Here is a 57,671-nt window from a genome sequence, read left to right as displayed (position 1 = left end):
ATTGGGGCCAATTCCAAAACTTATAACCAGAGTGTGGCCATAGGAAGTGGCGCGAAAGCGGGCACTGTCACCACCACCGGGGCTGTTGCTGTGGGTTATAATGCAGTGGCTTCTGGGTTGTCTACCTCTTCTATTGGTCGTAATTCACAAGCGATCGCTAATTATGGCGTAGCACTTGGTGCTGGCGCGATCGCTGATCGTACCGGTATGAATGGCGCGAAAGAGCTCTTCAGCAAAACGGCAGTAGCTTCAACTCAGGGTGCTGTATCAGTGGGTGCGGCCGGTGCGGAGCGTCAGATAACGAATGTCGCTGGCGGCACACAAGCCACCGATGCTGTCAACGTACGTCAGCTTCAGTCTGTCTCTGACAGCAGCGTGCATTACGACACCAACCCGGACGGCACGGTTAACTACAACAACGTCACCCTGGGTGGCACCACGTACAACACCACCACACACACCGGCGGCACGAAAATCACCAACGTGGCAGACGGGTCTGACCCAAGCGACGTGGTGAACTTCTCGCAGCTGACCACCACCAACAACAACGTGACCAATCTGGGTGACCAGGTTAACAACATCTATGCCACCGGCACGAAGTACTTCCACGCCAATTCAACCGGCACGGATTCTTCCGCGACGGGCATTGATGCAGTGGCGATCGGTATGGGTGCGGTGGCGGATGTGGCACGCAGCGTTGCGCTGGGTGACGGCGCGACCACACTCGCCGCTGTCGGCACGGCAGGCACCAAACTCCTTGGTGTTGATTACGCGTTTGCCGGCACGGCGCCGGTAGGTACGGTCAGTATGGGTAGTGCAGGTTCAGAACGTACGCTGACCAATCTGGCAGCCGGACGCCTGAGCGCAGACAGCACCGACGGCGTGAACGGTTCACAGTTGTTCGCCACCAATATGGCGCTCAATACCGTGACCAGCAGCGTGACCAATCTGGATGCAGGCACGGTGAAATACGACAAATATGTCGATGGCACGGTGAACTACAACAGCATCACGCTGGGCGGCGATACCTACGACAACAGTACGCACACCGGCGGCACGAAAATCACCAACGTGGCAGACGGGTCTGACCCAAGCGACGCGGTGAACTTCTCGCAGCTGACCACCACCAACAACAACGTGACCAATCTGGGTGACCAGGTTAACAACATCTATGCCACCGGCACGAAGTACTTCCATGCCAACTCAACCGGTACGGATTCTTCCGCGACGGGCATTGATGCAGTGGCGATCGGTATGGGTGCGGTGGCGGATGTGGCACGCAGCGTTGCGCTGGGCGACGGCGCGACCACGCTGGCCGCTGTCGGCACGGCAGGCACCAAACTCCTTGGTGTTGATTACGCGTTTGCCGGCACGGCGCCGGTGGGCACGGTCAGTATGGGTAGTGCAGGTTCAGAACGTACGCTGACCAATCTGGCAGCCGGCCGCCTGAGCGCAGACAGCACCGACGGCGTGAACGGTTCACAGTTGTTCGCCACCAATACGGCGCTCAATACCGTGACCAGCAGCGTGACCAATCTGGATGCAGGCACGGTGAAATACGACAAATATGTCGACGGCACGGTGAACTACAACAGCATCACGCTGGGCGGCGATACCTACGACAACAGTACGCACACCGGCGGCACGAAAATCACCAACGTGGCAGACGGGTCTGACCCAAGCGACGCGGTGAACTTCTCTCAGCTGACCACCACCAACAACAATGTGACCAATCTGGGTGACCAGGTTAACAACATCTATGCCACCGGCACAAAGTACTTCCACGCCAACTCAACCGGTACGGATTCTTCCGCGACGGGCATTGATGCAGTGGCGATCGGTATGGGTGCGGTGGCGGATGTGGCACGCAGCGTTGCGCTGGGCGACGGCGCGACCACACTCGCCGCTGTCGGCACGGCAGGCACCACTATTCGCGGTAACGATTATGCCTTCGCAGGTGCCGCACCGGTGGGTACGGTCAGCATCGGCAGCAAAGGCGCCGAACGTACGCTGACTAACGTGGCGGCGGGTCGTCTGAGTGCAGACAGCACCGACGGCGTGAACGGTTCACAATTGTTTGCCACCAATCAGGCTATCGACAGTCTGGATATCAGCTTCACCGATCTGGATAACCATGCGGTGAAATATGACACCCACGTTGACGGCACGGTGAATTACAACAGCGTCACGATGGGCGGGGATACCTACAACAGCACAACGCATACCGGCGGCACGAAAATCACCAACGTGGCAGACGGTTCTGCACCGAGTGATGCGGTTAACTTCTCTCAGCTGACGGAAACCAACAACAACATCAATAACGTTTACAGCAACGGGACCAAATACTTCCACGCAAACTCTTCCGGCGCGGATTCTGCCGCAACGGGCGCTGACGCCGTGGCAATTGGTCAGAGTGCCACCGCCAGCGCGATGAATGCTATCGCTATCGGTAACGGCGCAGACGCCTCCACAGCAAGCAGCGTGGCGCTGGGCGATGGGGCGAAAACGCAGGCTGCCGTCGGCACCAGCGGGATCACCCTTCAGGGCAAAAATTACGCCTTCGCGGGTTCTGCTCCTGTGGGTACGGTCAGCGTCGGCGGTGCCGGTGCAGAACGTACGATCACCAACGTCGCGGCGGGTCAGGTCACGGCCACCAGCACCGATGCGGTGAACGGTTCCCAGCTGTATGCCGTCGCGGATGCGGTGAACAACATCAACAGCGACATCACCAATATTGACCAGCGATCAGTCAAATATGACGTCAATACAGACGGGACCACCAACTACAACAAGATCACGCTGGGCGGCGGGCCAACCACGATCACTAATGTGGCGGCCGGTACTCAGGACAGCGATGCGGTGAACTATGCACAGCTGGAAGTGGTGTCAACTCAGGTGACGAACATCTCCAACGGCACCGACGGTATGTTCCAGGTCAACAACACCAGCAATCTGCCTAAGCCAAAACCAACCGGTAAAGATTCAACCGCCGGTGGCGCGGGTGCCGTGGCATCGGGTGATAACAGCGTGGCGCTGGGTGCTAACTCCGTCGCTTCCGCGACTAACGCTGTGGCCCTGGGTGCGAACTCAGTGGCTGACCGGGCGAACAGCGTGTCGGTGGGCTCTGCGGGTAATGAACGTCAGGTGACGAACGTTGCAGCAGGCACCAGCGGAACCGACGCCGTGAACGTTAACCAGCTGAAATCAGGCATTGCTGATGCCAATCAGTACACCGATAACAAATTCGGTGACCTGAAAAATCTGGTTGATGGCAACAAAGACAAGCTGAGTGCCGGTATTGCGGGTGCGATGGCGATGGCGAGTCTGCCACAACCTTATGCGCCGGGCGCCAGCATGGTCAGCATGGGCGGGGGCACTTACCAGAACCAGTCAGCGGTTGCGCTGGGCGTGTCTGCTATCTCCGATAACGGTAAGTGGGTAGCCAAACTGTCCGGGACCACCAACAGTCAGGGTGATGCGGGTGCCGCCGTCGGCGTGGGTTACCAGTGGTAATCCCGGCACATTATTGATCTACAGCGTTATGCCCCCGGCATGAAGCCGGGGGAATTCCACCCATTTTGCAGTAACAGGATGATGTAAATGAACAAAAAACAAGCGGGTCTGGCAGCGGTAATGGGCGGTGTGTTGCTACTTGCCGGTTGCACACATTCGGTCAGCAACGTCGACTCACAGGGCATGACGGACAAACCGGTCTTCCCGGACATGGCATCTGCCGTGAGAACCGAAGGCAGTTTCGTCAATATCGATAACCTGAAGCAGGTTCGCAAAGGGGATACCAAAGCACAGCTGTATGAGCTGATCGGTACGCCGCACTTTTATGAAGGCACATTCCGTGTGAAAGAGTGGAACTACATATTCCACTTCACCAAAGCCGATAACAGCGTGCTGACCTGTCAGTACAAAGTGTTATTCGACAGCCATATGAAAGCGCAGAGCTTCTACATCCTGCCGGAAAACTGTCTGTCCCTGCTGAATGCGAAAAAAGCAGTACCTGCGTTACCGGCTTCGGTCGCGCATCAGGAATTCACCGCAGAAAGCCTGTTCGCATTTGGCAGTGCTTCGCTGAGCCCGGCAGGCGTTTCTCAGGTGCAGAAGATGGCGCAAGGGCTGAAAGCCGCCGATCCTGGCGACCGCAACGTGGTGGTCTCCGCTTATACCGACCGTATCGGTAAACCGGCAGACAACCTGCGCCTGTCTCAGGCCCGCGCAGACTCGGTCAAACAGTTGCTGGTGGCCGGAGGCATTCCTGCAAGCCATATCGTCACCCGCGGTTTAGGCGACAGTGAACCGCGCGTCCGGTGTGACGGCAGCAAATCCCCGACGGTTATCGATTGTCTGGCGCCAAACCGCCGGATGGTGGTTGACGTCGTTAACGCCCGCTAAGAGCCCATTGCCATGCGTATATCTTCCACTTTCATCAGGACCGCCCTGGGCGGTCTTATCGGTCTGATCAGTTGTCAGGCTATTTCGGCACCGGCAGACCTGAATGTGAAATCCATCAGTGTCCCGGCTTACAGCCTTATCACGGATGCTTTAATCGCTGCCACGCCGACGGTAAAAGGGCAGCGCAACGATGCGGTCATGCAACTGGTGTGTGATCTGGCGCGCGGCACCAAAAACCAGCAACAGGTCAATGACGTCCTGAAGCAAAATAACGTTGAAGTGGAAAATATACCCGCATCAGGCAGTGCGCTTTCATTGTTAGTGAATAAAAATGTCGCCATGCAAAGCACCGCCTGCGCGGCATTTATTGCCACTTCACTTTTCACCCCGGTGAATAACAGCGTCTTATTTGATGTGGTAAAAGACGGGCAAGATAAAAATAAAGAAAAGATCACACTGAATCCTGAGAAATTTGCACAGGAGATGCGTCTGAGGATGGCTATTTCGCAGGCCACCGCGCAAATGTATGCGGTGATCGCCGGTAACCTCAGCAAAGGGAATAATCTGAGCTGGGCAGACCAGCAAAATAGCGTGGTGCGTATTGTCGCAAGTTATGCCCCGCAATATTTACAGTCGGTCAGGGATATCTACCTGTCCGGCCAGCAGGTTTTTACGCCAGTCAGCATTGACGCCAAAAGTTATGACGTTACCGACAGCGTGGGTCACGAACTGAGCCAGACCCCGCAGGGCCCGGTATTAACCTATCGTGGCGTGGAATGGCTGGGCAACGGCAAGATCCTGGGCAAAGAGTATTTTGTTGATGTGCGCGTGATGAGTGATCCGGCGCAGGCAGTTAAAGTGAAAAAGCGCCGCTAATTCTGAATGAAAAGTTAACCGCATTCATTTACGGTCCGGCACTGTCGGATAACTATTTCCCAGGGATGATTAAGAGGGGACCATGTGTATTTATATTATTACGGATGATGTTTTTTTCTTCACCGGACTGAAAAGCATTATGCGCCAGCGCATCGGGGATGAATATATACACCTTCACTCGGACAATATTTTCTCATTTTTAAAGGGTAAGGTTCCGGGAAGTGAGGATGTTTTTATTATTGCCTCTGAATGCCTGTCCCTTAATCTGATGGTTTTACTGTATCTGAAAAATTTCCTGGCGAAATTATTGGTAACAGAAAATAAAACCAACCGGGCTTTATATCACTATCTGCCGTCAGCCGTGATAAAAAGCAATGCAACCGCCGTCGATATTTTAACGATGATAAACCTTGATGAAATAAAACATCGTCACAGCATGTTCGACAAAATCACTGAGCGCGAGCGGGTGATATTGCTGTATACGCTGAAAGGGATATCGGTGAGATCGATTAAAAGTGTGATGAAAATATCGATAAAGACCATTTATTCTCACCGGAAAAATGGTCTTTCTAAACTGGGCGTGAGAAGTCTCATGGATTTGCTCCCTGAGTAAATAAGGCGTTTTCTGCCGCAGGAACTGAGCGGAGTGCTTTTGATCAATGGGAAAGAAAATCCTGATCTGAGTTTGACAAAAAGACGCCGGCTCACTCATTATCATTGATACTATCAACTATCAGGGTTAATGATGTCGGCCATTCATACCATTCGCACCGAGCTCCGCTATCTGGTCAGGGAGCTCGGGCTGCTGGATAAAAACTGTTTTCGCTCGGGTCTATCCCTCACGCAGGCGCATCTGCTGACCTATCTGTCAAAGAATGGCGTGACGTCTTTTGCTGAGTTGTGCCTGCAACTGAGCATGGATAAGGCGTCGCTGAGCCGGACGCTGAGCGTGCTGGTTGGGAAAAATTACGTTGAACCGGTCTCTGGCATCAAAGACAAACGGCAGAAAAATTTTCAGCTGACGGTGGCGGGGGCGCAGAGTTTAGCGACAGCAGATGATGCCGCGGATAATGAATTTTCATTTATTGATAATCAGATGGAATTGCAGGATGCGCAGGCGGTCATTAACGGATTACGGGCGCTGAGAATGAATGCTTTCCGGCGTAATGCCGCGCGTCATCCGCAAAGAATACAAATTGAAATAATGCGCAGTAATTACCAGCCTGAAGTGACGAAACTGTTATCTGAGACCTTTGCGCAGGAACAGAATATTCCCGCAGAGCTGATTTCATTGCCTCCGCACCTGAAAAGTCAATGCTGGATAGTCCGCTCGGGGGAATATGTTCTGGGCACCGTGGCCGGCTGGCATGAAAATAATCACTGGCACTGGGGACGATTTGCGGTAAATCCGGGTTATCGCGGCATGGGCATCGGTAAGCAGCTGGCGCGGGTATCCCTCGCGGAAATGCTGGCGAAAACGGATAAAGTCCTGCTCGATGCCCGGGATTCTACGGTAAAAATCATCACGGATCTGGGCGGCGTCATTACAGGCCCGACCACAGATTTTTACGGTATGCCGATTACGTCGATGCGTCTGACAAAAGAAGATTTTGAAAAAGCGACCGCCTGACCGGTCGCGTTCCTGTTGCCTCAGCCCGCGTGGCCCCGGCGGCTTTTCAGAAAGCTGAGCGCCTGCGGCTGGTTTAGGTCATTTTCCCTGAACAGAATGGTGCCCTGAATTTGCGGGTTGGATTCATTCATACCGGGCTGTTTTTTCAGCTCAGGCACACCCCGTTAATCATCCCGTCCGGTTCGCTCTTTGAAGGGCAAAGGGCGCGTAAACTCCATTTTTTTGTAACCGCGGGGACCGGTTGCAGAGTAGCTCCTTCGTGCCGCGTGCTTAATGAACAGTATTAATTTTCTTTGTAATCAGGCATTAACGCAATTTCCCCAGACGCTTTTTTGCTATCCATTGGCCCAACATTCCTTCGGCACTCACCGTCAGTATTCCCAGCAGGATCAGCAACGCACCGGCGATAAAGTTGATTTTCAGCGGTTCATGCAAAAATACCACCCCCGCAATAATGCCGAAAACCGGCGTCATAAACGAGAGGATCCCCAGACGCGACGCCTGATAACGACGCATCAGACTGAACCACGCCAGATAGCTGCCAAACGTCACGACCACGGTCTGAAATACCATGCTGCTGACGGAAACCGGGCTGAGGCGGAAATGCGTTTGTCCGGTCACCCATGCAAGCCCGCCGAGCAGCACGAACGCGCCTGCCAGCTGATAGAACAACGTCATCGTTGCGCTGCCAGACGATAATTTACTGCGGCGAACGACGAGTGTGGTCATGCCCCAGAACATGCCGGCCAGCAGGCCGAAGAAATCCCCGAGCAGCATATTGCTGGCCTGTGGCGCGGTGGCGGTATGCCCGCCAAACAAAAATGCCACAATCACGCCGATAAACGTGATACCGACGCCCGACCATTGCAGCGCGCTCAGCCGTTCTTCCGGCACCAGAAAATGCAGCCCCAGCGCGGCAAAAATCGGTGCGGTATACAGAAACACTGCCATGTGCGCCGCTGTGGTGAAGCGTAATCCTTCGGCGACAAACATAAATTCGATGGAAAACAGCAGGCCGACCAGCAAACCGGGGCGCAGGGTTTCACGGCTGAACGGGATTTTCCGCTGGCGCACCAGCATCAGAATCAGCACCGCCAGCCCGGCGATCCCCGAACGCAGCGCGACCTGCAACAACGGCGTGATATCCGCCGCCGCGCTTTTGATCGCAACCTGCTGCACGCCCCAAATCACACACAATCCTACCATCACGCTGGTAGCCATTCCGTCCAGCGGTTTACGCGCTTCCATTTCCATTCATCCGGTAAAAACTCAGGCCGACAGCTTAGCGCGAAACGAATGATTCAGATAACGCTCAGTGTGCGGTGGCACGCTTTTTCCACCGCAAACCGCTGAGCGTGACGGCCATGACGGAAAGCACGGCCAGTGCGGCGGCAGGGGCGAAAACGCTCCACCACGCGCGCTCGATATACGGCATACCTTCCGCCAGCACGCGCCCCCATTCCGGCACCGGCGGCGGTGCGCCCAGCCCGAGGAATCCGAGAGACGCCAGCGCCAGCGCGATCCCCGGTAAGCGTAACATCGCGTGGCGCAGCAGCGGGCCACACAGCGCGGGCAGTACGTAAAACACCGTGCGGCGGATGGCGCCCACGCCGACGACTGGCAGCATTTTCATGTACGGGCGTGCCTGAATTTCGCTGACCAGCGCAGCGGTATGCGCCGCGAGCGGTGCCCAGCTTACGGCGGTGACGGCAATCGCCGCGCCGGTGGCGGTCGGGCCATTGACGGCGGCGACAACTAATCCGGCAATCACCGGCGGCAGCGCATTGGTGACTTCAATCGGTCCGGTCATCGCGCGGGGAAATGCACCCATCAGCAGACCGGCGGCGAGACAAATCAGCGACACTGCCAGCGCCTGCAAACAGGTGTTGAGCGTGCCGTGCGCGACACGGGCGAGCAGGTCGCGTCCCATCGCATCGGCCCCGAAAGGCAGCGCCAGCGACGGCGGTTGTAAGCGCAGGTATTCCGACGTCAGCGGGTCACGTGGCAAACCGGCGAGCACCATCATCAGCAGTATTCCCAGACACAGCAGCGGGATCCACGCCCGCTGTTTTTCCGGCTGAGCCGTCTGCGCCGGAACCGGCACCGCGCCGAGTTGCAGCGCACGGCCCAGCAATAAACGGCGTCCGCCGCCTGCCAGCATTCCTGTCAACGACGCCAGCAACAGCAGGATCAGCACGCCCGTCTGCAAGGCCGGTAAATCTCCGGCAGCCGCCGCGCCCAGCGTGGCGCGCCCGAGTCCGGGAATGGCAAAAACCTTTTCCACCGCGATGGCGCCGCCGGTCAGCGAAACCAGCACCAGACCGGTTAGCGGCATAACGCCCGGCAGCGAACGGGCGATCACCGCCAGCGCGGTGTGGCGACGTGAGATGCCCAGCACGCTCCAGGTGGTCAGCCAGCTTTCGCTAAAGGTTCCGGCCAGCGCATCGGAATACAGCCTGCCCAGATACCCGCCCGCAGGCAGCCCCAGCGCCAGCGACGGCAAAATCGCGTACTGCCAGCCGAGCCAGCCGTAAGGCGGGAAGAATTGCAGCCAGACAGCGCCGGTGATCAGCAAAAGCGACGCCAGCAAAAACTCCGGCAGTGCGGTCAGCAGGGCGGCGAAAAAGCCCGCCGGGCGCGGCGTATGGCCGCGTAATCCGCGCAGTAACGTGCCGGCACACAACAGCAACGCAAGCACCAGCGCCACCAGCGCCGACGACGCCATTAACGTCAGCGAAACACCGGTCGCCCGCAGCATGCCCGGCAACACCGGCAATCCTGAAACCCACGAAATGCCCGCATCGCCGTGCAGCAAACCGCCGAGCCAGTGGGCCAGCGCGTGCCACGGCCCCTGATCTAGCCCGAGCGACAGCCGGATAGCGTTCAGCGTTTCGGCCGTTGCTTCCTGCTCACCGGAACGTGCGCGCAGCAATGACAACGCCGGATCCGTACCGGAAAGCCACGGCAGCAGGCCGATCAGCACCACAATGGCGGCCAGCGTCAGCAGGCGTGAAATCAGCGGCACCAGCGTGTCCGGCGGGCGCTGGCGCAACCGGCTGACGCCCGCGCAGGTCCGGCAATACATCGATTCGTTCATCAGTCGGCCTGAGAATTGCGCTGGGTGGCGGCGTTGATCAGCGTGCGTTCGCGCGGGTCACGCAGCGCATCACGTACGCCCGCCGCTTCGCCCTGGATCACGCGCTCATGCAGCATCGGAATGGCGGCGTCGGTGGCGAGGATCTGATTTTCAGCCAGCATGATTGCCTGACGGCGCGCTTCTCCGGCGGGAATGGCGGAGGCGTGTTGCAGCGCTTCATCAATTTCCGGGCGGCAAAGTTGCGCGATATTGAACGACCCTTTGCAGGAGAAATCGCTGTAGAGATACGCCACCGGATCGCCGGAATCCAGCACCGTCGCGCGGGATAAAATAAAGGCATCGAATTTACCCGCCAGCGCATCGGTTTCAATTTGCGAATACTCGCGCACCACTTGCTTGACGCTAAACCCGGCGGCGGTCAGCTGTTGCGCCAGATACACCGCCACTTCCGGCAGTTCGGCGCGGTCGCTGAAGGTCGCCAGCGTGATGGTTTCCCCGGCCGGTTTACGCGCTGCCGCCGGATGAGCGACCGGCTGGCGTAACTGCGCCGCCCACGGTAACGCCGGACCGAGCAGGCCTTGCGCCACATCCGCGCGTTTTTCATAAACGTTATCCACCAGTTGCTCACGGTTGATCGCCTCGCGCACCGCCGCCCGCAACGCCGGATCCTTCATCACGCCGAGCCGCGTGTTGAGATACAGCGTGTTGGTGCGCGGCATCGGCACTTCATGGATTAAGCGTTGGTCGAGCAAAGGTGCCTGAGAAACCGGGATGGCTTCGACGATATCCGCTGTCCCGGTACGTAATGCCGCACCACGCGCCGTGCCGTCCGGCACAAAACTGACGTCGATGCCGCTGGCTTTGGCTTTTTCGCCCCAGTAGCCGTCAAATCGCTCGAGCCTGGCACTGCTGGTGCCGTCCACCTGAACCAGTTCAAACGGGCCGGAACCGGTGTGGCGCGGGTCAACCACGCCGCTGGCGCTGTAGGCTTTTTGCGACAGAATCGCCAGCTGCGGGCTGGAGAGGCGCTGCGGCAGCAAAGGATCGGGCTGCGCCGTGGTGACAATCACCGCGTGTTCGCCGTCAGCCACGGCAGTGAGCTTAACGCCGTCGAGAATGCGCGGCTTCGGTGCTGCACGGGCGGCAACGGTCAGGGAATTTACGACCGCAGCCGGATCCAGCGCCGTGCCGTCGTGGAATTTCACATCATGGCGCAGCTCGAGACGCCAGCGATTTTCGCCGGTTTGCTGCCATTTTGTCGCCAGCGCCGGTTGGGCTTCGCCGAGCTTATCGAGCACCACCAGCGTTTCCGCCGTGCTCCAGCGCGAGAGCTTAAACGCATCGTCGCTGAGCGGCGTCAGGCCGGAACGCGGGGGTTGCAACATCGCCAGCCGCAGACGGGAATCGGTGCTGTTTTCGGTGTTTTTATCGGCTTCATTAAAGCAACCGGTCAGTAAAAGTGCAGCAGAAAGCAGCCCGGCCAGCGGGCTAATGCGTAACGCAGACATCAGAAGTTCCTTGTCAGATTGCAGGAGGAGGCAGCTGGCGGCAGATTTTCCACATTGCCAGCGCGCTTAAAAACGGAACGGCGGCCAGCGCCAGCCAGGGGATCACCGCGCCGGGCGACGGCACCAGTGCGTCATCGAGCAATCCGCCGAGCAGGAAATTTCCCGCCAGTACCGCGATGCCGCCCATCGAAGAGAGCGCCCCGTAATGCGCGCCAAGATTGTGCTGCCCGGCAAAACGCGGAATTAAATCCATGCCCACCGGCACAATCAGCATCTGCCCGATGGTCAGCAACGTGATCAGCAAGACCGACGGCAGCAGACGCAGCCAGCCTTCCGGCGGCACCGTCCAGGCAAACATCGCCACGGCGGCGAAGGCGGAAGAAAGCAGAAGAAAACCGGCAGGCAAAATGATCTGCGCGCCCATTCGGCGGGAAAACCGCGCCAGCGGCATTTGCAGTACGATCACCAGAACCGATGCCAGCACAAACAGCGGCCCGAGATCTTGCTCGCCGCCGCCGGAGCGACGCAGTTCCACCGGCAGCGCCAGATACAGCTGGTTGTAGCTGAACAGATACGCGCTGTAGGCCACGATAAATGCCACAAAACGCGGCTGACGGAAGGTCTCCCACCAGGGCACAATTTTCAGCCCGGCGGTGCGTTTCGGCGCGGCGGGCAGGGTGAAAAACAGCACCACCAGCGCAACCATAAATAAGCCGGAACCGGCCAGCGCCACCGGCTGAAAGCCATAGCCGGAAAGCAGTGAACCGAGCAGCGGCCCGAGCACTGCGCCGAGTTCCGCACAAACGGCTGACAGCGCAAACCATTCGGCGCGGCTGCGTTTACCGGCTTTCTCGCTGTGTGTTCCTGCCTGCGCCAGCAGGGCTTCAATCGATGGCGAAAACAGCGCGCCGCCGATGCCGGTCAGGCAGGCACCGAGTATCACCGGCGTCAGCGTGTCGGAAAGCCCGAGCAAAAGGTATCCGGCGATGCGCACCACGCAGCCGCAGAGGATAACCACCCGGGCACCGAAGCGGTCGGATAACGCGCCGCCGAGCAAAAACATCCCCTGCTGCGAGAAGGTGCGCAGGCCGAGCACCAGCCCGATCGCCCAGCCGGAAAGCAGCATGTCATCGCGCAGAAACAGGGCGAGAAACGGCACCACGGCGTAAAAACCGATGTTAAAGACCAGATTGCTGCCCAGCAGCAGCGGAGGCCAGGGCGCAGACGAGCGGGTTTGAGAGCGGGTGAACATCGGGTTATCCGTTAACGATCAAAGGTAAATGAGGAACAGCCGCCAGCAGCTGGCGGGTATGCGGGTGGCGCGGAGCAAGCAGCGCGTCCTGCGTCGGGCTGTCTTCGATAATTTCGCCATCGTGCATGATCAGCAGACGTTCGCACAGCCCGGCCACCATCGAAATATCGTGCGTCACCATCAGCAGCCCCATGCCGTTTTGCTGCGTGACCTGTTGTAAAAGCTGTTTGATTTGCTCACGCAGCGGTAAATCCAGCCCGCTGACCGGCTCATCGGCAATCAGAAATTCCGGGCGGATCGCCAGTGCGCGGGCAATCGCCACGCGCTGTGCCTGACCGCCGGACAGCGCACCCGCCGCGCGATGCATCAGCATTTCCGGCAGGCCGGCCTGCGCCATCACCTGTGTCACGCGGGTTTTTATCTCTCCCTGAAAACCCAGACGTTTCAGCGGTTCGGCGATAATCTGACCGACATTCTGGCTGGGCGGCAGTGAACCGGCCGGATCCTGCGGAATGTATTGCACCCGCTGACGGTATTCCCGCAGCGAACGGGCAGAGCCGGGACGGACAGGTTTTCCGTCGCAAAACACATCGCCGGAGTCCGGCGCGTCCATCGCCAGCACAATTCTCAGGAGTGAGGATTTTCCGCAGCCGGAAGCGCCCACCAGCCCGACGCGCTCGTGGCGGCCAATACGTAAGGATAAGTGTGAAAACAGCGGCGCAGATTCTCGTTTTTTCTGCCAGAAAAAGCCCGGAACGGCCAGTTTCCGGCTGACGTTGTGAAGATGCAAAAACGGTTCGGTGACGAGTTGCAGTGAAGGATTCATCCGATGGCCACCGCGCTTAACGTGGAGGCATTCCGGTGCAGCGCCGCGCAGTGTTTTGCCGCCGCGACCAGCCGTCTGGTGTAGGCGTGTTGCGGATTATTCAGCAGCTGCGCCATCGGGGCGGATTCCACCAGACTTCCGTTTTCCATCACCAGCGCCCGTCCGCAAAGTTGCGCGGCAACGGCGATGTCATGCGTGATAAACAACAGCGCGCGCGGTTGTGGCGCATTTTCACAGGCATCACGCATCACCTGCAAAACTTGTTGCTGTGTGAGCACGTCAAGCGCGGTGGTGGGTTCATCGGCCACCAGTAACGCGGAAGATGACTGCATTGCCAGCGCGATACACAAGCGCTGCCGCTGGCCGCCGGAAAGCTCTGCCGGATACCGTGCGGTAAAGTTTGGGATTTCACCCAGCCCGACCCGTTCAAGCATTTTGGCGAGTTCATCAGCGCTGGCCGCAGGCAGGGCGAGATTCAGCTGTTTGCCGAGCGTCATCAGGGGATTGAGCGCGGTGGAGGGATCCTGAAATACCGTCGCCACGCGGCTTTGCGCGCCACGCGTCACTGGATGTTTACCACAGACTTCAATGCCGTTTACGCGAATGCTGCCGCTGAGCTTTGCGCCCGCAGGCGGCGTGCCGGTGATGGTTTTCGCGGTCAGCGATTTTCCCGAGCCGGAAGCGCCGAGCAGGCAAACCCGCTCGCCCGCGCTTACCGAAAAGCATAAATCCGTGACACGCTGTTCTCCGGCAATTTCCAGCGTCAGCCCCTTAACCTCAAGAACCGGTTCGACATTTTTTGCCCTGTCAGCAGTCATTCCCTTCAACCTGTGCATCGCGGTGGTATTTTTGATATGTGATAACATAACAAAATGTGTCAATTTGATGCAAAAGGTTTTGTGAGTTTTTTTAGATCTGTTGCCTGCGCAGGGACAGGGGATTTTTATTATCAATATTAAAACTCCTCCTGTACGCCTCGCGAAAATAACGTAAGTAATACGTAACAGAATCCCACGTTTTCCGAAAATCAAAACGTCCCCGATGAACCTCGGATATTTCCCACAGTCTGTTAGCGAGGTTATTTCTTCTGAAAGCAAAACTTTTTTGTTTTCAGGAAATTCGGTGAGTTGAAAAACGGCGTGCACGGATCACATGACAATGAAAAAATTACTCTTAGCGTCGCTGCTGTTGAGCAGCACGGCGGCTTTTGCGGCTGACGGTTTTGTCGTAAAAGACATTCACGTCGAAGGTTTGCAGCGCGTGACCGTCGGTGCTGCGTTGCTGAGTATCCCCGTGAGGGTGGGAGACACGGTATCGGATGACGATATCAGCCAGACGATCCGTTCGCTGTTTGCGACCGGAAATTTTGACGATGTGAAAGTACTGGAAGAGGGCAACACGCTGATTGTTCAGGTAAAAGAAAGGCCGACGATCGCCAGCATTACTTTCTCCGGTAACAAAGCCATCAAAGACGATATGCTGAAACAAAACCTCGAGGCTTCCGGGGTTCGCGTCGGCGATGCACTGGATCGCACCACCATTTCCTCGATTGAACACGGTCTGGAAGATTTCTATTACAGCGTCGGCAAATACGGCGCCAGTGTGAAAGCGGTGGTGACGCCGCTGCCGCGTAACCGCGTGGATGTGAAGCTGGTCTTCACCGAAGGGGTATCGGCAAGAATTCAGCAAATCAATATCGTGGGCAACAAAGCCTTCACCAATGACGACCTGATCGCGCACTTCCAGCTGCGTGATGAAGTTCCGTGGTGGAACGTGATCGGCGATAAGAAATATGAAAAACAAAAGCTGTCCGGCGATCTCGAAACCCTGCGCAGTTTTTATCTCGACCGGGGTTACGCGCGTTTTAATGTGGATTCCACGCAGGTCAGCCTAACGCCGGATAAGAAAGGCATTTATATTACGGTCAATATTACCGAAGGTGCGCAATATAAAGTTTCCGGCGTCACACTGACCGGTTCGATGGCCGGACATTCGGCTGAGGTTGAAGCGCTGACCGCTATTCCTGCGGGTGAATTATATAACGGCGCGAAAGTCACCAAAATCGAAGGAGATATTAAAAATATGCTGGGACGCTACGGATACGCTTATCCGCACGTCACCACGCAGAGCGAGATTAATGACGCCGGTAAAACCGTCAGACTGCATATTAACGTGGATACCGGAAATCGTTATTCGGTGCGCCGGATCCGTTTTGAAGGGAACGACACGTCGAAAGACGAAGTGCTGCGACGCGAAATGCGCCAGATGGAAGGCGCGTGGCTGGGTAACGATCTGGTGCAAAAAGGCAAAGACCGCCTGAACCGGACCGGCTATTTCGAGACTGTAGATGTCGATACGCAGCCGGTGCCGGGTTCCACCGATCAGGTTGACGTGGTGTACAAAGTCAAAGAGCGTAACACCGGCACATTCAACGTCGGTGTGGGTTACGGCACGGACAGCGGCATCAGCTATCAGCTTGGCGTGACGCAGGATAACTGGCTCGGCAGCGGTAACACGGTCAGTTTTAGCGGCACGCGAAACTCCTACCAGACGTATGTCGAAATCTCGGCGACCAACCCGTATTACACGGTTGACGGCGTCAGTCTGGGCGGCAAAGTCTTCTACAACCACTACGACGCCGAAGATAACGATCTGGCGGCGTACAACCTGCAAAGCTACGGCACCGGCGTTAATCTTGGCCTGCCGGTCAGTGAAGACAATACGCTGAATCTTGGGCTGGATTATGTGCACAGCACGCTTAGCGACATGGAACCGCAGGTGGCAGTGTGGCGCTATCTGAACGCCAGCGGCGTGCAGCCGGGCGTGGTGACCTCCGGCAACAGCACGGCGGAACTGCGCACCAACGACTTTTTTGCCAGCGTCGGCTGGGCGTATAACGATCTCAACCGTGGCTTCTTCCCGTCATCAGGCACGCGCGCCAGCTTAAGCGCAAAAGTCACGACACCGGGCTCGGACGACAGTTATTACAAAATTACGTTTGATGCCAACCACTACATTCCGCTGAGCGACAAATCCGACTGGGTGCTGATGGGCCGCGCGAAAGCCGGTTATGCCGCCGGACTGGGCGGTAACGACGTGCCGTTCTACGATAACTTCTACGCGGGTGGCTCCAGTTCGGTGCGCGGGTTCTCGTCCAACACCATCGGCCCGAAAGCGGCGTATTACAAATGTGCGACCACGGATACGTCGTATTCTACCTGTCCGGTGGAAAAATCCAGCGACGCCGTGGGCGGAAATGCGATGGCGATCGCCAGCGCAGAACTGTACGTGCCGACGCCGTTTATCAGTGAGAAATACGCCAGTTCCGTGCGCACATCGTTCTTTGTGGATTCCGGTACGGTGTGGGATACGAAATGGCAAAATACGGCAGCGACGGAAGCCGCAGGTATTCCGGATTACAGCGATCCGACACATATTCGTGTTTCCAGCGGTATTTCATTGCAATGGCAATCGCCTTTAGGGCCGCTGGTATTCTCGTATGCGCAACCACTGGTTAAATATGAGGGTGACAGCGCAGAACAGTTCCAGTTTAATATTGGTAAAACCTGGTGATAATATTAGCGACTTACAAAGTTATTACTTTATACAGACGCAATGAGGATAGAAACTGATACTGATTCAATTATAATGTGTGCATGATGTTTATTGAGCAACCATTTATGGTAAAACATCATGCCATTATAATATTGTTGGAGTTCTTCCTTCTTTGAGGCCGTCCCTGTACGGCCTCTTTTTTTATTTAAAATATCGGGATTTTTTATTTCTACTCTGTGATTCAATCAAAAAAATACCGCATCCCTGCGGTATTCATTTTATCTCTCTTTAAACTCTTCGCGTTATTTCACCCCACCACCGAGCGACTGCCACAGCGTGATACGGTTTTCAAAATCGGTCTGCTGTAAGGCAATCAGATCTGCCTGTGCAGACCACAGCGAGCGCTGGTCGGTCAGTACGGTCAGGTAATCGCCTGCACCGGTTTCATAACTGCGGCGCGCCAGGTCATAACTGCGTTGCGACGCGGCGACGTATTGCTGCTGTGCATCCAGTTGTTCGCTGAGCGTTGCGCGACGGGCAAGGGCGTTAGCAACGTCCTTGAACGCGCTCTGAATGGATTTTTCATACGCAGCGATCAGGCCTTTTTTCTCGGCTTCGGCGTACCGCAGTTGCGCGGTATTGCTGCCGCCGGTGAACAGCGGCAGCGTCAGGCCTGGAGCGAATGACCAGACGTTAGCGCCGTGGCTGAACAGGTTCGACAGCGAACTGCTGCCGACGCCTGCGCTGGCGGTGAGTGACAGCGTCGGGAAGAAGTTTGCCCGCGCGGCGCCGATATCCGCGTTGGCGCTTTTGAGGTTATGTTCGGCTTCCTGCACGTCCGGGCGTCGCAGTAATACGGAGGATGAAACACCGGCGGGCACCAGCGCGATGGCCTCCGGCGACAGGTCTTCCAGCGTGCCCGGCAGCAGGTTTTGCGGCACAGTTTCCCCCACCAGCAGGTTCAGGGCGTTGATGTCCTGCGCAACCAGTGTCTGATAGCTGGCGACGCTGGCGCGGGCGGACTGGTACACCGCCATGGATTCGCTGACATCCGGCCCGGAAGCCACGCCTTCTTTCTGGCGCAACCGGGTGATACGCAGTGAATCCGCCGCGCTTTTTTGCGTGTCCTGCGCCAGTTTCAGGTTGCTGTTATCCGCCGCCAGCGTGACCCACGCGGTGCTGGTTTCGGCAATCAGCGTCAGACGGGTGTTCTGCGCGGTGGACTCACTGGCCAGCCAGGTTTCTTTCGCCGCCGTGCTCAGGCTGCGGTTGCGGCCAAATAAATCAATCTCAAAACTGCTCACCGCGCCGTCGGCGGTGGCGGTGCCGGAAACCCCCGCATCCTGCGTGCGGCTGCGGGTTTGCGTCAGTTCCGCATCCACCGTCGGGAACAGGCTCGCGCGCTGCTCCCCGTAAAGCGCTTTTGCCGCTTCGATATCAGCAATCGCTTCCTGCATATCGCGGTTACTGGTCAGCGCCTTTGCGACCACCGCATTGAGGCGCGAATCGGTCATGATGTGTTGCCAGCCGGTGAGCACGGTTGTGGCGGCAGGCTGCGTTCCCTGCGCAGGCCAGACGGCAGGCACCGGCGCGGCAGGGCGCTGGTAGTGCGGATCCAATGAAAGACAACCGGCCAGCAGGAACGATAATGAAATAATACTCAGACGAAACATCATGCTTACTCCTGCGCGTCTTTGTGGCCGGTGAAGACTTTTTTCACCAGAACGAAGAACAGCGGAACAAAGAAAATAGCCAGTAATGTGGCGGTCACGGTGCCGCCGATAATGCCGGTACCAATGGCGATACGGCTGTTAGCCCCCGCACCGGTGGCAACCGCCAGCGGCATGACCCCGGCGATAAAGGCCAGTGACGTCATCAGAATAGGGCGCAGGCGGGTTCGCGCCGCAGAGAGCGCCGCCGCCGTTAACGTGCTGCCCTGTTTGAGCGCCGCCTCGGCGAATTCAACGATCAGGATGGCGTTTTTCGACGAGAGCCCGATGGTAGTCAGCAACGCGACCTGGAAATAGACGTCGTTATTCAGGCCGCGAAGTTCGGCGGCAAGGGATGCCCCAAGCAGACCGAGCGGGATCACCAGAATGACGGAGAAGGGGACAGACCAGCTTTCGTACAGCGCGGCGAGGCAAAGAAACACCACCAGAATCGAGATGCCGTAGAGGCTCAGCGCCTGCCCGCTGGCCAGCTTTTCCTGCAATGACAATCCGCTCCAGGCCCAGGTGGAACCGGCCGGGAGTTTATCTGCCAGCGCTTCCATTTTTGCCATGGCCGCGCCGGAGCTGTAGCCGCCGGTGTTTTCACCCTGAATCTCATAGGAGGTTGAACCGTTGTAGCGCGCCAGACTCTCCGGGCCATACGTCCAGTGCGTGGTGGCGAACGCGGAGAACGGCGTCATGCTGGTGCCGTCGCTGCTGCGGACAAACCATTTGTTCAGGTCAGCCGGTTTGGAACGGAACTGGCTGTCGCCCTGAATGTACACTTCTTTTACGCGGCCACGGTCAATGAAATCATTGACATAGGTTCCGCCCCACGCGCTGCTCAGCGTATCAGTGACGTCACTCAGTGTTAATCCCAGCGCCACGGCTTTGTTGTTGTCGATATCCACCTGAAGCTGTGGCATCTGCGGTAAATCATTGGCGCGGACCGATTGCAGCTCGGGGCTCTTCGCCGCCATTGCCAGCAGTTCTGTCCGCAGTTTCATCAGTTCTGCGCGGCTGGTGCCGCCAGCTGACATCAGCTCGAAGGTGAAACCGTTGCTTTGCCCCAGACCGTCCACCGACGGCGGTGTCATGGCAATGACTTTTGCATCGCGGATCACCGCGAGATCTTTCATGGCGCGTCCGGCGACAGACTGCGCGGTGTTGGCCGTGCCGGGGCGGTCGTCCCAGTTTTTAAGGGAGACGAAGGCCATCCCGGCGTTCTGGCCGCTGCCGCTGAAGTTAAAGCCGGTGATGGTGAAAATGACGTTAGTGTTGTCTTTTTCTTTATCCATAAACCACTGGGTGACGCGGGAGTTCACCGCTTCGGTGCGGTTCGCTGTAGCGCCTGCCGGCAGGGTGTACTGCACCATAATCTCGCCCTGATCTTCGGACGGCAGGAAGCTGGTCGGCAGTTGCCACATCAGCAAGCCCATCAGCGCCGCCATCGCACCGTAAATCAACACCATCGCGACCGGGCGACGCTGAACGTGCGTGACGCCATTTTCATAGCGATGCTCAGTGCGGGAATACAGGCGGTTGAAGCCGCCAAAGAAACCGGTGGTCGATTGCGGTTTATGGCGCAGGAAAGCGCCGCACAGCGCGGGTGTCAGGGTCAGCGCGACCACAACAGAAAGCGCCATCGCGGAGATAATCGTGACCGAGAACTGGCGGTAAATCACGCCGGTTGAGCCGCCGAAAAAGGCCATCGGCAGGAAAACGGCGGAGAGCACCAAAGCAATCGCCACCAGCGCGCCGGAGATTTCACCCATCGATTTCTCGGTGGCATCGCGGGCAGAAAGCCCTTCGTCGCGCATGATCCGCTCGACGTTTTCCACCACCACAATGGCGTCATCCACCAGCAAACCGATCGCGAGCACCATCGCAAACAGCGTCAGGGTGTTGATCGAATAGCCGAATAACGCCAGAACGCCGAACGTCCCGAGCAACACCACCGGCACCGCCAGCGCAGGAATGAGCGTGGCGCGCAGATTCTGCATAAACAAATACATCACCACGATCACCAGCAGGATGGCTTCGACCAGCGTTTTAATCACGTCCTGCACCGACACTTTAATGAATTCGGTGCTGTCTTTCGGATACGCGATGTCATAGCCCTTCGGCATGCTGCGCTGGTATTCGCTGAGGGTATTTTTCACCAGCGTGGCGGTGTCGAGCGCATTGGCACCCGGCGACAACATGACTGCCATGCCTGCGGCAGGATGGCCGTTCAGCTGAGAGGTTGCGGTGTAATCTTCACTGCCCATTTCAACGCGCGCGACGTCGCTGATGCGGACAATCGCGCCGCCGGTATTGCCTTTCACGATGATATTGCGGAACTGTTCCGGCGTTTGCAGGCGCGACTGCGCACGCACGGTGGCAGTCAGTTGCTGAGTACTTGAAGACGGCAAACCGCCGATTTTACCGGCAGAAATCTGTACGTTTTGCGCTTCAATCGCAGTCTGAACGTCTGAGGGCATCAGGTCGTAAGCCGCCAGTTTGGTCGGGTCCATCCAGATGCGCATGGCGTATTCCGCCCCGAACACCTGCAAACTGCCAACGCCGCTGACGCGCGCCAGCGGATCCTGCATGTTACTCACCAGCCAGTCGGCGATGTCCGAGCTGGTGGCTTTGTCGGTTTTGTCATACACCGCCATGATCAGCAGGAAGTTGGACTGCGATTTTGTGACGGTCACGCCTGCGGTCTGCACTTCCGTCGGCAGGCGCGATTCGGCCTGCTGCACTTTGTTCTGCACCTGAACCTGCGCGGTATCCGCGTTGGTGCCCTGTTTGAACGTCACCGTGATATCCACGGAGCCGTCAGAACTGCTGCTGGAGCTGAAATAGAGCAGATTATCCAGGCCGGTCAGCTGCTGTTCGATGACCTGCGTGACGCTGTTTTCCAGCGTTTCTGCGGATGCGCCGGAATACGTCGCCTGGATTTTAACGGAAGGCGGCGCGACGTCCGGGTACTGCGCGACCGGCAGCGTGCGGATCGCCATGACCCCGGCCATCATGATCAAAATGGAAATCACCCAGGCAAAAACCGGGCGACGTACGAAGAAGCGGGAAAACATCAGGCGGCTCCTTCTGTGCTTTGGGCTGCGGTGGCGTCGTTATTTACTTCCACCGGTTTGACGGTGTCGCCGGTTGAAACTTTGTCGCTGCCTTCCACCAGCACGCGGTCGCCTGCCTGTAAGCCTTTAAGGATCAGCCAGTTTGTGCCGCTGGCGTCGCCGGTCACGACATCACGTTGCTCGACTTTGTTTTCTGCGGTGACGACCCGTGCGGTGGCATCGCCTTTTGCATCGCGGGTGATGCCCTGTTGCGGTGCGAGAATGGCGTTTTCGACCACGCCTTCATCGACGTCAGCGCGGATAAACATCCCCGGCAGCAAAACGTGTTTCGGGTTGGGGAACACGGCGCGCAGCGTCACGGAGCCGGTGGCTTCATCGACAGCCACTTCGGTCAGCTCCAGACGGCCTTTTTCGGGATACACCGAACCGTCTTCCAGCGTCAGCGTCACGTTTAAGGTGTCACTGTTGGTCGCCAGCGCGCGTTTGCGCAGGCTGAGTAAATCTGCGCTGGAACGGGTGAGATCCACATACATGGAGTCGAGATTACGGACGGTGGCCAGCGCGGTGTCCTGCGCCGCAGAGACCAGCGCGCCGGGCGTGACGGATGAAATGCCAATCCGGCCCGCAATCGGTGATGTCACGCGCGTCCAGTCGAGATTAATTTTTGCCGTTTCCAGCGCCGCCGCTTTTTCATCAACGCTGGCGCGATCTTCCGCACAGGCTGACTGCGCGTCTTCGGCGTCCTGCTGCGACACGCCCTGCTCCTTCACCAGCACGGCGTAGCGTTTGGCTTTCTGGCAATCGGAAATCACCAGCGCTTTGGCACTTTTCAGCGCAGCGGCGGCCTGATCGTAGGTGGCTTTATAGGACGACGGATCAATCTGGTATAACGCCTGACCGGCTTTGACCATGTCGCCTTCGGTGAATAAGCGTTTCTGAATAATACCGCCGACCTGCGGACGCACATCGGCGGTTAACGTGGCAGTGGTGCGCCCGGTTAATTCGCTGACCAGATTAAAAGATTGTGCTTTCAGCGTGACAACGCCGACGTCGACGGGAGGAGCAGATTGCTGAACGGTCTGCGAATTATCACAGCCGCTCAGCCCCAGGATAATGAATAATGGTAAAAATCTGGATGGCATTTTGGTGTCCGTAAATAATAACGAAATAAAGAAGGCAAAAGGGATCCCTCGCGGCTTATTGGAATAAAGCAGCGGGGATAACGTCGGGTTTATTTAAATAAGGTCAGGAAAGTTTAAAGTTCGTTGATCTTTCGTGTCGCCTCATTGACGTATTCAATTATTTGAGCGTATTTCTCCGGTGTGACTTCTCCGTTATACGATTTAGCCCGTACCGTGATTTTTAAATTCTCTATGGCATAAATCAGTTCAGGCGCAGGCGGGGGATTGTTTTTAATCACCAGCGTTTTCATTTTTTCTTCAATAACGCGAATTTCTTTACGTTTGAGCGCCAGAAATGCCGAACCGTCAGGCGTCATGGTGAACTGCTTTTTACCGCCTTCAATGTCGGTGGCGGTGGCGAAACCCTCTTCGACAATCAGCGTTAAAATGGGGTAAATCACGCCGGGGCTGGGGATGTACGCGCCCATCGAATAGCCTTCGATGGTTTTAATGATTTCATAACCGTGCGCCGGGTTGATCTGAATAAGATGCAGCACAAATAACGTCAGTTCCTGACGCGTGAACAGCTTGCTTTTGCGGCGGGCGGCGGGCCCTGAGTTTGTCATCGGTTGTGCCTTCTGCCATGAACCGGATGGTCTCAAGATATATCTTGTGCAGTTTTAGGGTCAAGATAGTTCTTGGGGCAAAAGGTAGTGTATGGATTGCGTTAAGTTTATGTTTTAACTGATTTTTCAAGTCGGATTTTCACGACGGTTCTCCTCGTATTGACAAAACTTAACGTTATTCAATATTGCTAACTTATTGATTTAGAGAATGTTGAAAAATAATGTGACTCAGGCCGGTTTTGCACTGTAAGCATTGCGAAAAAGTCAGCCGCAGCGGCGCTGAAGCACGGAGAAAGCGATGTCATCCGCCACGTCCTGCACCAGCTTCTGCCGGATCATCACCTGCTCCTGCGTGCCGCCATTTATGGCGCGCTGATGTTGTGTCTGGCAAATGAGTTGCCCGCTGTCTTGTCCGGGATCCAGCTGCCAGGTGGCGGCTATCGTCGCTTTATCACCTTGCCAGACATCAAACTGTTCCACCGACACGCGGATACCGATCACCGGTTTGCCCGCCGGTGGCATCAGACTGCGGATGTCCGTCGTCTTCAGCGAACGCTCAAGCCGGGCGGTCAGCGCCGCCCGAATTTCCTCGGGCAGCGGCGCGGCCCAGAGTGCATTATCCGACATCAGCAGTTCGCCGTTGCGCTGATGGACCATCAGCTGCGGCTGATTGAGCCGCTCCGCCACGTTCACCGGTTTCACGTGGATGACAAAAGGCGCAGCGCTGGCATCCGCGGGGGCGGGACCGGCGGGAGTGGTCAGCGTGTAATAGTGCGGTGCAGAAGACGCACAGCCGGTTAAAACCAGCAGGGTAAGCGTCGCGTAAGCAGTTCGGGCAAGTTTCATGGCTGTTCCTTTTTGTCATTCTGTCTGCCGGTCAGCAGCGCCTGCGGCTGGCGCGTTAACAGGCCGGTCAGGGTGCGCAGCGAATACAGCGTGCGCTGGAATTCAGCCAGCGTTTGCAGCAGCGGCGAATCCTCCGCCAGCAATAACTGGGCGCGGGTCAGGGTCTGATTCATCGTGCTGAGCGTTTGCGTGGTTTGCGGCAGAACCTGGCTGTTCACCTGAATCAGCGTCTGGTTGAGATTGCCCAGCGTGGCGTTGAGATTATTGCCAATCGACTCAATGGGCATTTTCGATACCTTGCCGATGAGCGTGGCGAGCTGTTCCTGAAGGTGATCAAATCCGCCATTCAGCGTCGGAATGCGCAGCGGCCGCGCATTGATATCGTAAGAAACTGGCGCGGCGTTCGGAATAAAATCGAGCGAAATATACAGCTGGCCGGTCAGTAAATTCCCGGTGCGCGCCTGTGCGCGAAGGCCGTGTCTGACCATATCCCGCAGGAAAACGGCGGCCTGTTTCCGGGCATCTTTTTCTGGCTTGGGCAGTTTCTCCAGCACCTGACCGAGCCGGTTCGGGTATACCTCAATCGTCACCACCGAAATAAACCGTGAACCGGCTGGCTCGTAATCCAGATCGATGGCGGTCACTTTACCGAGTTTTACGCTGGAGAATTCCACCGGCGCGCCGGTTTTCATTCCGCGTAACGATTGCTGGAAACGCAGCTGAAGGATTTGCGGCGTGCCGTCCTGCGGTGCCATAGCGGACGCCTGATCGTCGGCCAGCGTAAAAACGCTGTGATCGGGGGAAGGTGTGGCGGCGGGAGCGGCGTCTGGTGGATTAGCAAAGGCAATGCCGCCGGCAATAACCGACGCTATAGTCTGCGTTTTCAGCTGTAACCCTTCGGAATCGAGCGATAAATCCAGCCCGCTGGCATTCCAGAACCGCGTGGCAGAGGTGACGAAACGGTCATAGGGTGCGTCGATAAAGACGTTAAGGCTGACGCCTTTGCCGTCAGGGCGCAGCGCGTAGGACGACACCCGGCCCACGGGCACGCGGCGGTAATAGACGGCGGAACCGATATCCAGCGAACCGAGATCGCCCGCAACCACTTCAAACTGCCTGCCGGGCATACCGTTGATGACCGCCGGTGGCGATTCCAGCCCCTGAAAAACTGAACCGGTTCTGCCGGATGTGCCGGTATCCAGGCTGATATACGCGCCGGAAAGCAGCGTGTCGATGCCCGAAACGCCGCCCATACCGACGCGCGGACGCACCACCCAGAAGCGGGTATCGGATTTCGCCAGGTTTTCGGCACTCTTCATCAGTGACACTGTCACGAGTACGCGCTGGCTGTCCGGGCTCAGCGTGATGGATTTCACCAATCCGACGGTGACGTCTTTGTATTTCACCTCGGTTTTTCCGGCCTGTAATCCGCTTGCGGTCTGGAACGTGATCGAAATCTCCGGCCCGGCGGAGGCCCACATCTGAAAAAACAAAAACAGCCCGATTACCGCAGCGGCGGCAGGTACCAGCCAGACCAGCGACGGACGCCAGCGGCGCGGCGTGATTTCAGGTGCCGGAGAAACGTGTTCACTCATTCTTGTTATTTTCCCAAATCAAACGCGGGTCGAACTTCATGGCGGCAAGCAGGGTAAAAATCACCACGGCACCAAAAAAGACAATGCCGATGCGCGGTTCCGCACTGCTGAAACCGGGGAACTGCACCAGTGCGGCGACCAGTGCCACGACCATGACGTCGAGCATCGACCAGTAACCGATATATTCCGTCAGGCGGTACATCCGTGTGCGGCGAACGCGGCTCCTGGCCTGGCCTTTTCCGGCGGCAAGCAACAGCCCGCCGAGGATCAGGAATTTGGCGCAGGGCACGACCACGCTGGCGATAAAAATGACGGTGGCGACGCCGTATGAACCGGACGCCCAGAATTCTGCAATTCCGCCCGGAATGGTATTTTCACCGCCGTGACCGGCCAATGAGCTGTACATCACCGGCAGTAAATTGGCGGGTAAATACAACAGCAGGGCGGTCAGCAAAAACGCCCATGACTGGCTGCGGCTGTCGGGCTGGCGCGGGTGCAGCGCAGCATGACAGCGCGGGCACGGCAAACGATGAACGCCGGAAATATGCTCGCAGACCAGCCCGCAAACGTGGCAGCGGACGAGCCCCTGCGGTAACGCCTGTACGGGCATCACGGGCGGTAGCCGCGGAGAGTTTTGAGTGTCCATAACGGCTGGAAATCCTGATGATTGATCACGGGTAACAACAGACATAAACCGAGCAATGCCCAGGTGCCGGGGCCGGTGGTGATTTCAACCAGGCCGGAGAGTTTGATAGCGGCAATCAGAATGCTCAGCAGCGCGACTTCCGCCATGCTCCACGGTGCCAGCCCGGCGAGCAAACGCATGGCGGAGGCAAAACCGGGCGCGGCTTTTTTCCTGCACGCGTGAAATAACACCCAGCCGAGCAGCAAAATTTGCAAACACGGGCAGACAATCATCAGCAACGCCACCGGGATCGCCAGCGGCGACGCATAGCTGTGGGCCAGCGCCATCGCGGTTTGCCATAGCGTGGCCGCCTGCGACTGGCCGTGGAAGCCGATTTCCAGCACCGGAAAAACATTGGCGATGATAAAAAACAGCGCCGCCGTGAGGGTGAGCGCGAACCATTGTTCCAGACTCAGCCAGCTTCCCCGATACAACACCGCCCGGCAGCGCGGGCAGTATGCGGCCTCGCCGGGCCGCACGGATTTTCGGGTATACAGGCTGTCGCAGTGTTTGCAGATGATGTGCTGCGGATAGATTTTCATCATGAGCCCTTTCTGATTCAGCCGGTTATTTCAGCTGTTCCTGCAACTGATCCGCCCCTTTCTCCAGCCCGGTTTCTGCCGCACTCAGCGCGCCAAAAGTCGCCCCGATGTTCAGCGAGTTCGGGTACTGGCGGGAAATATAGGATTTGAGCAACTGATTGGTCGGCGCATCGTAGATTTCCACCGCATAACTCACCGAGCCGGTAAACGACCCTTGTTTGCCGCGGATTGACTGCACGATGTTGTACGGCCCGCCCATCAGGTCAAAGCGTGTGAACGTGCCGACAAACGGCGTACTGGTTTCCGCGCCGGTCAGCGTCAGGCGAATGCGCAAGGTTCCCGGTGTGATGGCGTTGGTCAGCGGGAACCGTTCCGCCACGCTTTTGCCGAAGACCTGCTGCATATGCGCCGCCAGTTCTTGTTTTTGTTCAGGAGAAACGTCATCAAACTGGGCATCTGCTCCCTGATAAATCACCACCGGATCCACAATGGCGCGGGAATATTTATTCCAGTCGACCGGCGTGTTGTAGCTGAAAGCGATATGCCCGGATTCATCCTGCGTGTCAGGTTTCATCCGGGAAGAAGAAGTGACCCCGGTGTAGGGCACAGGCTGGGTACTCGCGCACCCCGTTAATAAACCTAAAGAAATCAAAGCTGCCAGCGGATAGCTGTTTGTTAACGCAGACATACGTCTTACCTTCTTATGAAAAAATGCAGCGGGATGTCGGTTTACTTTTTTATTAAACCGTACAGTACGGTACATTTATGAAGTAAGACAATTCTCCTGTCAAGAAAATGTACAGGTGGGTTCAGTTATGAAAGTAAAAAACCGAAAGTGTGACAAATAGCGGTTTGCGGGGAAGGGCGAACAAACGGGTTCCGGCAAAGGTGGTCACCTCTGCCGGAGCGATTTAATTACTTCATCTCATCTGCCAAAATTGCGCGGACTTTTTCCAGCACCGGAGCCGCCTGTGTCACGCCTGCTGCGGTTTGCTCTTTTGCCCACGCGGCCTGAATCTCCGGATAACGGCTCACCGTTTGCCAGTGTTCCACTTCGCTGTGCTGAAGTTCGCGGACGTTTGCGCCGTCTTTGCGCAGCGCATCCAGCTGGTTTATATAGCCTTTGTCCATCACCTGACCGGCAGTTTTGTAGGCAGTTTCTGCGGCGCGGTGAATGGCATCCTGATCGGCTTTCGCCAGCCCGTTCCAGACCTTTTCATTCATCACCAGCAGATAAACGTGGCCGAGCCACAGCTCGCGCGAGACTAAAACCTCCGGTGCCATTTTCTGAATTTTCAGGTCATAACCGCTGTCCACGTTGACCATAATGCCGTCCAGCGCGCCGGTCTGAAACGCTTTCACCGTTTCCGGGCCCCACGGCATCGTGACTGGCTTCGCGCCCGCATTTCGCAGAAAATCCTGATGCCAGAAACTCGCTGAACGCCACGTCGTGCCCCGGATATCTTGCAGATTTTTCAGCGGATGCGTGCTGAAAAACGCCACCGGATAACCGGTGCCGAAGAAAATGTTCACGACGTTTTCGTGATGTAACTCGGCAGGAAAAGCCGGAATTTCGGCGTAAACGCGGCGGAAGAATGCAATCTGTCGGTCACCGGTCGGCCCGGCGGGAAAGCTTTTAAAAATCTGATGCAGCGGCAGATCTTTGGCCGCGTATTCCGGCACAACGGTGCCCATATCCGCTGCTGAACCCTCACTGATTACGCTCAGCGCGTTATAACCGGTCGCCCGTTCGCTGCCCCAGTGCGCGTTAATTTTCAGACGACCCTGTGATTCTTTTTCAATCGCCGGGAAGAAAACGTCATTGATGAAGCGGGTGCGCGTGCCACCCAGCGGTTCATGATCGGTGTAGTTCAGCAGGGTGGTGGCGTTTACGCAGACGGGTGACAGCAACAGGGCGAGCACCAGCGCGAGCGGTTTTCTGATTAATTCCATGTAATCTCTCAGTGAAATGATGATGAGGAAAACAGGGAGTCTAGTCGTTTCCGGTGTGGGCTGTTGTGCGCGGCAACCATTTATTTGCTGATAATCAGACACAAAAGCGCCTCTGCGAAAAGCGACAGGGGCGTTAAAAAAACATCTCAGAAGCCATTACGGAACGGAACCCGGAATATGCCCCTGCATATCGACACGCATGACACCGTGGTTCGACGTTGCCCCGCAGCCCGCCAGAGACCGGCATATTGCAACAGGGCAATCACGTTGCAGGCGGACTGTTTCTGAGCATTATTTGGCAGATAAATATGGGGGAATGCAGTCCCCTGAGTACGGGTAATCGGCATTTTTTTATTTCCTTTCGCTTTGGGACAGCATGGATGGAAATTAAAAAAACTAGCACCCGGGAAACGATGAAAAAATCTGCCAGATGGCCGTGGGGTATTGGCCATAACCTGCATCTTGAAACATAAAAAAGCGCCATGTTTTCACATAGCGCTCAGGTTTTCGGGTGATGAATTATCGCTTAGAAATCGACATTCACGCCCAGCTGGAAGCTGCGGCCTGGCATCACGGCCAGCGCTTTGTTGTATGCATCCTGATTGGTGGTTTCAGTCAGGTTGCGGCTGCTCAGGTAATCCCAGTACTTACGGTCGGTGATGTTATAGACGCCGCCGCTGAGTTTTACGTTTTTCGCCACTTTCCAGTAGGCCGTTGCATCAAGCAAACCGTAGCCAGGAACATTCATGTATTCCGTGGTGGAATCCGTGATCGGTGTACCGGCGTTGGTGTAGCTCTGACGGTTGGTCGCTTCGGCTTTTTTACCTTTCACGAAGGTTGCAGTCAGCGCCGTACCGTAGATGCCTGACGGATCATCCCATGCCACACCGGCTACAAATTTCATTGGCGGAACGCTGTCGATATCAACGTATTTGTCACCCGCGTAGCTGGATTTGGATTCACCCTTGGCGTAACCCAGTGCGAAGCTGGTGCTCAGACCGTCAACGCTGCTGAACCACGTACCGTAGTTGATTTTAGTGCTCAGATCGCCACCGTAGATAAACGCTTCATCGCGGTTTTCGGCCTGATAAATCGTATAAATATTGGAAGGCACGTTGGTGAACATGCCCGGGCTGCCTGCGCGGGTGTAACGGGTGTTAGCGATGAAGTTTTTGTACGTGTTGTAGAACACGGCCGTTTTGAAGGTCACGCCTTCGGTCGCTTCACCTTTCATGCCCCATTCGAAGTTGTTGCTGGTTTCGGTTTTCAGATTGGTATTACCGATCAGCGCATATTGCTGAGAACCGGCATAAGAAGAACCGAGGTTCCAGGAGCCGTAAAGCTGGCTGGCATCCGGGAACTGTGCGCCGCGACGGTATTGCAGGTAAGTCATCAGCTTAGGCGTGATGTCATACGTGAATGCCAGTGATGGCAGAACCTGCGTATCGGAGTTGGCTTTACCGTACAAAGTAGAAACCTGGCTTTCAGACACGGTGCTGTTAGACAAATCGGACAGGTCTGTCGCTTTCGTATTCTGGTACGCCACACGCACCGCAGGCACGATGCCGAAGTTATGGCCGTCGAGGTCAAACTTCATGGTGTCTTGCAGGAAACCGCCGAGAACGTAAGAACGGCTGTTGGCTTCCGGCTGCATGATGGTGGTGTAAACACTCTGGTCCGGGCTTTCGCGGAACGGACGTTCAGTGTTAGAGATGCGACCGTTGATCCCGGCACTCAGCTCGTGGCGACCCAGCGTTTTGAGCCAGCTGGTTTCCGCGCCATAGGTGCTGACGTCGTAATCGGAATAGACGTTCATCATCTCTTTGCTGGCGTTCGGCATGTACGTGTTGTCGTGCGCCTGGGTGTACTGGTAATAGACTTTGGAGACTACGGCGTCAGCGAAATCGTTGAACGGTGTCCATTCGTCTTTCAGGCTTGCGCCCCAGCGGCGGGTGTTACTTTGCTGCTGTGCGGTACCCAGAATGGAGCTGCCAGCGCTGTTCCACGCGTCGTAATGGGTGTGATTAATTTTCTCGTAGTAATCGAGCGTGCCGGTGAATTTATGTTCGTCGTTTGGCTGCCAGATACCGGACGTCATGATGGCGTTAGAGTGCCAGTTCGCCGGATAAGCGTCGTGCGTCCCGCTGTTGTTGCTGGTTTCCTGACCGTCGCGGCGGCTGATCGCCACAAGGCCACGCAGGGTTTCGTCACCGGCAGCGGCAGTAATGCCGTTGTGCCATGAACGGTCTGAAGAATCATAATCAGACTGGTAACCGAAATAGGTTTCTTTGCCCGGACGCAGGTAATCGTCTGCGGTTTTTGGCAGGAAGGAAACGGCGCCGCCGATGGAAGTGTTGGCGCGTTCGGCTGACGTTGCGCCGGATTCGATATCCACCTGGCCGTAAATATAGGGGTCGATGTAATCACGGCCGATGCCGGATGTGCCTAAACCAGCGCGGCTGGCGTAGCTGCGGCCGGTAGCACTTGGCTGTGGAATGCCGTCAACGTCGATGCTGACGCGGTTGCTTTCCAGACCACGAATGTTATAGCCGGTGTAACCGCTGCGGTCGAAGCCGCTTTTGCCGTTGCCGGAACCGCCACTTGAGCCGGTCGCGGTGATCAGTGGCTCATAACGCATGATGGTACCGAAATCGTTACCGCCACGTTTTTGCATTTCAGCCGCAGTGATGGTGGTTTTTGAGCCCGGCGTTTTATCCGGCAGGGTCTCGGTGACGGTCATCACTTCTTCATTGTTCTGTGCCAGATCCTTCGCACTGCGCACCACCGGTTTCTTTTTGATGGTTTCTGTAGATTGCGCTTTGTTCTGTGCCAGATCGGTGTTGTCTTTAACGGCTTCCGCTGCGTTTACGTTAAAGGTGGTGGTGAGAATCGTCCCCATGAAAATGACGTTTTTCACCAAACCCTGCTGTGTAAAGGATTTGAACATTTGTTTTTAGTCCTGCACTAATTTTTTTAAGTTCTGCTCGCATTTACTGCCTTTCGACAAATTCAGACGCGCTTGTCATCTGCTTTAATCTTCCGTGAAAAAGCCGTTGTCCTTATAAAATATGGGTTTAATTACAGTCCTTACCCATTTCAGCTTTGTGCGAATGATAATGATACTGATAATTGTTATCAACAAATTGGTAAATAAAAATGCGCTTCTTAACGAAATCTTTGCACTTCGTTCTGAAAAATGGGCTACGCGGGTCGCTTTACAAGGCACAAACCCGTCGTTAGAGTGGGGACATCAGGGAACTGTACTGTACAGTTTCGCCGCGACGGTTTTTGGCCGTGGCCGTAATAGCAACGTCAGGAGGGAAGATGAAAGTCCGCACCGAAGCCCGCAGGGAGGCGATTATCGATGCCGCAGCGCAATTGTTTCAGGAAACCGGTTACGAACGCGCGTCAATGAATGAGCTCGCCCGGCGTCTCGGCGGTTCAAAGGCCACGCTCTACAGCTATTTCCCGTCGAAAGAAGCGTTGCTGGTGGCGGTGGTGAAAGCCTATGCCACCGGGCATCTTTCCGACGCCGTCAGCGATCTGACCCAAACGTGGGCGGATGCCGATCTTGAAACTATCCTCACCCGTTTTGGCGAAAGAATGTTGCTGGTGCTGACCAATGATGTCTCCGCGCTGGCGGTGTATCGCATGGTGATCGCCGAGTCCGGGCATTCCGAAATCGGCACGTTGTTTTATGACGCCGGGCCACGGGAGAGCGTCGATATCCTGGCAAAATTCCTGGGCAGTGCGATGGAGCGTGGGCAACTGGCGCAGGCCGATGCCCATCTGCGCGCCTTACAGTTTCTGGCGCTGGTGACAGCGCAAACCAACACGCGCGTCTATCAGCGTAATCCGGCACCGCTGGAAATTGCGGAAATCCGCCAGATGGTGAGCAGCGCCGTCGACATGTTTTTGCGCGGCGCGGTGCGTTAATCCACCCGGTGCGTTCTGCTGCACAAACCGCCAGCCGGCCTTCTTCACGATGGTCGGTTTTTTTTTGAAGTCGTTGCATAAAATATTACTAAGATATATCTTTCACTGAATTGAGAATCATTCACGTCCTGAGCGGGCTCGCGATGATAAGTTTCGCCACCTTGAGAGAAAAAATATGGAACACAAACGCACTGAATCTTCCGCCGCCAACCTGCCGGTGCGCGTTAAGAACGAACTGGTTTTCCGCCACATCACGGTAAAAAGCGCGGAAACGGTTTCCGGCTGTTTTAAACGCATTGTACTGAACGGCGACGAGCTGAAAGGTTTTACGTCCCGCGGTTTTGATGATCACATCAAACTGTTCTTCCCGGCAAAACCGGGCGACATGATTGTTCCGCCGACCGCCACAGAAGACGGCATTGCCTGGGGCGAAGGCCCTCGTCCGGTTAACCGTGAATACACACCGCTGCATTTTGATGCGCAAACTAACGAACTGACGCTGGATTTTTATATTCATGACGGCGGTGTGGCCAGCGAATGGGCCGGCAATGCCAAACCGGGGGATAAACTGATCATTGGCGGGCCACGCGGTTCCCTGATAATTCCGACGACCTACCGGTGGCAGCTGTATCTTTGCGATGAAACCGGTCTTCCGGCAGTAAAACGCCGCCTGCGTGAACTGAAAGAGGCGGCTGTAAACGCAAAAATCACCGTACTGGTGAAAGTGAAGGACGTGAGCTGCATCAGTTATCTGGATGAAGAAAAAGATTTCAACATCGAGTGGATCGTCAGCGATGAGCATAATGGCTATCGCGAAGATGATGCGGTTGTGCAGAAATTGAAAAGTCTGATGTTGCCTGAAAATGACTATTACGTCTGGGCCACCGGCGAAGGGAAATTCGTCAAAGGCCTGAGTGATTATTTCACCGAAACCCGCGGGCTGGATGCAAACTTTGTCCGCTGCGTGGCGTACTGGCACGCGAAATAATTTTCTGCGCCGGAACTGATTTACCCCTGTAAAGCGTGACGGAATATTTTCCCGCAGATAACAGAACGTATTTTCCCTGTTATCTGCGGTTTTTTATTTCAGTCGCTACGAATTAATACTTTGTTGCAACTGCCGCGCAAATCATTACGGCAGCCGCCCTGAACGCCATTATTTATTATTTCTGCCATCATTATAATTCTTATGACAAATTCTGAATCTTTATTCAAAGGAATGGTTATGAAATTAAAAAGCCTCAACGGGCGCTGGCGGGCGCTTTGTCTGTTACCTCTGCTGTTAGCCGGATATTCCTCTTTCAGTATCGCTGCTGATCCCGCAGCGCCTGCGCGGGAGGTGGTCAGGCCGGTGATGTCCTGCGCAAAACTTGCCGACGTTTCGCTGACCGACATTGGCGGCGAAGGCAGCCGGATCACGACCGCCAAAGAAATCACCGTGAACGGCGCAGCGGCCTGTGAAGTCGATGGCAATTTGCATCCTGAGATCGGTTTTCAGGTGATCCTGCCGGTTTCATCGTGGCAGCAACGCTATATGCAAATCGGTTGCGGCGGCCTTTGCGGGAATATTCAGCTGCAAATCGGCGCAGCAGCGGGTTGTACGCCCTTAAATACCAACGGTTTTGTTCTGGCCGCCACCGACATGGGCCATTCCATGAAGGAAGGTGACTTTGGTAAGGATCCTCAGAAACGCGTGGATTTCGCCTACCGCAGCCAGCATCTGACGGCGGAAGTGTCGAAAAAGCTGATCACGGCTTTCTATGGCCGCGCGCCTGCGTATTCCTATTTTAACGGCTGCTCGGACGGTGGCCGTGAAGCCCTGATGGAAGCGCAGCGCTTCCCGCATGATTTCAACGGGATTATTGCCGGTGCCGCCGCGATGAATTTCCAGTCGCAGAATGCGGTTTATCACGCCTGGCAGGCGCTTTCCAATACCGGGCCTGACGGCAAACCGGTGCTGCTGGCCGCGCGTTTGCCGCTGATCCACAACGCCGTGCTCAAACAATGCGACGCGCGGGATGGTCAGACCGATGGCCTGATTGCCGACCCGCAAAGTTGCCATTTCGACACCTCTGTTCTGGCGTGTAAAACCGATCCGGCTACGCCGCAGGGATCGTGTTTATCCACCGCAGAACTGACGGCGCTGAACCGGTTGTATGCGGGGCCTGTAGATCCGAAAACCGGCAAAAAACTGATTGTCGGCGGCCCGATGCCGGGTTCAGAACTGGCGTGGGAAGGTGTCTTTGTGCCGGAAAAAGCCAGCGACCCGATTTTCAGCCAGATGATCGCGCTGTCGTCGCTTAAATACATGAATTACGAGAAAAATCCGCCAGCGGATTTTACGTTAAAAGACGTGAAGTTCACCGAAGCGGCGTTTGACGAACTGCGCAAAATGCATCCGCTTTATGACGCGACCAACCCGGATCTGACGGCGTTTAAAGCCGCCGGTGGCAAGCTGATTATCTGGCACGGCTGGGCGGATCAGCACATTTCACCGCTCAATTCCGTGGCTTATCATCAGGCCGTCGGCAACGTCATGGGGGCGGCGAGCCGCGATCAGTTTGAGCGTCTGTATCTGCTGCCGGGCGTGCATCACTGCTCCGGCGGTGAAGGCCCGAGCCTGGTGGATTTCCTCACACCTATGATGAACTGGGTGGAAAAGGGCACTGCGCCGGATAACATCACCACGTATCAGGCGGCAAAAGAGCAGAAAACGTCGTTCGGGCAACCGCTGCCGGAACGCGGTAAAAAGCCAGCAACTGAAATCCGTCTGGAGAAAATCCCGGCAGATACCGCTTCTCGCCCGGTTTTCCCGTACCCGGATTACGCAGTGTACAGCGGCAAAGGCGATGTGAATTCTGCCGCCAGCTATGTGCGCAAGCCGCTGGCGACGCAGCCTGCGGCTTATCACTGGCTGGGCGAAGATTTCTATAAGCCTTTTACTTTCATGAACTAATGCCATCATAAAAACGCTCCCCTTCGCACGTGAAGGGGAGATTGTGATCGGGGGCTTAACCCGTTATCTTTAGGGGATATCTTTACGCAATTTTAACCATGGTTCTGATGAAAAATAATCCTCTGGGCAACGACCGTCCTCCCGCCGGATCCGGCAACAAAGCAAACTGTATTGCTGCGAAAAAACACCGTCGTGAAAGAATGTTCGAAACCGGTGATATCCGCCTATTAATGCTGCATTTTCTGCAACAGCGTTCCGCCCACGGTTATGAACTGATCAAAGCCATCGAAGAGCTATCCAAAGGGGAATACACCCCGAGCGCCAGTATTATTTATCCGAACCTGACTTTTCTGGAAGATCAGGGACTGGTTCTGGCGAATCAGGAAGAAGGCGGGAAGAAGCAATATACGATCACCGCAGAAGGTGTGATATTGCTTAACCAGCAGGATGAATTACTGGCGACGGTGACTGAGCGGCTGCATTCGCTGGCGATCCTGTCAAACAACCGCAGCATTCCGGAAATGCAAAGGGCGATAAATAATATCCGTTCAGCGCTGAATTTAAGGCTGGCGAAAGGGCCTATCGAACAGGAAACGCTGTATAAAATCACCGATGCGTTAGATCGCGCAACCAAAGAAATTGAGCGCAGTTAAGGTTGAAAACGAAAAGCCCCCGGCGTCATTGCAGGGGGCTTTTTTTGTTTTATCCGCGCTGGCTTAATGGCCCCAGCGGCTTTTCAGGTAACGCACGGCTTCCTGCGTTTGCGGCTGGTTCAGGTAATTTTCCCGAAACAGAATGGTGCCGCTGATGCCCGGTAACGATTCGTTCATATCGAGCTGTTTCTTCAGCTCCGGTACGCCACCGCCGGTGGTCCATTCAGGCTCATTCTTCGACGGCTCGCCCACTTTATACAGCGCAATACCGATATACAGACGCGTGTTGTTCGGTTTCACGACATCCGCCCACCATTTCGCCAGCACGTCATACCGCGCCGCCTTGCGGGAGAACGGCCAGTAAAGCTGCGGCGCAATGTAATCGAGCAAACCCTGTTTCACCCAGAGACGCGTATCGGCATAGGCTTCGTCATACGCCGCCGCGCCGCGTGTGTCGGAACCGGCAGGATCGAACGACAGATTACGCCAGACACCGGCAGGGCTGACGCCGAATTCAACGCCCGGTTTCAGCTGGCGGACGGTGCGGGACACCTGTTCGATCAGCATCTGCGTATTGTGGCGACGCCAGTCCGCTTTTGAGCTGAATCCCTGACCGTATTTTCTGAACGTCATGCTGTCATCGAGCGCCGAGCCAGGGGTTTCGGCATAGAAATAGTCATCAAACTGCACGCCGTCGACCGGATAACGCGTAACGACTTCGGCCACGATGCTGGTGATCCAGTCACGCGCTTCAGGAATGCCGGGGTCAAGCACCAGGCGATCGCCTGCGGTGCGGATCCAGTCGCGGTGCAGCACATAAACGCTCGCCGGACTGAGTGACAATGTACGATTCAGCTCGGCAATCGTTGAAGGTTTGGTATTCACCGAAACGCGGTACGGGTTGAACCACGCATGCACTTTCATGCCGCGCTTGTGCGCTTCATCAAGCATAAATTTCAGCGGGTCATAACCCGGGTCTTCGCCAATCGTGCCGGTCAGCATATCGGACCAAGGCAAAATTTTGGATTGCCACAGCGCTGTGCCGTCCGGTTTAACCTGGAAGAATACGGTATTGATGCCGAGCGATTTCAGATTATCGAGCTTGTCGGTGAGGGACTTTTTCTGCTGACTGATACGCTGTGCGGGGCTGCTGACATTCACCGAAGACACCGGTGGCCAGTCGAGACGGGAAACCGTCGCCAGCCAGACGCCGCGCACCGGTTCTTTATTCTGCTCACCTTTAGGCGCAAGAGGTTGCTTTGCGACCGGCGGCAGCGGCGTGACCAGTGATTTCGGCGGCGCGGATGAACAACTCGCCAGTAACAGCGCCAAGGCAATAAGAACGCCTGACTTTTTAGCCGGAGTTGCGAAGGGCAAAACAGGGGAAGAAGCGATGATAAACTCCGGGACTTTCATGTCGTTTTTCGAATGAAAACATTTTCGTAGTATTCGAATTAAAGTCAACCAGTCAGGCGCTTATCATCGCATCGGGCATGATCCGGATGCGGTAAAAATTCCGCTTATTCGTGCTCAGGCCACGGCGTCAGGATTTCGTAGCCATCTTTGGTCACGGCTACCATGTGTTCCCACTGTGCGGACAACGAGTGATCTTTGGTGACCACCGTCCAGCCGTCGGGCAGCACTTTATTCTGCTTTTTACCGGCGTTCAGCATCGGTTCGATAGTGAACAGCATGCCTTCCTGCAAAACCAGACCGCGGTTTTTTTCGCCATAATGCAGCACCTGCGGGTCTTCGTGATAACCCATGCCAATGCCGTGGCCGCAATACTCTTCCACGATGGAAAAACCTTCGCGTTTCGCGACGGCGGCAATGGCATAACCGACGTCACCCAGCGTTGCGCCGGGGCGGACGGCTTCAATGCCGGCCATCATGGCTTCATACGTGGTATCCGTCAGACGGCGGGCAAGAATGCCCGGCTCACCGGCGTAATACATGCGGCTGGTGTCACCGTACCAGCCGTCTTTGATCAGCGCGACGTCGATGTTAATGATATCGCCTTTCTTCAGTGCTTTGTCGGACGGAATGCCGTGGCAAATCACATGATTGACGGAGGTACAGGTCGTTTTCTGATAACCGTGATAGCCGATATTGGCCGGGATCGCCTGCAATTCGTTGACGATGAAATCGTGGCAGATGCGGTCCAGTTCATTGGTCGTGACGCCGGGCACAACGTAAGGCGTGATCATATGCAAAACCCGGGCGGCCAGTTTGCCTGCGATGCGGGCTTTGCTGATCCCTTCCGGCGTTTTGATCATCCGGTTATTGTTAACAAAATACGCGCTGTCTAAACCACTATTCATTACTTGCCTTCCTGTGTGTGCCGCCCACGTTTAACAGCGTACGGAAACTGTCGGTGTTCTCATCGGATTCCATGCTGCAACGCACCAGCAGCCGGGAGATTTCGCTGTGGGTCATGTCCGGATGGGTTTCCATTAACATGCCAATTTTCATCCAGTGTTCGGCCTGTGCATTGATCGAACGCGTATAAGCCAGGCTGGCGATGCGTAAGTTTTCATGCATCAGTTCTGAAATCTTGATGATGCCCATAAGTGTGCCTCAGTAGTATACGAAACATATATGTTTTATATACTAACCGGAAAAAAGCCGCAGCTCAACCTGTGCCGCTCATGACACCTTTCCGGCGTTGACGTATATTGTGGCCAGTTTTCAATTTCTTATCGTATAAAACACATCTATAAGGTTCACATGAAATCTACAAGTAAGTTACTTATTGGGCTTCTCTGTGTCATGGCACTTTCCGGTTGCGCGCGTACCGAGCCGGTATTAACGCCGCACACCACGCTGACCACGCATAATTCAGAAAATCAGATCCGCACGGCGATTATCGACGCCGGGCAGAAACGCGGCTGGATAATGACGGATGGCGCGCCGGGCGTGATTAACGGCCACCTGAATAACCGTGAACACAAAGCGGATATCCGCATCACCTATAACACCACCGGTTACACCATTAATTATGTTGGCAGCACCAACCTGCTGGCAGAGAAAGGTGAAATTCACCGCAGCTACAACCATTGGGTGAACAACCTCGATAACGATATTCAGATCCGCCTGGCGTCCAGCGCGACGAAATAAGCTGTGGCCGGGGCACGTCGTTATTCATGACTGACTGTCAGCGAAAAGGCCTCCGTTGAGAAACGGAGGTTTTTTTTATTTCAGACAGGTACCTGTTTGTTACGGGGTTTCATACAGGAGTGCCGCATCGGTTTATTGCTGATTACTGCAATGCCTTTAAAATTTGCATCGCAGCTTTTACCCGCTCAGTGTTGGGGTAATTTTTATTCGCCAGCATAACGATGCCTGCCTGTTTTTCAGGAATAAAAGCCACATAGGCACCAAATCCGCCCGTCGCTCCGGTTTTGTGAACCCATGATGCATTCACACGCGGATGCGACTGCGCACTCCGTACCTGTTGCGGGCCCAGCGCGATCTGGTTATCTGCGCCGTTTACTGCCAGCTCAGCCTGAGCTGGCCAGTCAAGCATTTCCCAGCCCAGCCCCTGATAGAGTGCGTCGGTGCGATAAAAACGCGTTTGTGCCAGATCCAAAGCTTGCCGTAACGTCTTATCTGCCACGTCCTGTGGATCCATATTTGCCTGCATCCAGCGCGACATATCTTTTATCGAAGATTTCACCCCATAGGCTTCTGCATCCAGCATACCCGGCGATACACGAACGGGCTTACCCTCACGGTAACCCCAGGCGTAAGCGCTTTTGGCAGAATCCGGCACAGTAATGAAGGTGTGGCTGAGCTTTAAAGGCGTAAATACGCGTTGTTGCATGGCTTGCTCAAAGGAAAGTCCGGTAGGTTTGACCGCTAAAAAGCCAAAAAGACCGATACTGCTGTTCGCATACTGACGCGCGGTTCCGGGTGACCATTGGGGTTGCCACTGCTGATAGAAGTGTACCAACGCCTTCTCATCAGTGACTGCATCCGGGACCTGCAACGGCAGGCCACCAGCGGTGTAAGTCGCCAGCTGAAGCAGCGTGATGTCGTGCCACTGCGGTGTGTTAAGTGCGTGCCAGTATTTGCTGGCCGGATCCGTAAGCGCAATCTCGCCTTTCGTCACGGCGACGCCACCCAAAACACCCGTGAAGGTTTTACTCACTGAGCCCAGTTCAAAGAGGGTGTCTTCTGTGACCGGACGCTTTTGTGCTTCGTCAGCCATGCCCCAGGTAAAGTAGTAGGGCTTTCCTTTAACCACCACCGCGACCGCCATTCCGGGAATGCCTTGCTGCTGCATCAGAGGCTTTATCGCCTGGCTCACGGTAGTTTCCACATCCGGGGCGGCTGCGTTACTCATTGAGCACACAGAGGCCAATACCGTCGCTATCAACGTTTTAGAAATTAACTTCACTGTTTTTAACCTTATGGTTTGTTGTCCCACCTGAATTTTGCCCAGTTTGACAGATTGCAACAAACTGTTAATTTTAGGGGCTGGTAAAAGAAAAACTTACAGGTGAAATCGTGGTTCGCCCTTACATCCCTTTAAATGCCCTGAGATCATTCGAAGCCGCCGCCCGCCATCTAAGCTTTACTAATGCGGCCTCAGAGCTGCATGTCACTCATGCGGCGGTCAGCCAGCAGGTGAAATCACTGGAACAGCAGCTGGGCTGCCAGTTGTTTGTGCGTGTTTCACGCGGACTGATGCTGACCCCGGAAGGCGAAAGTCTGCTGCCGGTATTAAATGATTCTTTCGATCGTATTGCTGATACGTTGGATCGTTTCTGGGCAGGGCAGGTACGGGAAAAACTTAAAGTGGGTGTGGTAGGAAGCTTTGCCATCGGCTTGCTGTTGCCGCGAATGGATGATTTCAACCACCATCACCCGCACATTGAACTGCAACTTTCCACCCACAATAATCGCGTTGATCCTGCTGCGGAAGGTCACGATTACACCATTCGCTTCGGTAGCGGTGCCTGGCACGGCACAGAGGCACAGTTTGTTTGCGATGCTCCCCTGTCGCCGCTGTGTATTCCCGCGATTGCGCGCCAGTTGCAGCATCCTGCCGATGTGCATAAATTTACCCTGTTACGCTCTTTTCGCCGTGATGAATGGAGCCACTGGTTGCAAAGCATTAATGAACATCCACCTTCTCCCGCGCAACCTGTGATGATATTTGACTCATCACTGACCATGATCGAAGCCGCGCTGATGGGGACAGGCATTGCGCTCGCCCCCTGTAAGATTTTCAATCACCTTTTACAAACGGAAAAACTCATCCGCCCATTTGCCGCTGAAATCAACCTCGGAGGCTACTGGCTGACACGGTTACAAACGCGCGCCGAAAGTCCCGCTATGAAGGCATTCTCCAGCTGGTTAAGTGCGCAATTTAGTGCGGAATGAAATAGGAGAGTTGTGTCAGGGTGTTATTGTTGAGCACTAGAAGAAGAAGGTCGAAAAAGAAGCCTTACATTTAATTGTTTCAGTTTCCGGAGGGGTTAAAATCATTGCCTGTGATAATCACCCGCAGAGTTTATTCAGGTTTTGAGCGGAGAGTTTTGAGTTTTACTCCTCAATCTGTTTATTGCAATATCTGACAATATTGCTCAAAGGTATAAACCTAAAGGGTCGCCTGATGCAGAGAACAAACCATAAAAAGATATTTATCCTTATATTCTTCTTACTCTTCGCTCAATTACTGAGCGGGTGCGTACTGACCCGGGTTTCTGAAAAATCGCATGCCAGAGAAGTCGGGAACCTGAATCTTATCGGAATGAGCATGGATGCGGCGAAAGAAAAATTAAGTAAAGAAGGGTTTGATTGCAGCGACTATCCTGAGACCAATAGGGTGCAAACCGAATCCGGCCCACGCACTTTAATACAGCTTGATTGTAGCAAACGAAGCTTAGAACTGATTTGTCCGCAAATACGCTATGCGGTACTCAATGTCGACCCCCAAAGCTTCAAAGTGGTATTGGTGGGAAAACGCATAACTGAACAAGCCTGTTTTTGATGATTAAATCCAGAGGTAATTAGCGAGTAAAAGACGGGGCTGCTTGCAAAAGGGAAAATATCTCACGTTAAGCCTTTTTTTAAGCAGACATCAGTTTTCCGGAATATCTCTAAATATGGACGGTTTGAATGACGGGAACACTTAGATTTCAAGTGCAGCAAGAATGAGGGGTTCCATTTTCTCTGGGGAGGTGAACGGGGCAAAACGTTTGAGCGGTTTGCCGTCGCGACCGATCAGGAACTTAGTAAAGTTCCACTTGATCCACCCACCCGGCACGCCGGGTAATTGGTCTTTCAGGTAACGAAATACCGGGTGCGTAGTTGCACCGTTGACTTCTACTTTCTCAAATATCGGGAAGCTCACACCATAGTTGATGTGGCAGGTCTGCGCGATTTCGTCGGCACCACCGGGTTCCTGATTACCGAACTGGTTGCAGGGGAAGCCAAGCACCACCAGACCTGAGGCGGCGAACTTCTTGTAGAGTGTTTCAAGCCCTGCGTATTGTGGTGTGAAGCCACAATGGCTGGCGGTATTCACCACCAGAACCAGTTTGCCAGCATAGTCGGCCATAGAAATGAGCTGGCCATCCAGGCGGGTGGCGGTAAGTTGATGAAAGGTGGTCATGTCAGTATCCTCAGAGCAGTTTTGCAAAATCGAACCAAAACAAACAACCAACAGGCCACCTTTGACCTGCCCAAGAGCCGTTCATTTGCCGGAAACACCTTACGATCCTTTATTGTGTTGTGGCACAAATTGGCCTGAGAAGGTGTGACGCCATTAATAAACAAAAAACTAATTCCTGTTCATACCTCAATGAAAAATATGTTCAGCGTTCTTTCTCATCAATCCAGGCAATGAGATCGGCCAGCCTCTTCTCAGAAAACACGGCTATCCCGTGTTCCGTGAGTAACGAAGCTGCGACACCCATACCTGACTTACGCTGGCCGCTAAATGAACCGTCATAGATGAATTGGCTACCGCATGTTGGACTGCCGTCGGTTAACAGTGCAGCGGTACAACCTGACTCCTGAGCGGTACGTAGTGCCAGCCAGGCGGCAAGCTGATAATGCTCAGTGACGTCCTGCCCCGTAATTTCATGTATTCTGATTTGCGTCTGCATGACGTCTTTGCCATCTGTAGAAACAATCTCCGCCGGAGGACGTGGAATTGGCAATCCGGCGGCCAGTTCAGGGCAATGGATCACAAGACGCTGCTCTTTTTGCCAGCGCTGCAACTGATCGGTCATTTGTGCTTTCTCGCTTCCGTCATAGCGCACTTTGAACCCCATCAGGCAAGCACTTACCAGTATTTTATTCATCATCGTTATCGTCTGTGAGTGCAAATGAATGCCTGGATTATAACACCTTCTCTTTTTACACTTTTCAATTTATTGAATTTCAGGAAATGTTATGGGAATAATACGGTGGTAGTGACAGAGCGGGATTTTCAATCTTTTTTGGCAACTTAAGTTAAATTAAAATCTGATAAATCTGTTTTTATAAATATAAATTTTGGCCTCAGATAATAATCACACAATACCTAAGGGAATTAAATGAAGTTACTTCAAGGCTTGCTTTTCATATTGTCCGTTGCAATAACCGGTCAGGCCAGTGCCGCCACCACCACGCTGACGGATGTACTGGGAAATAAAATAACCTTACAGACGCCGGTGAAAAGGGCGGTATTGGGTTTCTATTTCGAAGATTATATGGCGGTGGGGGGTGAACAGGCGTTTGATCATATTGTCGGCATTTCGCGTGAAGCCTGGCATGGCAAAGTGCCTGCGAACTGGGATATGTATATTAAACACCGTCCTTCCATTGCCGACATTCCGGATATTGGCGAAATCGACCTGCACAATGTGTCACTGGAAAAGTTAATCAGCCTGAAGCCGGATGTGGTCATTATGGCCAGCTGGCAGTACGCGGCGCTGAAGTATGAAGTCACGCAACTTCAGAACTTGCATATTCCGGTTGTCGTGCTCGATTACAATGATCAGACGGTAGAAAATCATGTGAAATCTACGGAAATAATCGGGATATTAACCGGCCAGACTGACCGCGCCAATGAGCTGGCCCTGCTTTATAAAAATAACATCACACTGATTGAAGACAGGATCAGACAGGCAAATCTGCCTAAGCCAAAAGTCTACATTGAGTTTGGTAATAAAGGTCCGGCGGAGTATTCCTTCACCTATGGTGAAAACATGTGGGGCGTGATGCTGCGTCTTGCAGGCGGCGAAAATATAGCAGCGCCTTTTGTTAAACAGTGGGGCGAAATTAATCCTGAGCAGTTGCTGGTCGCCAGACCGGATGTCATTTTTATTTCCGGCAGGGAAAACAATAAAGTTGATACAGCACTGGAAATGGGCATCGGCGTAAATGAAGCCACAGCAAGAGCTAAACTTAACGGGTTCGCCCACCGTGACGGCTGGGGTTCATTACCGGCGATTCAGAATGGCAAACTCTACGGTGTATATCAGGGCGCATCTCGTACGCTGGTCGATTTCACAATGGTACAGTTCATCGCTAAATCTCTTTATCCAGATTTATTTAAGGATATTGATCCGGTGAAAAACTATCACGATTATTACCAAAAATACCTGCCAGTTATGCCGGTGGGCACCTTTGCGTTATCGGCCAGCGGCGGACAACACTGATTGCTGATCTTTGTCGTTAAAATAAGCCCGGATTATCTCCTAATGCTTATCAGTTAAGCTTTTGACGAAAGCCGTAACGCCGGGCGTTGCGGCTTCTTTTTACCGCTCTTGGGCAGTTTCTTACCCACTGACTTGTCAGTACAAAACTCTCTGCCATCTCCGGTATCTCTGATCGGCTGCCATAGATTTACACGGAACAATGTTAGTAACGTTCGCTGATGGCACGGAATGTAAATGCTGAAGTGAATCGTCCGCGATGAGCGGACTTAACCATAAAGCTAAGCTCATGTCATAATTCTTCTCTAATTGTTTTTTTTGAAAAAAACTCAGCTATTAATCGATTCTAGTAGTATCCTTTCTTTTTCTGTCGAGGGTCCATTTGGAAGTAGATCGTGTTTTTCTGAACATTTCCCTTGTAATAAGACGGCGCGGAAATCTATTGTGGTGTTTTTGTTATCTACTTCATGCATATGAATAAGAGATCTGCTAATTCACAGTTTAAAACAGAACCATTATTAACCGTGAACTTTGCCTGAGGAGTTCCATCTATCCAAACGGATTTAGCATTAACAACTACCTCTTGCTTATTTTTTAAATATAGTTCATGAACTTTTGATACAATTGAATCCAAGCTAGCAACAGAGTGAAGATTTCTCAATCCATATCGTTCAAGAGAAGCTCGTTTTTTATTTTTTTTGTGTAGGTATACTTTTCTCCAATTTTCCCAGCTAAATGGTTCGGCCATGACTTTTACTCCTAGAAAGGTAAATGATTTTACATCTTATTTTATTTGAACTCTTTTAACTATAGGCAATTAGGTCCGCTCCTGGCACGAAGCAGACAAAGGCAAAACCTAGGGCTGGTTTGAGCGAGGAGCTGAAGCTCTGGGCATAACTCAAGCAGCACAGCTTTTGACAATCCTTTAGAAGTTGTGATTAAGAGCTGGCGGTGAGTTCGTTCTTCTTAGCGAAAAATATCATCACCGGGCTTTAACGATAGCCATGACGAAACCATCCCATCCTTTTTCACCAACAGTCTGTACTGCTGTAGCTTCAAGTCGCTCATCCTCAGAAATCATCTGAACAAACTCTCGCAGACCTTTAACGTTCGGATCATCACTGCTGGAGTCGATTACACCGCCACCGCGCACAGTGTTATCCCCAACGATAACAGTACCTTGTTGCGACAGTTTGATAGCCCATTCAAGATAGCGTGGGTTATTCACTTTATCAGCATCGATAAAAATCAGGTCAAAGGGGGCTTTAAGTGTTGGCAAGACATCAAGAGCTGCCCCAATATGCAACGTAACGCGCTCAGCCAGCCCCGCTTTGTTTATATTCTGGCGAGCAACCTCTGCATGATGCTCGTTGAATTCAATTGTCGTTACGCTTCCATGTGGTGGGAGAGCCCTGGCCATCCATATGGTGCTATAACCCCCAAGCGTGCCTATTTCAAGAACACGGACAGCACGTGACATACGAATGAAAATGGCCAGCATTTTCCCCTGCAAAGCAGATACATCGTGTGCGGGCAATCCTTGATCTATGTTATTAGCGAGAGTGTATTTTAAATCTGAGTCTTCAGGGGCGAGCTTTTCAGAAAACCAGGCGTCTACCTGTGCCCATTTATCAGAATCTCGCGAAGGATAATCAGGAATTCGCATATGAAATCTATTCTCCTTAAAAAAACCATATGAAATTTTAGCAGACATTTGTTACATCGGTTGGTACGCCTACTTTTTCGGAAGGTTAAAATCAGTAACGTCCGCTCCTGGCACGCAGCGGACATTGATGGCATTAGAAGTGTGAGAGTGCCATTGTCATACTGGACACAACCGTAATTCTGTTCAGATTATGCAGATTGAAATCACTGGGAGAATCATGGATATCCAACTCATAAACGTCACCCCGGACAGCCCAGGATTTGCTGAGTTAAAATCGCAGAGCATGGCTGAAGGATTTAACATGTTACGCCGACTGGAAGATAACTGGCTTAGCGGACAGAACCGCTTTGACAGACCCGGAGAAAAACTAATTGGGGCTTCTGTAGATGGATTGATCGTTGGCGTTTGTGGACTCAACGTTGATCCATTTACGCTAAAAACTGGCATCGGACGTCTGCGACATCTCTATGTAGACTCAGTATGGAGAAAAAGGCAGGTTGGCAGCGCCCTGCTCAGGGAGATACTTAAGGATTCTGTCCACTGGTTTGATTTTATCAACACAAACGCTCCTCCATCGGCATTCACCTTCTATGAACGAGCTGGCTTTGTTGCTTTAACTGGCATAGAAAAAGTCACGCACCATCTATGCCTCAGAGACCCAGCGCGTTAATACAGTCACGTCCTGGATAGACCGCATATTCTATCCAGTGAACCACTTTTCAGGAACGCCTGCCTAGATACAGCCCTGACGCAACTAAACCGAACCACTTTCAGGAAAATCAGAGCCATTACAGTTAAATCCGCGCCGCCCTGGACACACTGCGTTTTCTGACCAGGCATGCAGAACGGCGGCTGAAACATCTTCAGGAAATCAAAGGAACTGACTGGCAGCTTTGAGCGAGGAGCGGAAGTTCGTAATTTTTCTTACAAATGCTAGGTACTGCTAATATTGCCGTGTTTTAATTAACGTGCCGCAGATCATGGTTTCACCTGATCACGGGGTTTTATCTGCTATGAATTCGCGCAGTGCTAACCCTTGCGGTTATAGCGCCTCAAGCATGCCCTTCCTACCTGATGATAAATCAATTTAGGTTTAACAAGATAAGGCACGACATGGGATTATTAAAATCAGGACTTCGCACCGTAAATGCCATCGTCACACTCGGTGGGTCGTTGGAACTAGAACACGCGAAAGCAAGTTTCGAATCCACTCATGCTTCCTACAAAATAACTCATGACGAAGTGACGCGAACAAAAACCAAGATTAATAATCGCATTAGTGAGTTGGGTGACATGCTCAAAACCGTAAAAGCCAGACTGGATCTTATCGAGCAAGTGTTAGAAACCACGCTCCTGTCTCTTGATAAGCAGTCCCGGACAACCGTGTATGCATCGCAAAGTATTGAGCGATTTAATCAACAGTATACCGGCGTACTCAATATGGGATTTGGTGGGGCTGTAGGTGGTTCAATGGCACTGGGCGCATGGGCGCTTGTTTCAGCCATTGGTACCGCGTCTACCGGCACGGCCATCGGCACGTTGTCCGGTGTCGCAGCAAGCAACGCGACACTTGCCTGGTTCGGAGGTGGTGCGCTCGCTGCGGGCGGAGCGGGAATGAGCGGGGGTATGTTGGTACTGGGGGGTATCGTCGCGGCACCTATTATCTATTTCGCGGCGAAAGGTGCCTGGACCAAAGCTCGCGCTTTTCAGGACCAAGAAGTACTCGTAAAGCAAGAGCATGAAAAACTGCTCGCACTAAAGCCTGAACTTGAGAAGCAATATAACGACGTATTAGCGTATACCGTTCAATTGAATCGCCATTGCCGCATATGGTTGGAACAAATGGATAACGGGTTAGCTACCCTATACCCTTGGGGGAAGCTCAGTATTTTTTACCGAGACTTGCTGCATATTATCGGTATTAAGTGGAAAAAGCCTGATCATCTGGCTGCCATTGAAACCATGAATCAACAAACAGCTGAGTTTTTACATTTTTTCCAAAACAGAAACACCTGAACTGTTCTTCAATAATTAAGGGGGCAGCTTGGAAAACGGAAAATATCCTACGTTAAGGCCGTTTCATAAGCAGACATGACAGGCAGATCTGAGCGCAGAGCGGTCGTTTCACCATTAGTCATCTTGGTTCGGACTGGTAATAAAATTCTTAATGCTACTGAAATACAGCTGGATTAAGCATGGTCTTCAGTAGGCGCACATTTATTCGTTCAACAAGAGGTTGCCTTTGTTGAAGGAAAAGACATTATATCCTTTTAAGTTAAAAGGGCTTTTATGATTGATTCTGCATGCACATCAATCGGGCTGATCCTGTTTCCAGCTCTCACTCAGCTTGATCTTACCGGCCCTTATGAAGTTTTCGTAAGAGCGCCAAACACAAAGGTTCATCTCATCTGGAAAAACCTTGACCTCGTGGTTTCTGATCGAGGTATGGCTATAAAGCCAACAACCACATTCAACGCATGTCCCGAACTGGATGTAATTTGTGTCCCGGGTGGTCCAGGGCAGATAAACCTGATGGAGGACGAAGAAGTCCTTTCGTTTATCCGGACTCAAAGTAAACAAGCAAAACTCGTGACTTCGGTATGCACTGGATCGCTTGTTTTGGGCGCAGCAGGACTTCTGAAGGGATACAAAGCAACTACGCACTGGGCTTCTCTGGATCAGCTCGCTTTGTTAGGTGCAGAGGCAGTGAGTGAGCGAGTAGTGCGTGACCGCAATCGTATAACTGGCGCAGGTGTGACGTCAGGTATAGATTTTGCTCTCAACGTCGTGTCAGAAATGTTCGGAAATGATATCGCTCAGAATATTCAGCTGCATATGGAATACGACCCTGCCCCTCCCTTTACCTGTGGCTCACCCCGCACAGCATCTGAAGAACAGCTAAAAAAAGCACAGGAGCAGACTGCACCATTTATTGAAAAGAGGCGGCAGGCTACTTTAAAAGCAGCAGCCAGACTTAAGAAATAAGGGTATAGCTGAATTTCTCTCTTCAATTCCCAACGTCCGCTACTGGCAAGAAGAGAATAGACTAACTTAACCAAGGTCTGCATTGAATGAAGAACGGAAATTATTCACATCGTTTGCATAACTGCCTAAGAGAGTAACGCCCCTTTTTGGGTTTGGTTTAGACATGTCGGTTTAGCAATCTTGTTCCGGCTAATTAGGACAAAGTCCTGTCGGGGCTTTTATCGGGCCACAATCACCAAAGTCATACACTTTGTATCCCTTTTGATTCATGCAGCTCAGAATGTGATTACGCCTGGCATCAAAACGCTCCATTGTCTCTCCGGGCTCTATGCGATTCAAGCTCCAGTGACCACTATCAAGGTTTGCCCTGGGGTTAACACCACAGCTATACAGATCGGCTTTACGCTGCGCAACATTGGTTAAGCCAGAAGCCTCCGGTTTCTGAAATACCTGAACCCAGGGAACATAATCGTAATTAGAGGAGTCCATATCGGCGACCACACACCCTGTTAACATCACTACACTCACTAATACCATCTTTTTGATCTTCAAAAAATGTTCCCTCAGATAAAGTGACCACCGGATATCAAGTAAACACGATGTTCAACGAGCAGGCAACTTCAGCTCCTGGCACAAAGCAGCCCCTCGAAGCCGGCAGCTTTGTGCGAAGAACGGACATTGGCTTTTCGTGCCTATAAGAGATACCTACCGGGTGGGGAGGTTTTTTTACCGTGTCATTGCCAAACTTATACCGCACCCGCCTCTGGTGTTCCCTGATGGAAAGCCAGCTCCCATTGCTCACTGTCAGAATACACCCAGCAGGAAGAACGTAGGGATGCTCGGCTACCGTCCGAATTAAACGTCTTGTAGTGCAGAATGGCGCAGTACTCTCCCATGCTGATCAGCCGGAAATCACTGCTAAGAATGATCGTTGGACTTAATTCGCCAGCCAGAGATGCTATCGTCTCCGCGCGGTCAACTATTACGCCTGACCGTGTAATTTCTCGAAATTCGGGATGCAGTATCTGTTCAAGCCATTTCCGATCATTCCGCCGGCCACCGTGAAGACTGCATTCAAGTGCTTTCAGCTTTTCCAAGAGCATTTTGCTCACCCTAATTGAACCCCGACAGTTGAATGAATTTATCATAACATCCCAAGGCTAATCTTTAATGGCCCCGAGGGGTAATCTCCGCTCCTGGCACAAAGCAGGCAAACAAATGACGCTGAAGGTCTGTTGAGAGCGAAGAGCGAAAGCTCGCAGCTGTCCTGCACGCTGATTTCATATTTACTGGCAGTTCTGATGGTTAGTTAACATGGCTCAGAGTAGTGAAGTTTCCCGCAGGTCGGACGATAATCGATGGCAATCATTCCGTTTTAAGCGTTTGCTGGTGCAAATAGAACTGTTGCGAAAAAGATAATCACGCATCACTTATTAAGAAGGGTTTTCATTCTCTAAGCTTTCTTCACTATGTAATCATTAGAAACGTTACTGTCTACGATTCATTAATATCTTACTATTCATGACATGCTCAAGGCAAAAACAAGCAGCGCAAGGTCCGCTATGTGAAGCGGACCTTAAATCTCATCTGCCAACGTAAAAAAAAGCCGACCTAAGCAGCATCGCTTAAAATTATCCTGGTCAGCCACTACCTGCACACTTTCCCGTCGGACATCACCAGCGTCATTTCTCCCTGCCAGAACTCGGCGAGGAAGATTTCGCTGATCTGCGTCACGCCCAGTGAGGTAATTTTTTCATGCAGCCATTGTTCATCTTTTTGAATAGCGTCCAGCTCTGAGTATCTGATCCTGCCATCTTTAATCAGGATCACCGACGGCATGTCCGCGCCTTCGCAGACCGCGGTGATCTGGCCGCCCGGTTCGATTTGGGCATATTTCAGGTTCTGAAAAGAGTGAATGCCCTGCGCATGCAACTGGGACGCGACGTTCAGGATATCAATTTTGTTTTTTCGTTTAAGTATGTTTTCCATAATAAACTTCCCATCCTTGATAATAGGGATGGGATTACCAATTGCAAATGAACGAAAGATAAAAAATCTCTTGCTGACGGCATTTAGCAAAGATATCAGCATAACGCCGATAATAAGCACGATAATATACTGGTACAATGGGATAACATCGTTGTAAATGACGCCGCCGATAATTCCACCCAGAACGAAGTTGCCGATAAAATCGACGGGTGTCATCTGAGAGAGCTGTGTTTTTCCTGAGAAATTCAGGTGTGAAATGACGATCAAAAAACCAAGGACGAATTTTGCCAGGACTAAAAGATAATATTCCATTAGGTTAACCCCCTCCACTTATAATTCAGTAATATATCACAACCCATTCAGGTATTCAGTGGTTCAACTGTTCTGGCTGATAGTCGAACAATATCCGGACATGTTTTCAGTTAAATATGTTCTTACCTCTCAATAGAAGGGTTTTTTAAGTGCGCAGCGGCCCTGTTTTTGTGTAGGATCAGCACATAGAAATATTATGAGCTGGAGAATTATGGCTTCTCTGAAAGAAGTGGCCCAACGGGCCTCAGTTTCGCTGATGACGGTGTCGCGCGCCATTAACGAGCCGCAACGACTCAAGCCGGAGACGCTGGCACGGGTGCGGGAAGCTATCGATGCACTTAATTATGTGCCCGATTTCTCCGCGCGAAAAATGCGCGGCAAAAGCAGCAAAATATCCACGCTTGGCGTGCTGGCGCTGGACACGGCAACCACGCCATTCTCCGTCGAGCTTCTTCTGTCTGTTGAACTCACCGCACGCGAATTTGGCTGGAGCAGTTTTCTTGTCAGCATTACCTCGCAGGCCGACAGCGAGCGGGCGGTGAGCCAGCTCCTTTCTCAACGCCCGGATGGCATCATTTACACCACCATGGGGCTGCGTGAAGTGAAAATTCCGCCGCGCCTTATCGGTAAAAATCTTGTACTGGCCAACTGCATCAGCCCTGATCATGAACTTCCGGGTTACATCCCTGACGATTTTGGCGGGCAGTATCAGGCCATGAAATTGCTTTTGCAAAAGGGATACCGGCATCCTTTGTGCTTTTATTTACCGGAATCCATTCCCGCCGGGATCCGCCGTCGCGCTGGTGCAGAGCAGGCCTGGCGCGAAGCCGGAATGCCGGCGGCACAACTTCGCCAGTTCCATATGGAACCCGGTGATGAACATTACCGTGACATTGTGCAGATTCTGGAAAGATTTGCGCCCGACGGCAAACCTGACTTTGACGTGCTGATTTGCGGCAATGACCGCATTGCTTTTCTGGCTTATCAGGTCTTGCTGGCGAAGGGGATTCAGATCCCGCAGCAGGTTGCCGTGCTGGGATACGACAATATGGTCGGTATCGGCGATTTATTTATTCCGCCGCTGACCACCGTTCAGCTGCCTCACCGCGAAATTGGCCGCGAGGCGGTGTTGCATCTGATCGAACAGCGCCCCAATCAGGGATTGATAAAAATCGATTCCCCTGTACTGGAGCGCGAGTCTTTATAAGGTCTTTTCTTTATACAATTTCCGCATAATCAACCTGCGCTCAGCGTCCAGAAGTCACCCTGAACGAAGGTTGCTTTACCGTATGTAGCAAAAACGGAGAGGGCGCGCTGGCCGGGTTGCGGATAAATTCTGCTGCTGAACGTCGCATCTCCCTGATTGACGAAAACTTCCACCGAAGAACGGTCGATGAAAATGCGTAAATCCAGAAGCTTACCCGGTGGCAGTGCGGTGCTGCGGGCGTCTTTGATCCCGTGCATCGGGAAGTCCCTTTCCAGACAGAGTCTTTGCGCCTGTGTATCCACAAAAAAGGATACGCCTTCGCCGAGTTTTATCCCGAAGCTTTCCGCATCTGACGCGGCCAGATCCCATTGCATGATGATCTCCGCGGCCTGTGCGTCTTCCATCAGAGGGCGTACGTCGTTTCTGAGCACGCACGGAGTGATCGGATAATGTTCACGGCGCAGCGTCCGAACTTCTTCCACCGGCATCATGCGCACTTTGCCATCACGCAGCGTCAGTTCACGGGGCAATGTCATACAGCCTGCCCAGCCTTCTGCTTTTGACGGCATTACTGATTCCCACATGTCCATCCATGCGATAACAATCCGCCGTCCGTCGGCCGCCGTAAATGACTGCGGCGCGTAGAAATCATGGCCATGATCCAGCTCGGCAAAGCCTTCCGTAATCATGAAGTCCTGGCCCGGTTTCCACGATCCGCGCAGGCATCCGCTCTGGAATAAATTCTGATAATCATAGCCTTGCGCTTTGATCCCTTGCGGAGAACACATCAGAATATGTTCATCGCCGAGCGGAAAGAAATCCGGGCATTCCCACATATAGCCGGTATGGCTGTCCGCTTTGGCCAGTACGCGATCCAGTTCCCACTGTTGCAGGCTCTTGCCTTTATAGAGCAGTACCTGCCCGCAGTCGCTGTCATCGCGCGCGCCGATCACCATCCACCAGCAACCGTTTTCACGCCAGACTTTCGGGTCACGAAAATGCATGATGTTATCCGGCGGGGCGAGCACCACGCCCTGTTTGGTGAAATGAATGCCGTCCTCGCTGGTGGCCAGGCATTGCACTTCGCGGATGGCACTGTCATTGCCTTCACCATTAAGCCAGACATGGCCGGTGTAAATCAGGCTGAGTATGCCGTTGTCATCCACGGCGCTGCCGGAAAAGCAACCATCGCGGTCATCATCGTCGCCCGGCGCCAGCGCAACCGGGAGATGTTGCCAGTTCACCATGTCCTTGCTGACGGCGTGCCCCCAGTGCATTGGCCCCCAGTTTTCACTGAACGGGTGGTGCTGATAAAAAGCGTGGTACAGGCCCTGATGAAAAATCAGACCGTTCGGGTCGTTCATCCAGCCAGCCGGTGGGGCAAGGTGGAAGAGTGGGTAGAATGCATCGCCGCGTTTTTCTGCCGCATCCTGCAAAGCGTGCTCAGCACGTTCAAGTCGCTGTTTCATACGTTTTCGCCCTTTTTAAAGTCCATTGAACAGGGAGTCCGGCTCTTATCACCGGTGAGAAGGAAAGCGGAAATCAGAGTGAGGGAAAGTACCAGCGTGCCCAAAATCATGTAGGTGTCGGCGAAGCCGATCACGTCATAGCCTTTGCCCGCCAGCGGTGAAAATACACTGGCGCAGACCTGCGTAATGAACTGAAAACCCACGAGATAAAGCGTGGCAGAAAGGCGAGGGTCAAAGCGCGTGGTGATGTACTTAAACATGGCGATCAGCAGAATGGGTAATTCCACGGCGTGCAGCAGTTTCATGCACGAAATCGTGACCGCATCGGCGGCCAGTCCGGAACCAAAGACGCGCAGAGCCATAATCAGACCGCTCAGCAACAAGCCGTTTTTAGCGCCAATCTTATTGACCACAAACGGTGCAAGGAACATTCCGCCCGCTTCCAGAAATACCTGGAAGGAATTCAGGAAGCCGTACATCTCGTTGCCGTTTCTGACGTCCGGGAAAAGTGACGCGAAGTACACCGGGAATTGCTGGTCATACACGTTATAAACGCTGACGCCGGTGACAAACACAATCAGCGCCCAAAAGCGGGGCAGGCGGAACAGGTCAATGGCGTCGGACAGGTGCAAATTACCCGGTTTGCCGTACTCGAGCTGGCTCAGAGCATCGGTTTTGACTTCGCGTAATCCCCACAATAACAACAGGAATATCAGCGCGGAACAGGAGCCCATCCAGAAATTAAGATTTGGATTGATGTTAAAGAGCATTCCGGAAAAGAACGTTGCAGCCGCCCAGCCCAGCGATCCCCACATTCTGGCTTTGCCAAACTCGAAGCCTAAAATGCGGCTTACACGTTCGGTGTACGACTCCAGCGCCCCAATTCCGGCAAAAAAAGTGGCGCCGACATAAAGCCCGCCGGCCAACGCACCCGCTAAAATATTGGCCTGTAACAGCGGGGCAAAAATAAAGATGAAAAAGGGGCCACTGAGCAGCAACAAAAAACCAATGGCCCAGAGCAGGTTTTTGCGTAACCCCAGCTTATCCTGAATAAAACCGTACAACGGCTGAGCGCACAGCGCCGTCAGGGCGATGGCAGAAAATAATAATCCGGTGTCAGCACCCCGCAGACCAATCTTCTGACTTAACCAGAGTGAGATAAGCGAGAAGGCTGATGACCAGGTGTAGAAAAAACAAAAAAGTAATCCGCTAAGCAATGTGTAAGGACTTCGGTTGCTGTTCTTCATATGTGTGTCCGTTCATTATTAGAATGTGTAGACCACATTGTTAACGTTAACTTTCAGTTTTTCACAGATGTTATAAGGCGAGTTTATGATGTTAATCACAAGTGTTAACGTTAACATAATTGAAGTGTGATCTGAACCACAATTTTTGGGGAGTGAGTTTTCAAGCCACCGGTTTTATCCCGCACAGAGGCCCGGAGAGGCCGCACAAAACAACGCAATCAGCAGGGGCGTTGTGTCATATCTGGCAGACCGCTAAGCCCATACTCGACCATCGCCATGTAAACGGAAAAATAGCTGAGCACCATTTGCATGAAGGTCAGATGCAACACGATCGTGTTATTGGCAGAGTCGAGCCTCAGCAGACCACCGGCCTCTGCGGCTTTCAGACATCGTTTAATGTGTGAGCGGGAAACCCCGCATTTTAGCGAAGCTTTCAGATAGTTATACTCGATTACCGCATTCTGCTGACGGATGCTTTCGATGTACAAATCCATCAGCATCATGTGCCCGGCGTCCCTGAAAATGAACTCCTTACAATCGGGGACCATATCGAATAAATAGATCTGATTGAGGATGATTTCCGAATACATCCGAAAATAATCAGCATTGAAATTTTCCATCTTCAGGCAGCGTGAAACATCGAAATCCGGGTACAACATGCCATAGGGGATCATCATGGTATTAATGAGCGCGCGGGTTTCATCCTGCGCTCTTGATGTCACCGTATAGTTCAGCTTTCGTTTATCCAGCGGATCCTTTTTAACTTCCATTCGCCCGCCCACACGAATAAAGAGCAGGAAAGAGTCAACGGTATTTTCACTGATTAATCCCGTTGTCTTACAAAAGTCTTTCACTTGTCGGAGAGTAGGATTCTCTGTCGTGAAAAAATAGGTCATGACAGCGGTTCCAATAATAAATCGATTGGCTTTGAAAATAACCTTAAAATAGAGAGGTTTAGTCAGATAAAGTTTAAACATAAGTTTGTAATGTTTCTGCATGACTAACTCTATATCCTTATGCGATTTAATCTCCTCTGCACGATGAGAAATTAAATCCCTGAGTTCTTGTTTGCTCTTCATTTCGTTTCTTACTTTTCCCGATGTCATATTACAAATTAAAAAATATCGCAATTATTACTTAGCGTTAATTTAAGTCGTGTTGAAAAACAGTTTAGAATGCTATATCGCGACGGGGGTATTGCGTGTTTTTGTTAAAAGCTGAAAGGTCTGATTTGCCTCGCTAAGTATAATCCTAACACCGCATTAACGAATTTGCATAAGAGTTGATCTTAT

Annotated in this window: 49 protein-coding genes and 1 pseudogene (1 of these 50 running past the window's edge); 18 read left to right on the top strand and 32 right to left on the bottom strand. The window is 53.5% G+C overall.

Annotated elements, in window-relative coordinates; genetic code table 11:
- From J1782_RS09535 to J1782_RS09515, 5 genes are all read left to right on the top strand, one after another.
- Positions 1-3,513, top strand: the 3' portion of a protein-coding gene (locus tag J1782_RS09535; RefSeq protein ID WP_217153027.1) for a YadA-like family protein. 3,156 nt of this gene lie to the left of the window's left edge; only the last 3,513 of its 6,669 coding nucleotides appear in the window; its start codon lies beyond the left edge, outside the window; its stop codon occupies positions 3,511-3,513.
- Positions 3,514-3,600: 87 nt separating this feature from the next.
- Positions 3,601-4,404, top strand: a complete 804-nt coding sequence (locus tag J1782_RS09530; RefSeq protein ID WP_217153026.1) for an OmpA family protein — start codon at positions 3,601-3,603, stop codon at positions 4,402-4,404.
- Between the two features lie 12 nt (positions 4,405-4,416).
- The gene (locus J1782_RS09525) at positions 4,417-5,280 is read left to right on the top strand and encodes a hypothetical protein (protein WP_152326637.1); all 864 of its coding nucleotides are present in this window, start codon (positions 4,417-4,419) and stop codon (positions 5,278-5,280) included.
- Between the two features lie 139 nt (positions 5,281-5,419).
- A complete protein-coding gene (locus J1782_RS09520) occupies positions 5,420-5,893 on the top strand; it encodes a helix-turn-helix transcriptional regulator (protein ID WP_217153025.1) in 474 nt (157 codons plus the stop codon).
- A gap of 132 nt (positions 5,894-6,025) precedes the next feature.
- The gene (locus J1782_RS09515) at positions 6,026-6,910 is read left to right on the top strand and encodes a GNAT family N-acetyltransferase (protein WP_217153024.1); all 885 of its coding nucleotides are present in this window, start codon (positions 6,026-6,028) and stop codon (positions 6,908-6,910) included.
- 20 nt (positions 6,911-6,930) lie between these two features.
- Here the strand turns inward: J1782_RS09515 and J1782_RS26365 are convergent.
- The 7 genes and pseudogenes from J1782_RS26365 to J1782_RS09485 all read right to left on the bottom strand — a co-directional run.
- Positions 6,931-7,106: pseudogene (locus J1782_RS26365) on the bottom strand (glycoside hydrolase family 10 protein); the annotation flags it as partial.
- Positions 7,107-7,216: 110 nt separating this feature from the next.
- On the bottom strand, positions 7,217-8,158 hold the full coding sequence (locus J1782_RS09510) for a DMT family transporter (RefSeq protein WP_217153023.1): 942 nt from the start codon (positions 8,156-8,158) through the stop codon (positions 7,217-7,219).
- A gap of 64 nt (positions 8,159-8,222) precedes the next feature.
- Positions 8,223-10,007 carry an ABC transporter permease subunit gene (locus tag J1782_RS09505; protein ID WP_217153022.1) on the bottom strand — a complete coding sequence of 595 codons (1,785 nt, stop codon included), beginning with the start codon at positions 10,005-10,007 and terminating at the stop codon, positions 8,223-8,225.
- Entirely contained in the window at positions 10,007-11,515 is a 1,509-nt protein-coding gene (locus J1782_RS09500; protein WP_217153021.1) for an ABC transporter substrate-binding protein, read from the bottom strand. The genes J1782_RS09505 and J1782_RS09500 overlap by 1 nt, the downstream gene beginning before the upstream one ends.
- Positions 11,516-11,528: 13 nt before the next feature.
- Positions 11,529-12,767, bottom strand: a complete 1,239-nt coding sequence (locus J1782_RS09495) for an MFS transporter (protein ID WP_217153020.1) — start codon at positions 12,765-12,767, stop codon at positions 11,529-11,531.
- A gap of 4 nt (positions 12,768-12,771) precedes the next feature.
- On the bottom strand, positions 12,772-13,593 hold the full coding sequence (locus J1782_RS09490) for an ABC transporter ATP-binding protein (protein WP_217153019.1): 822 nt from the start codon (positions 13,591-13,593) through the stop codon (positions 12,772-12,774).
- Positions 13,590-14,411: an ATP-binding cassette domain-containing protein gene (locus tag J1782_RS09485; RefSeq protein ID WP_217153018.1), complete on the bottom strand. Its 822-nt coding sequence runs from the start codon at positions 14,409-14,411 to the stop codon at positions 13,590-13,592. Before J1782_RS09485 ends, J1782_RS09490 begins: the two co-directional genes overlap by 4 nt.
- Before the next feature lie 334 nt (positions 14,412-14,745).
- On the opposite strand from J1782_RS09485, the gene bamA reads away from it, so the two are divergent.
- Positions 14,746-17,166 (top strand): outer membrane protein assembly factor BamA, encoded by a 2,421-nt coding sequence (gene bamA, locus J1782_RS09480; protein WP_217153017.1) that lies wholly within the window; start codon positions 14,746-14,748, stop codon positions 17,164-17,166.
- A 284-nt stretch (positions 17,167-17,450) separates the two neighbouring features.
- Here the strand turns inward: bamA and J1782_RS09475 are convergent, their stop codons facing one another.
- From J1782_RS09475 to J1782_RS09425, 11 genes are all read right to left on the bottom strand, one after another.
- Entirely contained in the window at positions 17,451-18,821 is a 1,371-nt protein-coding gene (locus J1782_RS09475) for an efflux transporter outer membrane subunit (RefSeq protein WP_165060554.1), read from the bottom strand.
- A 5-nt stretch (positions 18,822-18,826) separates the two neighbouring features.
- The gene (locus J1782_RS09470; protein ID WP_165060066.1) at positions 18,827-21,937 is read right to left on the bottom strand and encodes an efflux RND transporter permease subunit; all 3,111 of its coding nucleotides are present in this window, start codon (positions 21,935-21,937) and stop codon (positions 18,827-18,829) included.
- Positions 21,937-23,079, bottom strand: coding sequence for an efflux RND transporter periplasmic adaptor subunit (locus tag J1782_RS09465; protein ID WP_217153016.1), 1,143 nt, complete (start codon positions 23,077-23,079; stop codon positions 21,937-21,939). The genes J1782_RS09470 and J1782_RS09465 overlap by 1 nt, the downstream gene beginning before the upstream one ends.
- 113 nt (positions 23,080-23,192) lie before the next feature.
- Positions 23,193-23,684, bottom strand: coding sequence for a PadR family transcriptional regulator (locus tag J1782_RS09460; RefSeq protein WP_152326626.1), 492 nt, complete (start codon positions 23,682-23,684; stop codon positions 23,193-23,195).
- A 264-nt stretch (positions 23,685-23,948) separates the two neighbouring features.
- On the bottom strand, positions 23,949-24,530 hold the full coding sequence (locus tag J1782_RS09455) for a membrane integrity-associated transporter subunit PqiC (protein ID WP_217153015.1): 582 nt from the start codon (positions 24,528-24,530) through the stop codon (positions 23,949-23,951).
- Entirely contained in the window at positions 24,527-26,125 is a 1,599-nt protein-coding gene (locus J1782_RS09450) for an intermembrane transport protein PqiB (RefSeq protein ID WP_217153014.1), read from the bottom strand. Before J1782_RS09450 ends, J1782_RS09455 begins: the two co-directional genes overlap by 4 nt.
- Entirely contained in the window at positions 26,118-26,771 is a 654-nt protein-coding gene (locus J1782_RS09445; RefSeq protein WP_371819757.1) for a paraquat-inducible protein A, read from the bottom strand. The genes J1782_RS09450 and J1782_RS09445 overlap by 8 nt, the downstream gene beginning before the upstream one ends.
- Positions 26,735-27,355 (bottom strand): paraquat-inducible protein A, encoded by a 621-nt coding sequence (locus tag J1782_RS09440; RefSeq protein WP_338105857.1) that lies wholly within the window; start codon positions 27,353-27,355, stop codon positions 26,735-26,737. Before J1782_RS09440 ends, J1782_RS09445 begins: the two co-directional genes overlap by 37 nt.
- Positions 27,356-27,377: 22 nt before the next feature.
- On the bottom strand, positions 27,378-28,040 hold the full coding sequence (locus J1782_RS09435) for a DUF3313 domain-containing protein (protein WP_217153013.1): 663 nt from the start codon (positions 28,038-28,040) through the stop codon (positions 27,378-27,380).
- A gap of 227 nt (positions 28,041-28,267) precedes the next feature.
- Positions 28,268-29,305, bottom strand: a complete 1,038-nt coding sequence (dctP, locus tag J1782_RS09430; protein WP_152326621.1) for a TRAP transporter substrate-binding protein DctP — start codon at positions 29,303-29,305, stop codon at positions 28,268-28,270.
- Between the two features lie 526 nt (positions 29,306-29,831).
- Positions 29,832-32,204 (bottom strand): TonB-dependent receptor domain-containing protein, encoded by a 2,373-nt coding sequence (locus tag J1782_RS09425; RefSeq protein ID WP_371819759.1) that lies wholly within the window; start codon positions 32,202-32,204, stop codon positions 29,832-29,834.
- A 425-nt stretch (positions 32,205-32,629) separates the two neighbouring features.
- Here J1782_RS09425 and J1782_RS09420 point away from each other — a divergent pair, with 425 nt between their 5' ends.
- The 4 genes from J1782_RS09420 to J1782_RS09405 all read left to right on the top strand — a co-directional run bounded on the left by J1782_RS09420 (position 32,630) and on the right by J1782_RS09405 (position 36,850).
- A complete protein-coding gene (locus tag J1782_RS09420) occupies positions 32,630-33,241 on the top strand; it encodes a TetR/AcrR family transcriptional regulator (protein ID WP_217153012.1) in 612 nt (203 codons plus the stop codon).
- Between the two features lie 175 nt (positions 33,242-33,416).
- Positions 33,417-34,229 (top strand): siderophore-interacting protein, encoded by an 813-nt coding sequence (locus J1782_RS09415; RefSeq protein WP_217153011.1) that lies wholly within the window; start codon positions 33,417-33,419, stop codon positions 34,227-34,229.
- Positions 34,230-34,466: 237 nt separating this feature from the next.
- Positions 34,467-36,197: a tannase/feruloyl esterase family alpha/beta hydrolase gene (locus tag J1782_RS09410; protein ID WP_217153010.1), complete on the top strand. Its 1,731-nt coding sequence runs from the start codon at positions 34,467-34,469 to the stop codon at positions 36,195-36,197.
- Between the two features lie 107 nt (positions 36,198-36,304).
- Complete coding sequence (locus J1782_RS09405) at positions 36,305-36,850, top strand: PadR family transcriptional regulator (protein WP_217153009.1); 546 nt, start codon at positions 36,305-36,307, stop codon at positions 36,848-36,850.
- A gap of 63 nt (positions 36,851-36,913) precedes the next feature.
- Here J1782_RS09405 and J1782_RS09400 read toward each other — a convergent pair whose 3' ends face one another.
- The 3 genes from J1782_RS09400 to J1782_RS09390 form a co-directional block, all read right to left on the bottom strand.
- Positions 36,914-38,266, bottom strand: a complete 1,353-nt coding sequence (locus J1782_RS09400; RefSeq protein ID WP_165060089.1) for a glycoside hydrolase family 10 protein — start codon at positions 38,264-38,266, stop codon at positions 36,914-36,916.
- Between the two features lie 104 nt (positions 38,267-38,370).
- Positions 38,371-39,171: a type I methionyl aminopeptidase gene (map, locus tag J1782_RS09395; RefSeq protein ID WP_193333158.1), complete on the bottom strand. Its 801-nt coding sequence runs from the start codon at positions 39,169-39,171 to the stop codon at positions 38,371-38,373.
- Positions 39,164-39,418 (bottom strand): ParD-like family protein, encoded by a 255-nt coding sequence (locus J1782_RS09390; protein WP_104925134.1) that lies wholly within the window; start codon positions 39,416-39,418, stop codon positions 39,164-39,166. The genes map and J1782_RS09390 overlap by 8 nt, the downstream gene beginning before the upstream one ends.
- A 159-nt stretch (positions 39,419-39,577) precedes the next feature.
- Between J1782_RS09390 and J1782_RS09385 the strand changes: the two genes are divergently transcribed.
- Positions 39,578-39,967 (top strand): hypothetical protein, encoded by a 390-nt coding sequence (locus tag J1782_RS09385; protein ID WP_217153008.1) that lies wholly within the window; start codon positions 39,578-39,580, stop codon positions 39,965-39,967.
- A 142-nt stretch (positions 39,968-40,109) separates the two neighbouring features.
- Here the strand turns inward: J1782_RS09385 and ampC are convergent, their stop codons facing one another.
- Positions 40,110-41,195 carry a class C beta-lactamase gene (ampC, locus tag J1782_RS09380; RefSeq protein WP_152326613.1) on the bottom strand — a complete coding sequence of 362 codons (1,086 nt, stop codon included), beginning with the start codon at positions 41,193-41,195 and terminating at the stop codon, positions 40,110-40,112.
- A gap of 164 nt (positions 41,196-41,359) precedes the next feature.
- Between ampC and ampR the strand changes: the two genes are divergently transcribed.
- Together ampR and J1782_RS09370 are read left to right on the top strand one after the other, a co-directional pair.
- Positions 41,360-42,238: a LysR family transcriptional regulator AmpR gene (gene ampR, locus J1782_RS09375; RefSeq protein ID WP_217153007.1), complete on the top strand. Its 879-nt coding sequence runs from the start codon at positions 41,360-41,362 to the stop codon at positions 42,236-42,238.
- 232 nt (positions 42,239-42,470) lie between these two features.
- Positions 42,471-42,848, top strand: a complete 378-nt coding sequence (locus tag J1782_RS09370) for a hypothetical protein (protein WP_165060094.1) — start codon at positions 42,471-42,473, stop codon at positions 42,846-42,848.
- 141 nt (positions 42,849-42,989) lie between these two features.
- Here the strand turns inward: J1782_RS09370 and J1782_RS09365 are convergent, their stop codons facing one another.
- A complete protein-coding gene (locus J1782_RS09365) occupies positions 42,990-43,472 on the bottom strand; it encodes a glutathione peroxidase (RefSeq protein ID WP_217153006.1) in 483 nt (160 codons plus the stop codon).
- A 202-nt stretch (positions 43,473-43,674) separates the two neighbouring features.
- Positions 43,675-44,169, bottom strand: a complete 495-nt coding sequence (locus tag J1782_RS09360) for a DUF523 domain-containing protein (RefSeq protein WP_152326609.1) — start codon at positions 44,167-44,169, stop codon at positions 43,675-43,677.
- 231 nt (positions 44,170-44,400) lie between these two features.
- On the opposite strand from J1782_RS09360, the gene J1782_RS09355 reads away from it, so the two are divergent.
- Positions 44,401-45,507 carry an ABC transporter substrate-binding protein gene (locus J1782_RS09355; protein WP_217153005.1) on the top strand — a complete coding sequence of 369 codons (1,107 nt, stop codon included), beginning with the start codon at positions 44,401-44,403 and terminating at the stop codon, positions 45,505-45,507.
- 457 nt (positions 45,508-45,964) lie between these two features.
- Here J1782_RS09355 and J1782_RS09350 read toward each other — a convergent pair whose 3' ends face one another.
- Together J1782_RS09350 and J1782_RS09345 are read right to left on the bottom strand one after the other, a co-directional pair.
- A complete protein-coding gene (locus J1782_RS09350) occupies positions 45,965-46,252 on the bottom strand; it encodes a hypothetical protein (protein WP_254303032.1) in 288 nt (95 codons plus the stop codon).
- A 234-nt stretch (positions 46,253-46,486) separates the two neighbouring features.
- Entirely contained in the window at positions 46,487-47,170 is a 684-nt protein-coding gene (locus tag J1782_RS09345) for an O-methyltransferase (RefSeq protein ID WP_217153046.1), read from the bottom strand.
- 217 nt (positions 47,171-47,387) lie between these two features.
- Here J1782_RS09345 and J1782_RS09340 point away from each other — a divergent pair, with 217 nt between their 5' ends.
- The 3 genes from J1782_RS09340 to J1782_RS09330 all read left to right on the top strand — a co-directional run bounded on the left by J1782_RS09340 (position 47,388) and on the right by J1782_RS09330 (position 50,155).
- Positions 47,388-47,840: a GNAT family N-acetyltransferase gene (locus J1782_RS09340; protein ID WP_165060110.1), complete on the top strand. Its 453-nt coding sequence runs from the start codon at positions 47,388-47,390 to the stop codon at positions 47,838-47,840.
- A 443-nt stretch (positions 47,841-48,283) separates the two neighbouring features.
- Positions 48,284-49,186 (top strand): hypothetical protein, encoded by a 903-nt coding sequence (locus J1782_RS09335; protein WP_217153004.1) that lies wholly within the window; start codon positions 48,284-48,286, stop codon positions 49,184-49,186.
- A gap of 273 nt (positions 49,187-49,459) precedes the next feature.
- Positions 49,460-50,155, top strand: a complete 696-nt coding sequence (locus J1782_RS09330) for a DJ-1/PfpI family protein (RefSeq protein WP_217153003.1) — start codon at positions 49,460-49,462, stop codon at positions 50,153-50,155.
- Positions 50,156-50,344: 189 nt separating this feature from the next.
- Here the strand turns inward: J1782_RS09330 and J1782_RS09325 are convergent, their stop codons facing one another.
- The 3 genes from J1782_RS09325 to J1782_RS09315 form a co-directional block, all read right to left on the bottom strand.
- A complete protein-coding gene (locus J1782_RS09325; protein WP_254303031.1) occupies positions 50,345-50,707 on the bottom strand; it encodes a hypothetical protein in 363 nt (120 codons plus the stop codon).
- 194 nt (positions 50,708-50,901) lie between these two features.
- Entirely contained in the window at positions 50,902-51,258 is a 357-nt protein-coding gene (locus tag J1782_RS09320; protein ID WP_217153002.1) for a DUF4440 domain-containing protein, read from the bottom strand.
- A 544-nt stretch (positions 51,259-51,802) separates the two neighbouring features.
- The gene (locus J1782_RS09315; RefSeq protein ID WP_165060563.1) at positions 51,803-52,456 is read right to left on the bottom strand and encodes a DUF421 domain-containing protein; all 654 of its coding nucleotides are present in this window, start codon (positions 52,454-52,456) and stop codon (positions 51,803-51,805) included.
- Between the two features lie 211 nt (positions 52,457-52,667).
- On the opposite strand from J1782_RS09315, the gene J1782_RS09310 reads away from it, so the two are divergent.
- Positions 52,668-53,663, top strand: a complete 996-nt coding sequence (locus J1782_RS09310) for a LacI family DNA-binding transcriptional regulator (protein WP_165060566.1) — start codon at positions 52,668-52,670, stop codon at positions 53,661-53,663.
- A 29-nt stretch (positions 53,664-53,692) separates the two neighbouring features.
- Here J1782_RS09310 and J1782_RS09305 read toward each other — a convergent pair whose 3' ends face one another.
- From J1782_RS09305 to J1782_RS09295, 3 genes are all read right to left on the bottom strand, one after another.
- Positions 53,693-55,132, bottom strand: coding sequence for a glycoside hydrolase family 32 protein (locus J1782_RS09305; protein WP_217153001.1), 1,440 nt, complete (start codon positions 55,130-55,132; stop codon positions 53,693-53,695).
- Positions 55,129-56,379: an MFS transporter gene (locus J1782_RS09300; RefSeq protein ID WP_217153000.1), complete on the bottom strand. Its 1,251-nt coding sequence runs from the start codon at positions 56,377-56,379 to the stop codon at positions 55,129-55,131. The genes J1782_RS09305 and J1782_RS09300 overlap by 4 nt, the downstream gene beginning before the upstream one ends.
- A 218-nt stretch (positions 56,380-56,597) precedes the next feature.
- Positions 56,598-57,458, bottom strand: a complete 861-nt coding sequence (locus J1782_RS09295; RefSeq protein WP_217152999.1) for a hypothetical protein — start codon at positions 57,456-57,458, stop codon at positions 56,598-56,600.
- Positions 57,459-57,671 lie beyond the last annotated feature (213 nt).

The sequence above is a fragment of the Rahnella sp. BCC 1045 genome, assembly GCF_019049615.1.
GTDB lineage: Bacteria > Pseudomonadota > Gammaproteobacteria > Enterobacterales > Enterobacteriaceae > Rahnella > Rahnella contaminans.
The sequence above is the reverse complement of the archived record's forward strand: the minus strand, read 5'-3'. Positions and strand labels throughout refer to the sequence as shown.

What these genes read in the sequence shown, in the direction of transcription:
- J1782_RS09530 (WP_217153026.1), top strand. Translation starts at nt 3,601, where the DNA reads ATGAACAAAAAACAAGCGGGTCTGGCAGCGGTAATGGGCGGTGTGTTG.
- J1782_RS09525 (WP_152326637.1), top strand. Translation starts at nt 4,417, where the DNA reads ATGCGTATATCTTCCACTTTCATCAGGACCGCCCTGGGCGGTCTTATC.
- J1782_RS09520 (WP_217153025.1), top strand. Translation starts at nt 5,420, where the DNA reads ATGCGCCAGCGCATCGGGGATGAATATATACACCTTCACTCGGACAAT.
- J1782_RS09515 (WP_217153024.1), top strand. Translation starts at nt 6,026, where the DNA reads ATGTCGGCCATTCATACCATTCGCACCGAGCTCCGCTATCTGGTCAGG.
- J1782_RS09510 (WP_217153023.1), bottom strand. Translation starts at nt 8,158, where the DNA reads ATGGAAGCGCGTAAACCGCTGGACGGAATGGCTACCAGCGTGATGGTA.
- J1782_RS09505 (WP_217153022.1), bottom strand. Translation starts at nt 10,007, where the DNA reads ATGAACGAATCGATGTATTGCCGGACCTGCGCGGGCGTCAGCCGGTTG.
- J1782_RS09500 (WP_217153021.1), bottom strand. Translation starts at nt 11,515, where the DNA reads ATGTCTGCGTTACGCATTAGCCCGCTGGCCGGGCTGCTTTCTGCTGCA.
- J1782_RS09495 (WP_217153020.1), bottom strand. Translation starts at nt 12,767, where the DNA reads ATGTTCACCCGCTCTCAAACCCGCTCGTCTGCGCCCTGGCCTCCGCTG.
- J1782_RS09490 (WP_217153019.1), bottom strand. Translation starts at nt 13,593, where the DNA reads ATGAATCCTTCACTGCAACTCGTCACCGAACCGTTTTTGCATCTTCAC.
- J1782_RS09485 (WP_217153018.1), bottom strand. Translation starts at nt 14,411, where the DNA reads ATGACTGCTGACAGGGCAAAAAATGTCGAACCGGTTCTTGAGGTTAAG.
- bamA (WP_217153017.1), top strand. Translation starts at nt 14,746, where the DNA reads ATGACAATGAAAAAATTACTCTTAGCGTCGCTGCTGTTGAGCAGCACG.
- J1782_RS09475 (WP_165060554.1), bottom strand. Translation starts at nt 18,821, where the DNA reads ATGTTTCGTCTGAGTATTATTTCATTATCGTTCCTGCTGGCCGGTTGT.
- J1782_RS09470 (WP_165060066.1), bottom strand. Translation starts at nt 21,937, where the DNA reads ATGTTTTCCCGCTTCTTCGTACGTCGCCCGGTTTTTGCCTGGGTGATT.
- J1782_RS09465 (WP_217153016.1), bottom strand. Translation starts at nt 23,079, where the DNA reads ATGCCATCCAGATTTTTACCATTATTCATTATCCTGGGGCTGAGCGGC.
- J1782_RS09460 (WP_152326626.1), bottom strand. Translation starts at nt 23,684, where the DNA reads ATGACAAACTCAGGGCCCGCCGCCCGCCGCAAAAGCAAGCTGTTCACG.
- J1782_RS09455 (WP_217153015.1), bottom strand. Translation starts at nt 24,530, where the DNA reads ATGAAACTTGCCCGAACTGCTTACGCGACGCTTACCCTGCTGGTTTTA.
- J1782_RS09450 (WP_217153014.1), bottom strand. Translation starts at nt 26,125, where the DNA reads ATGAGTGAACACGTTTCTCCGGCACCTGAAATCACGCCGCGCCGCTGG.
- J1782_RS09445 (WP_371819757.1), bottom strand. Translation starts at nt 26,771, where the DNA reads ATGGACACTCAAAACTCTCCGCGGCTACCGCCCGTGATGCCCGTACAG.
- J1782_RS09440 (WP_338105857.1), bottom strand. Translation starts at nt 27,355, where the DNA reads ATGATGAAAATCTATCCGCAGCACATCATCTGCAAACACTGCGACAGC.
- J1782_RS09435 (WP_217153013.1), bottom strand. Translation starts at nt 28,040, where the DNA reads ATGTCTGCGTTAACAAACAGCTATCCGCTGGCAGCTTTGATTTCTTTA.
- dctP (WP_152326621.1), bottom strand. Translation starts at nt 29,305, where the DNA reads ATGGAATTAATCAGAAAACCGCTCGCGCTGGTGCTCGCCCTGTTGCTG.
- J1782_RS09425 (WP_371819759.1), bottom strand. Translation starts at nt 32,204, where the DNA reads ATGGGGACGATTCTCACCACCACCTTTAACGTAAACGCAGCGGAAGCC.
- J1782_RS09420 (WP_217153012.1), top strand. Translation starts at nt 32,630, where the DNA reads ATGAAAGTCCGCACCGAAGCCCGCAGGGAGGCGATTATCGATGCCGCA.
- J1782_RS09415 (WP_217153011.1), top strand. Translation starts at nt 33,417, where the DNA reads ATGGAACACAAACGCACTGAATCTTCCGCCGCCAACCTGCCGGTGCGC.
- J1782_RS09410 (WP_217153010.1), top strand. Translation starts at nt 34,467, where the DNA reads ATGAAATTAAAAAGCCTCAACGGGCGCTGGCGGGCGCTTTGTCTGTTA.
- J1782_RS09405 (WP_217153009.1), top strand. Translation starts at nt 36,305, where the DNA reads ATGAAAAATAATCCTCTGGGCAACGACCGTCCTCCCGCCGGATCCGGC.
- J1782_RS09400 (WP_165060089.1), bottom strand. Translation starts at nt 38,266, where the DNA reads ATGAAAGTCCCGGAGTTTATCATCGCTTCTTCCCCTGTTTTGCCCTTC.
- map (WP_193333158.1), bottom strand. Translation starts at nt 39,171, where the DNA reads ATGAATAGTGGTTTAGACAGCGCGTATTTTGTTAACAATAACCGGATG.
- J1782_RS09390 (WP_104925134.1), bottom strand. Translation starts at nt 39,418, where the DNA reads ATGGGCATCATCAAGATTTCAGAACTGATGCATGAAAACTTACGCATC.
- J1782_RS09385 (WP_217153008.1), top strand. Translation starts at nt 39,578, where the DNA reads ATGAAATCTACAAGTAAGTTACTTATTGGGCTTCTCTGTGTCATGGCA.
- ampC (WP_152326613.1), bottom strand. Translation starts at nt 41,195, where the DNA reads ATGAGTAACGCAGCCGCCCCGGATGTGGAAACTACCGTGAGCCAGGCG.
- J1782_RS09370 (WP_165060094.1), top strand. Translation starts at nt 42,471, where the DNA reads ATGCAGAGAACAAACCATAAAAAGATATTTATCCTTATATTCTTCTTA.
- J1782_RS09365 (WP_217153006.1), bottom strand. Translation starts at nt 43,472, where the DNA reads ATGACCACCTTTCATCAACTTACCGCCACCCGCCTGGATGGCCAGCTC.
- J1782_RS09360 (WP_152326609.1), bottom strand. Translation starts at nt 44,169, where the DNA reads ATGATGAATAAAATACTGGTAAGTGCTTGCCTGATGGGGTTCAAAGTG.
- J1782_RS09355 (WP_217153005.1), top strand. Translation starts at nt 44,401, where the DNA reads ATGAAGTTACTTCAAGGCTTGCTTTTCATATTGTCCGTTGCAATAACC.
- J1782_RS09350 (WP_254303032.1), bottom strand. Translation starts at nt 46,252, where the DNA reads ATGGCCGAACCATTTAGCTGGGAAAATTGGAGAAAAGTATACCTACAC.
- J1782_RS09345 (WP_217153046.1), bottom strand. Translation starts at nt 47,170, where the DNA reads ATGCGAATTCCTGATTATCCTTCGCGAGATTCTGATAAATGGGCACAG.
- J1782_RS09340 (WP_165060110.1), top strand. Translation starts at nt 47,388, where the DNA reads ATGGATATCCAACTCATAAACGTCACCCCGGACAGCCCAGGATTTGCT.
- J1782_RS09335 (WP_217153004.1), top strand. Translation starts at nt 48,284, where the DNA reads ATGGGATTATTAAAATCAGGACTTCGCACCGTAAATGCCATCGTCACA.
- J1782_RS09330 (WP_217153003.1), top strand. Translation starts at nt 49,460, where the DNA reads ATGATTGATTCTGCATGCACATCAATCGGGCTGATCCTGTTTCCAGCT.
- J1782_RS09320 (WP_217153002.1), bottom strand. Translation starts at nt 51,258, where the DNA reads ATGCTCTTGGAAAAGCTGAAAGCACTTGAATGCAGTCTTCACGGTGGC.
- J1782_RS09315 (WP_165060563.1), bottom strand. Translation starts at nt 52,456, where the DNA reads ATGGAATATTATCTTTTAGTCCTGGCAAAATTCGTCCTTGGTTTTTTG.
- J1782_RS09310 (WP_165060566.1), top strand. Translation starts at nt 52,668, where the DNA reads ATGGCTTCTCTGAAAGAAGTGGCCCAACGGGCCTCAGTTTCGCTGATG.
- J1782_RS09305 (WP_217153001.1), bottom strand. Translation starts at nt 55,132, where the DNA reads ATGAAACAGCGACTTGAACGTGCTGAGCACGCTTTGCAGGATGCGGCA.
- J1782_RS09300 (WP_217153000.1), bottom strand. Translation starts at nt 56,379, where the DNA reads ATGAAGAACAGCAACCGAAGTCCTTACACATTGCTTAGCGGATTACTT.
- J1782_RS09295 (WP_217152999.1), bottom strand. Translation starts at nt 57,458, where the DNA reads ATGAAGAGCAAACAAGAACTCAGGGATTTAATTTCTCATCGTGCAGAG.